Genomic DNA, 55884 nt, shown 5'->3' on the forward strand with positions numbered 1-55884 from the left:
GTTTCCGAAGAGCAATTTGAGGTGAACTTCCTCACGCCCCGCCCGCGTCGCGGCAGGCAAGCCCGGATACTCGAACGTGTGCGTCCAATCCTCCTCACTCGTTCGTGTCGACATGGCTTGCGTCTCCGACTCAGGCGGAACCCATGATTCACAACCGACCCCAAGGAACACTGTTGCCGCCCATCTGGCCGTCTTATCGGTATCGGCGAAGCCGCTGATCTGTGCTAAGCCGCAGCCCGAATAGCCAAAGGAGTACACCCGTGAGCGAGCCGACCGTGGCCGAGGCGACCGACAGCATCTATGCATCGCTCCGGGCGAACAATGCCGACATCGACGCACATATCGCGGCGCTCAAAGCAGCGCTGGCGCGAGAGGGGATAGAACAAGCGGTGTTCGATCCAACCAGGCTGGCGCAGAACAACCGTTCGGGCCGCAAGCTAATGCAGGCTTATTTTCGGCAGCGCGGCGTGAGCGTGAGGTTTTCGGCCTCGTAGGGGCGCACGCTGAGGCGCCACGGCCCGCCGGCAATCATTGTGGTCCAAGATCCCGCGGGGAGTTCAGGCAAGTCCGCTTTTGGCTTCTGTAGGCCGACATGCGGCTTCCGGCCCCGCCGACGTCAAAGTACCTGGGAAATCGGCCGACAAATGGTCAATTCAATCACCTGCGCCGGCTTGCCGAGCACATCAGCGACCGATTCGCCGCTTCTGGCCTTCGGATTTGACCGGATCAATCGCATGAATCTGCCGCCTTGAGCGCTTCGGCGCGGTCAGATTTGTCTAACGCTCCTATCCGTCGAACCGACGCGAAGAATCGTGGATAGTCGCCCGAACACAAATCGAACAAGCGGAGAAACGTCGCCACCCGATCGCCGTAGACGGAAGTCGCGGCGAGCTTCGCGTTGTTAATCGGAGAATCGAACCAGACATCGTATCCCCGGTATCCACGCCAGCGACTGTCGCGCATCTCTCGGTAGCGCATTCGCAGCCGTTCGATCGCGGCTATCTTTGCGGCCCGCTTCTGCTCAGAGGTAGCGCTGTCGTCATAGACGTGCCTTAGCTCGTCTCGGGTCTGCGACACCAGCGCAAGAAATTGAGCTCTGCGCCTCCGGTCGGCTTCGTAACGGCGCAAACCGGCAGTATCCCCATTCGCGCGCAGCCATTTTCTTACACCGGTTGTTTCGACAGCGGCAGCGAACGCTTCGTTGAACGCGGAATCGTCCTGTACGTAGACGCGCTGGTGGGCCAGCTCATGGAACACCAGCCCTGCAAGACCCGCTTCATCTTGGCTGAGCATGGTGCTTAGCAGCGGGTCACTTGACCAGCCGAGCGTGGAATATGCAGTGATGCCCGTCACATAGACGTCCAGGCCCTGTCTCTGAAGTTCGACAGCGGTTTCAATCGCCGACCTTTTGGAGAAGTATCCTCGGTACGGAACGCATCCGAACACCGGAAAGCACCATGTTCGTGGCGTCAGCGAGAATTCCGGCGCTGCGAAGATGGCCCATGTCACCGCGTCCCGACCAACGTCAACATAGCTGCGGTAGCTATTGTTGTCCGGCAGCGCTAGTTCATCTATCGCAAACTGTCGGATGGCGCTCGCCGATGCCATTCGAGCGCGCAATGTCCCAGGGGTCGAAGGATTGTCGATCAGCTCTCCGACATCCTGGCGCGCCGCCATGATCTCCACGTGACCCTTCAAGGATTGTGCGTAGTAGGAAATGCTGGTGCAACCTGCCACGCCGGACATCACGATCATCGCAGCAACCGAACGAAAAAAAGCATGCATCATGCCCACGGCATCGCTCACACGTCCGGATAGGGCAAATGTCGCAACTGCGTCCGGTCCCAAACAGTCGCGCCAATTTGGTTAAGATCCTGGATGGGGTTTAGGTTAGACGTTCGTCCTCGGCAAGATTGCCACAATTCGGTCACTCGCCGCCAAATTGCCGAATGTCCGGACATGGCGGACTGAAGCAACGCAGCATTTTCCACTTTGAGGCGAAGTAATTCTCAACTATGGTGCGCCAGGCTTTTGGCATGGGGGGGATATTGCCGATGGTTTTATCACGCAGGGGTGTCGTGCTCGGCGGCCTGGCGCTGGTCGCGGTGGGTGCAACCAGCAATATTGCTCAAGCCGCGGCGGCAAAATCGTTTTTCGCCGGTACCGCCAGCGACAACAATTTTGTCTATCGCAAGACCAACTTCGCCAAGATCGACAAGAGATGGCATCGCCAGATCGTCAAGTATTTCAGCAGCGAGCCGGTCGGCACCGTCGTGGTCGATACCCGTCACCACTTCCTCTACGTCATCATGGAAAACAAGACCGCCATCCGCTACGGCGTCGGCGTCGGCAAGGACGGCTTCAAATGGTACGGTCGCGCGACGATCGACCGCCGCGCGCTGTGGCCGCAATGGGTCCCGCCCCCCGAAATGCGTAAGCGCAAGCCGGACCTACCGCACATGGTCGCAGGCGGCGCGTCCAACAATCCGCTCGGGCCGCGCGCGCTCTATCTGCACCGCAACGGCGCCGACACCGGCTACCGCCTGCATGGCACGCTGGAGCCATGGAGCATCGGCACCGACGCTTCCAGCGGCTGCATCCGGATGTTCCCGGAAGACATCATCGACCTCTACCAGCGCTGCCCGATCGGCACCGCGGTGCAGGTCCTGCCGCACATCGCCGACCAGGCGCCCGCTTCCACCACTGTCGAATGATTGGCGCCTCATGAACCGCATGATTGAAAACACGCGCCGGCTGCTCGCCGCCGGCCTGCTGGTGCTGGCCGCATCCTGCTCGACCAGCAACACGCTGGCCCCTTCCACGCCCAACATCACCAACACCGAGGTTGCCGGCTTCCAGAACGTGCAGCCGGGCAGCGAGGAGGATTTTATACTCAATGTCGGCCGCCGCACCTATTTCACGCAAGGTTCGGCCGCGCTCGATTCTGTCGCCAAGGCCACCCTCGACACCCAGATCGCCTGGTTAGCAAAGCATCCGCGCTGGCTGCTCAAGCTGCAGGGTTTCGCCGACGATCCCGGCGCAAGTGAAACTGCGCTGTCGCAGCAGCGCGCCGATGCGGTGATGGACTACCTCGCCGCCGGCGGCATAGACCGCAATCGCATGTGGGCCAAGGGCTACGGCAAGGACAGGCTCGTCCGCGACTGCCCCGACACCGCCTGCAGGTCGCAGAACCGCCGCGTTGTGTCTAATTTGCGCGATGAGAGGGACGAGCCGTAGGGGGCTGCTGTTCTGCTTGTGACCCGAAGCAGAATCTCACACGCGACGGCGGCATTTGCGCCGCATGTCGGTCGTTGAGTAGACCCTAGCCGCATCCAAAAGCCGACATCCGAGTGAACAGGCGAGGCGGCACGTTTGGACACAAGCGGACGTTCGGCTGTAGCCACTCAACCCTTTCCAGCAGGGGTGTTTCAACGAAGCTGAAATGGGTGTCGCTTCGTCGCACTCGCCGCCGGCTTCATCACCGTCAAATCCGTCCACACCGCCTACCTCGCTCGAAGCAGAGAAGATTCGGGGCGTCACCTCGATAAGAATAGCCGTATCTCCTCGAATATCCGTTCGAAGGCAGGCTCGCCCTCCTGGACCAAATGGCTGCGCCCCTCCATCGCAACGAACCGTGCGTCCGGTATGCCGGCCGCCACCTCGCGCCCGCTCTCGAGCGGAGCGATGAGGTCGCCGCGGACGTGCATTACGAGGGTCCGTGCCTGCACCCGAGGCAGGAGATCGCGCACGTCGAGGTCACCTACCGTTTCGAAGTAGCGGACCGCGCACTCGGGCGAGGTCGTCCGCCGCTGAAGCTCGTTCCAGACGTCCGCCTGCTCCTTTGTGGCGTCGGGCATGAACTGCGAGGTGAACATTTGGCGGAAGACTGGCTCATCCGCACCCCAACCAAAACGCATCAGGGTTGCCATGGCGTCTCGCTTCGCCCTGCTCTCAGGCGAGCGTCTGCGAGCGCCAAGCGCGAACCCGCCATACAAGATGAGGTGCGACACCCGCTCGGGATAGCGCTCCGCGAAGGCAATCGAGACCGCACAGCCCTGCGAGACGCCGAGCAGGGCAAAGCGGTCGAGACCTGCGTCATCCACCACAGCCTTAAGATCGCTCACCCATGCGTCGAGGGAGACGTCCGGTACATCCCAATCCGAGAGGCCGTTGCCGCGAGCGTCGTAGCGGATCAGCGTGCTGCCTCTCGCCAGCCGCTCCAGAAAGGCGCGCCATACCGGGCTCTCCCAATCGTATTCGAGATGGTTGAGCCAATTGGCCGCCTTCACGATCGGCGGGCCCGTGCCGACCTTGGCCCAGGCGAGGCGCACGCCGTCGGGGGCACGGCAATATTCGATCTCCTGCTGCAGGGCGGCGCCTCGTATCGAGCGAGCCGCGGCCGGTTCTTCACGTTGGACGAGGTAGGTCCTAACCGGCCGAGCGATGTTCTTGACCGATCTTGAGCCTCGATCCTCAAAGCCGCAATTCAGCTTGCCCTCGACTTCGTCGTGCGCTTTGCCGGAGATCAGGATGCCGCCCGCTGGCGCGAGTGCTTCGAGGCGGGCAGCGACATTGACGCCCTCGCCGTAGATGTCGCCATCATCCTCGACGATGACGTCGCCGAGGTTGATGCCAATCCGAATTGCAACCGGGTTTGACGGGCAGTCCGGCCGGTCCGAGGATAGGTTGATGGCGCCCTGTATGGCGATGGCCGCGCGGAGGGCTTCGATTGGGCTCGCAAACTCGGCCAGGAAACCGTCGCCCGTGGTCTTCACCAGGCGCCCCTGGTGGTTGGCGATCTGGGGCGCGAGGATGGTGCGCTGAAGTGCCTTGATGCGTGCGAAGGTACCTTCCTCGTCGCGCTCCATCATGGACGAGAAGCCCACGACGTCGGCTGCCAGAATAGCTGCCAGCCGCCGGGTGGTCACTCGGAGACTCCTGAAGGGCCCCAACCGAAGCTCATTGACCCTCCTAAGGTCTCACGCCGACTTTTTCAGCTATCCGGCGTCCGCCAATGTGTGGGTGTATTCGTTGATCACCCTGCCTTCAGCGCTCTCGACCACCTGCGGCACGTGCCACTCGCTCTTGGTGGGCATCACGCCCCAGCGGCTGGTCACCCCCGCGATCCAGTCTGGGCTGTAGAATGCATCAGCGTCTGCCTTCGATTGCCAGAGATAGATGCCGACGATGGTCCGCCCGTCCTCCGAGTAGCCAAAGTATTTGCGCACAAGCCCCGGCACACTGAGATACATGTCGGCAACATCTGCAAACAACTTGTCCGCCATCGGTGTCGTAAGGCCCACTGGCGACGGATAGCTCCATAGGACGCAATGCATGGGAATGCCTCACGACGCTGAACCACCTACGGTGGCATTGCATTCGCACTGCGCCTACCATCGATCAGCATTGCGCGGCAAGCGTTTCTTGAGTTGGGGCGATCGTCTCCGCGCAGCCGGCAGATCCCGTCGGCCCGCTTAATGTCGCCTCGATCGAGCTAGACGCCGGTGAACATGTCCGGCTACGAGGGTTGTGGCGTGCTTGGATTGACCGTCACAGCTTCACCGTCACGCCAACGTACTAGCGGCCGCTCTGACTGCCCATTCCCGGACAGTCCCAGCAGTACGCTGATTGGCTTTTACCCAACCGCGTGGCAGGACCCCAGAGGGATAGCGACCGCTCATGGTGGAAAGCGGAATGGCAGCTATTGATCGACACTGAAACGATCCGGACATTCAGACCGCGCGACACCCCGAATGGGCCAGCCCATCATCCATCCTGTCGCCGGACGTAGCTCTGTCCCCGAAGATTCTTCTTCCCGTTTCGGCGATCAATCCCGGCGCGGATCGTAAGGCTTGGCGGCCCGTTGAGCGACGCGCTCGCGGTACCTCGCGTCGGTACCACCTCGGTTTTCCGGCTTGGTAAGCGTTTCGACAGGCTTCCCGAGGACGACCAGCAGCGTGTCCCATTCTTCCTGGCCGAGCGTCTTGTAGCGGTACTCCAGACCCGGCGAAGCCAGGAGCTGCTCGATCTCAGGCCGCGCGAAAGAGGCCGCAGGGCCAATGCGGCGAAAGCCGCTTCGCACGGCATCGGTAGCCGCGGTCAGGTCGCTGAAGCCATACTTGCCCGGATCGTAGACGGAGTACTCGCGCAGCAGCCGCAACAGGTCGGGCACGGCATCGACGCCGCGGTCGCCCTGGCGCTTGATCAGGCCGGTGGCAAAGCGGCTGACCGCCGGATCGGCGAGAATCTCGCGCTCTTCCGGCAGAGGATCGGCGTATGCACCTACAGGGAGGCCGGCCAGGGCATTGATCCAGTGGCGCGCCTCCTTCTTGTCGGTGGCCGCGAGGTAGCGGCGGGCGGCAAGCCGCCGCAGACCGGCGGAGTCGCCATCGACCTGTTTGATGATCGCCCACAGCCCGTCTGAGGATCGCACCCGCGGGTCCTCCAAGATGCGAACCAGCAGACGCCGGTCGCTCTCGCCGAGCGGCTGGTCGTTCGCGCGGAACGAGTCCATCCACTGATTGGCGAGCGCGAACGCGGGATCGCTCACCGGCTTACGCAAATCGTCGAGTGCTCTGGCAAGTTCCTCGCGCGTTCTCGTTTTCGCCGCTTCCATATCCACGCCGCGCGAAACGCTGGTGTGGTCGAGTAGCAACCGGTTGACCGGAACCTCGGCGTACATCCTTCCGTCACCGAGCCGCCGACGCGCCCAGCCGAACCGGAAGTTCTCGATCCCGCCCGAAGTCCCGATCAGCATCGGCGCCGCCGGGGCAAAGATCGACAGGATTGACTGCCGCAGCAGCACCTGTTCACCGGCGTCGGTGATGGTGAGCGCCTTGCGGTGGGGTGCGGTGGGTTTGAGCGACCAATCCACCCGTTCCGATCGGGGCTTGGCATCGGGCACGGCAGGGCCGTCCTCGATCGCGATGGTGAAGTCGGGTTCGAGGGCGTCGTCGCTTTGCAGCAGCGCCTTGCCCTCTGACATCGTCAGGTTCCATTCGGCTTCCAGCGCGCGCTGAGGGGCGAGCGGATCGGAGGCATCGTAGCGCCGCTCTTCCAGCAGGCCATGCCCGATGACGGTGCTTCGTTTGCCGGGCGTCGAGTCCGGCACGATGCGATAGGTATTGGAATGACCGCGAGGGGTCTGGATGCGGACCGAAGTGACGCCCGGGGTCTTGAGCAAGGCCGCGCACAGTGCATCGCAACGGCCCTCGAATGGGCGGGCGAGGAGAATGTCGCCCTTGAGTGCAATCGGTGCGCTCGCCTGAATGTCCGGCTCCTTCAGGCTGGCCAGCATGCCCCTCGCCCAGGTGAGGCCTGGCTGGGGGATGGTCCAGAACAGTGCCAGCGTCGCAGCGCCCGACATGACGTTCAGAGGAACCCCTGAAAGGAAACCTCCGAGCAGCAAGCGGAACAGCGCGAAGGCGACGCCATACATGAAAGCCGTTGGCATCGACGCGAGGATGATCCCCGGGATAATCAGGAAACTGCCGATGATGACCAGCCAGGGCATTGTCAGCGCCACGAACGCGCCGATGCCGGTGATGATCAAGTAAGTCTTCAACCACATGCACGGAACCTTACCGCGCAGGACTCAAAAAAATGATAAAGCTACTGTTCTCGGGTCGGTGCCGTCGTTCGGCATCCGCCCGTTGACGAATCTCGTTACGCTCACCTCAAAAAGCTGTCGATCGTCCGCCTTTGGGGCTCTGGCGCCTCCCACCAGATGACGACTCGAAGTCGCAAGAGGAACGTCAGCTTTCTAACGCATCGCGCCCGAACCGGAAGGACAGCAGACGGCCCGTTGCGGTTACCACATAAATCGCACTCGATTGTCCTCTTCTGGGCGCAAATCAGACTCCGATACTTTACCTGCAACTCTGCTATTACCGCTGCCCCTGGCTCAGCGATCTTGGGCCGCTGACAAACGCACTCCCCCTGACATAAAATCGCAATAGCCGATCCGCGTCCTTCGAAATGCCGATCCTAATGCTCTTCCCGATTTCGCCTGCTTTGTGGTCGTCTCGTGCCAGCCATAGCGGGCCTTCCCGGCAAAGATCGAGCCCGTCGAGCGAACGGTCGATTCGCAACGCGGCAGCCAGCCTACCCGGTCCTCGCGCCAGGTCGCGCAAGCGCTCGACGCCGCGATGGAACCGCATGACTCCGACGCCTTCGAGCGGCTCGAGCGCCCTGATCAGCACGCCGGTTCCGATCTCAGCCGTCTCGCTCGAAACATTCAGCATGTATGAGAGGCCATAGGCGAGATAGACGTAGGCGTGCCCGCGCTGGAGAAACAGCGAACGGTTGCGCGGGGTCATTCCCCGGTAACCATGCCCGGCGGCATCGCCGGCGACATAGGCCTCGGTCTCGACAATGCGGCCGCTGACGATGCCTTCCGGCAACGCCCGCACCACCAGCTTGCCGATGAGATAGTGGGCAAGAGCGGCCGTATCTTCAGGCAGCTCCGCGCGGGCGAGCGGCGGATGATCATGTCGGCCAGGCTTCACGGCATCCGCTCGACCCATTGTGCGCGAGAAGGCCCAGGCTCGAACGGATCGCCGAAATACTGGTTCTTACAACCCAAGGGCACTCTGAGCTCCCGGTCTTCCATTTCGAGACTCCTTGACCCTGGAGCAATGGCTGCTTTTGCTTAGAATGGAGCGCAAACGGAGTTGGAACACGTGACCCTTACCAATCGAGACATCGTCGAGCTTATAGCGTGGCGGCGCAAGCTGCACCAGAACCCCGAAATCTCGAATGAAGAGGAGAAGACCGCTAAAGAGGTCGTCGACTTCCTCGCCGATACGGGGCCGGACAAGGTGCTGACCGGATTGGGCGGGCATGGCGTGGCGGCGATCTACGAAAGCGGCAAGGCGGGGCCGACGGTGATGTTTCGCTCGGAACTCGATGCGCTGCCGATTTATGAACTTTCTGGCGTAGAACATGCATCACTCGTGCCGGGCAAGTCGCATATGTGCGGCCATGACGGACATACCGCGATCCTGGCGGCACTTGGCCGTCAGTTGGGGCGCGAAAAACCTGCCCGCGGTCGCGTCGTGCTGATGTTCCAGCCGGCGGAAGAAACCGGCAATGGTGCTGCCGGTGTCGTCGCCGATCCGCGCTTTGGCGAGATCGCCCCGGATTTCGCATTCTCGCTGCACAATCTGCCGGGCGTGCCGTTCGGCGAGGTGCGGCTCAAGACCGGAGTGGTGAACTGCGCTTCACGCGGCATGCGCATCGTGCTGGAGGGCAAGACCGCGCATTCGTCCATGCCCGAGACCGGCGTCTCGCCGATGATGGCAATCAGCCAGTTGATGCCGGCACTCCCGGCACTTGGCAGTGGAACTTTTGCCGACGACAACTTCAGCATGCTGACCGTCACCCATGCCGCGATGGGCGAAGCGGTGTTCGGCATCGCGCCCGGCCATGCAGAGGTCTGGGCGACGCTGCGCACCCGGCGCGACGAGCGCATGGCGAACCTGTGCGCCGCCGCTGAATCGCTGGTCACACAGATCGCTAGCCAGCATGGCCTTTCTGCCCGGTGGGACTATCAAGAGATATTTGTGGCCAGCGTCAATGCGCCGGACGCCGTAGAGCATCTGCGGCGAGCTCTCGATGAAGAAGGCGTCGTGCACGGAGAAGAAGCCCTGCCAATGCGTGCTTCGGAAGATTTCGGCTTGTTCGGCCACAGCGCCTCGTCGGCGATGTTCTTCCTGGGTGCGGGCGAGCGGCACCCTGCGTTGCACAATCCGGACTATGACTTTCCGGACGATTTGATCCCGATCGGGTCGAAAATATTCATGCGAGCGGCGCGCAATCTTCTGGGCTGACCTCATCTTCTGGCTGAGCCCGGGCGCCCCGTCCGCCCCTCACACAGCCAAACGCCCCTGCTCGGCCTCCGCCGCATTAGGGTCGCCCGGTGCGGTCGCCCAGGCCAGTTCGACGAGCGTCACCGTCCGCCGCCCAGTCCCGTCGAGTTGGCAGACGATGAGGCCCTGCTCCTCGATATAGGTCAGCAGACGCCGGGCACGGCGCAGTGAGTGTGAGCCATAGGCGCGGGCAATTGCTGCGTCGCTCGGGCAGGGCCAGCCCTCCTTCGCTGCGCGGGCGATCATCATGAACACACCTTGCATATCCTCGGGCAGCAGCGAGGCGCGCACCGAGACATCCTGCCAAGCGTCATCCCCCGCCATATCGGAGCCGAGGCCGGCGCGGGCGCGGGTCAGCATGCGGCGGAACTCGGGAAGGTCCGGCACGACCGAGGCGAGGCCCTCTATCCGGCAGCGAACCACGAACTCCTGATAAAGCACGCCGATAACACGGAAGCCCGCGTCGGGCTGCGCCAGCACGGCGCGCAGAACACGGTCCACCCGCTCACGCCGCTCCGCCAAATCCTCGGCGCTGATCGGCGGCTCCACCGGTTCAGGGCGGATTTCCAGCGCCGCCGACTTCGCCGCCATCAATTGATCGAGCAGGTCCGGCGACGACCGGCGCTGCGGCCGGACAGTTTCCGGCGGCGGGGCTGCCAGGATGATGGCGCGCGCGTCCTCAAGGGCTGCTTCCGGCAGCGGCATCAGCCGCGGCGTGCCATTGCGCGGGCTGGTATCCGTCGGGCCGATGCGCAGGCCCAGCGGACGGCGCGATAGCGCCGGGCCCAGCGCCATGAATTGCCCGCGCTCCAGGTCGCGGAAAGCCTCGGCCTGCCGCCGCTCCATGCCCAGCAAGTCGGCCGCGCGGGCCATATCAATGTCCAAAAAAGTTCGGCCCATGAGGAAATTGGAGGCCTCGGCGGCGACATTCTTGGCGAGCTTGGCCAACCGCTGGGTGGCGATGATCCCGGCAAGCCCGCGTTTGCGGCCACGGCACATCAGGTTGGTCATGGCGCCGAGCGAGAGTTTGCGCGCCTCGTCCGAAACCTCGCCGGCGACGGCCGGCGCGAAGAGCTGCGCCTCGTCCACCACCACCAGCATCGGGTACCAGTGGTCGCGGGCGACCTCGAACAGTCCGCCGAGGAAGGCAGCGGCGCGACGCATCTGGTTCTCGGCGTCGAGCCCTTCGAGATTGAGCACCGTGGAAACGCGATGGATGCGCGCCCGCTCGCCGGCGCTCTGCAGGCCGCGCTCGGTATGCTCCTCGGCATCGATTACAAGATGGCCGAAGCGCTCGCCCAGCGACACGAAGTCGCCTTCGGGGTCGATGATGGCCTGCTGCACCCAGGGGGCACTCTGCTCCAGCAGCCGGCGCAGCAGATGCGATTTGCCGGAGCCCGAATTGCCCTGCACCAAAAGGCGGGTCGCCAGCAGTTCCTCAAGATCCAGTGCCGCCGGGGCGCCTGCGGTCGTGTGGCCCATCTCGATCGCAACGGTCATGTCTCGACTCTCCTTGGGGAGAGGGCTTATCAACCGCATCACAGCCCGTCGAGCGCCCATAGCCGACCGCTCGCTGTTGCGCACAGCTGTACGCTGCACGCGACGTCAGTTCGCCGAGGTAAGCATCACGCGATCATGCGCGAGAGGCTGCCGCCTGATCAGCATGATTGCCGAGAAAGCCAGTATGCCGAGCATGCCGACCGCAGCGGTCAACCAGAGCGATGGTTGGACGCCGATGCCTGCCATCGCCATGGCAAGGGCAAAGGGCGCAAGCGCTGAAGAAAACTGACGCGCGGCCGTCACCCAGCCGAGCCGGGCGCCGTAGCGCTCCCGCCCGAACAGTTCCAGGGGCAGCGTGCCGCCGACGATGCTGGCGAGGCCCGAGCCCAATCCAAACAGGATGACGAAGGCGATGGCGCCGGGCAGCGATGGTGTCATCGCCAGCAGGACGACAAGGCCGAGCGGCAGCAATGTCGCGCCGATCACCGCGAGCCAGGTCTGTGCCAGCCGGCCGCCGAACAGCATGTTGATCAACCGGCTCGCCACCTGGGAGGGCCCGAAAAGCGTGGTTACGACGAGCCCGGCGGAGCCAAGCCCGAGCGCCGTCGTCAGCGGCACCATGTGAACGAGAATCGAGGACAGCACGAAACCCTCGATCGCGAAGCCGCCAAGCATGAGCAGAAACACTCTGCTGCGGTCGCGTGGCGTGAAGGCACGGCCTGCCGGCGCGACGGCCGCAGGTGTCGGTGAGGCGCTTTCGTCTGTCCGACGCGACAGCCGTGCCAGCCAGGCATGGATGGGCAGGCAGATGGCGACATTGATGCCGGCAAAGACCAAATAGACCTCGCGCCAGGTCAGGTGTTCGTGCAGCGCAGCCGTCAACGGCCAGAACAGGGTGGAGGCGAAGCCGGCGATCAGCGTCAGATGGGTGATGCTGCGCTGCGCCCTGGCTCCGCCGATCTGCACGATCGCGACGAAAGCGGCGCTGTAAAGCACGAAGGCGGACGCCAGCTCCATCGCCACCAGAGCCAGCACAAAGCTCACCCGGCCGGGTGCTAGCGCGCAAGCGACAAGCGCTGCTGCGGCAGCAAGCGAACCAAAGGTCATCACCCGGCCGGCGCCGAAACGATCGGCCCAGCGCCCGGCTGTCGGTGCAAACAGGCCACCCACCAGCAGCGACGCCGACAGGGCGCCGAAAACCCATTGTTCCGGCCAGGCGAATTCGAGCGCGATCGACGGCACCAGGATACTGAAGCTGTAATAGAGCGTGCCATAGCCGATGATCTGCGTCAGCCCCAACGCCCAGAGCGCGGCAGCCGGGATCTTCCGGTCGCTCATCGAGCGGCGATCTCGAGATCGCCGCTGCGCACTGCTGCGATCGCTTGCGTGCTGCCGCAGCCGCAGCCTGACTTGCCGCTCGCCTTCGCCTTGGCGTCGTCGACACAACAGGCATCGACAGCAGCTGGCGCCGGCCCGCCGCAGCAACCCTGGGACGACGCGCCTGAAAGTGACGCCGGCACAGTGCAGACGCCGGTCTCGGGCAACACCAGCTGCACGGCATCGGCCGCAGCCATGTCGCCGGCGAGCGCCGCGGCGACCGAGCGGACCTGCTCATAGCCGGTCAGCAGCAGGAACGTCGGCGCCCGGCCGTAGCTTTTGACGCCGACCGTGTAGAAATCGGGCTCGGGGTGGCTGAGCTCGCGATGACCATGCGGCGGGACATCGCCGCAGGAATGTTCATTGGGGTCGATGAGCGGCCCCAGCGCCTTGACGCCTTCGAGCCACGGATCAAGGTCCAGCCGAAGCTCGCGGGTCAAGGTGAGATCAGGGCGCTGACCGGTCGCGGCGATAATCCTGTCGACGGGGCCGAGCGTGCGCAATCCGTCTTTTGTCTGGCCTTCGACAACCAGGCGGCCGTCGACCTCGCGAATGGCAACCGTGGCAAAGCCCGTCACCAGCCGCACGCGGCCGCTCTCGGCGAGATGCCGGACATCCGAACCGAGTTCGCCCCGCGCCGGCAAGGCGTCGGCATCGCCGCCGCCGTAGATGCGGACAAGGTCGGTGCCGCGCGTCACCCAAAGTGCCGAGGTGCCCGGTTCGGTTTGCGCAAGCTCCGCCAATTCGAGCAAGGCATTGGCAGCGGAATGGCCGGCGCCCACGACCAATGTCGTGCGGCCTGCATAGAGAAGACGGTCCCGTCCGAGGACATCCGGTATGCCGTAGGCAATGCGGTTTCCAAATTCCTTCTCACCTTCGGCCGGCAGGCCGCCCGCACCGAGCGGGTTCGGCGTTTGCCAGGTGCCGGACGCATCGATGACGGCGCGGGCGCTGTCCCGGCGCGTGCCCTCGGCGGTTTCGACCAGAAGCAGGAACGGCCGCGTCTCCCGCGCCTTGCTCAAGACCTTGTCGGCTCCCCACCGGGAAATGGCGACAATGCGGGCATTGGTCTCGATCGACGGCGCCAGTTCGGAAAGCTTTGCCAGCGGCGCGAGATACTGGTCGACGATCTCGCCAGCCGTGGGGAACGCCTCCGGCTCCGGCATCTGCCAACCGTGGCTCTCGAGAAGTTTTCGGGCGACCGCATCGACACAATAGCGCCACGGCGTGAAAACCCGCACATGACCCCAATCCAGAAGGTTCGACCCGACCGCGGAACCAGCCTCGTAAACCTTGACCGAAAGGCCGCGGCTGACAAGTTGGGCGGCAGCCGCCAGGCCGACCGGTCCGCCGCCGATGATGGCGACCGGGAGATTGCTGTTGGGAACCATGATGCACCTTCTATGCTTCTAGGATTATAGAAATATAGGCCAAAAAGAGTTACGCAGCAGCCTCGCCGACAGCCGGGCCGCATACGGCATCGGCACAACATTCATCGGCAAGAAAGCCGAGGAGATCGTTCATGACAGGGTAATTGGCACGGCAGATCAGCGTCGTTGCCTGGCGTTCCTGGGTGACCAGGCCGGTCAGGATAAGCCGGTGGAGATGATGCGACAGCGTCGACGCAGCGATGCCGAGGGCTTCCTGCAGATAACCGACCGGTCGTCCGGTCTCGCCCGCCCTCACCAGCGTGCGATAAAGCTTCAGCCGCGTCGGATTGCCGAGCGCCTCGAGCTGTTTTGCCGCTTGTTCGAGTTTCATGGTAATACGCTAGCTCCCGCTGCCGGGTGTCGTCAAGTTCTATTTCCAAGATTATCGAAGAACTGGATTATACCTTCAGACGCGCCGCCCCGATGCATCGATCACCACTTCGCCGTCTTCCTTGGTGAACGGCCCGATATCCGGATTGGGCAGGATATCGAGAACGGCTTCCGACGGCCGAGCAAGCATGGTGCCGAGCGGCGTCACCACGATCGGCCGGTTGATCAGGATCGGATGCGCCAGCATGAAATCGACAATCTCGTGGTCGGTCCATTTGGGATCGCCGAGGTTGAGCTCGGCGTACGGCGTACCCTTCTCGCGCAGCAACTCGCGCGGCGTCATTCCCGTCGCCTTGATCAGCTCGACCAGCCGTTCGCGCGACGGCGGGTTCTTCAGATACTCGATCACATCAGGCTCTTCGCCGCACTGCCGGATGATGGCGAGCGTGTTGCGCGAGGTGCCGCAGTCGGGGTTATGGTAGATGGTGATGGTCATTTCGCGGCTCTCATCTGTCTGATTGGTTTGGGCTCGCTGAGCAGCCATCCTGCCAAGGCCATGGCAAGCAGCGCGCCCAGCAGCTCGGCGACGATGAACGCCGGCAGGTCAACAGGACGGATGCCCGCGAACGTGTTTGAAACCGCTCGCGCAATGGCGACCGCCGGATTGGCGAACGACGTCGATGCGGTGAACCAATAGGCCGCGGTGATGTAGAGGCCGACCAGCCAGGGAATCGCATCCGAACGGAAGCGAAGTCCCGCCAGAATGGTGAAGACCAGGCCGAAGGCGGCCACCAACTCCGCGAGCCATTGTCCGTTTCCGGTCCGCACGGTTTGCGAGATTTGTAGAATCGGCAGTTCGAACATGACGTGCGCCAGCAGCGTCCCGGCAACGCCCCCGACAAGCTGGGCGATGACATAGGCCAGTGCGGCGTTCGCTTCGATTTCCCGCCTGAGGGCGAAAACCAGCGTCACCGCCGGATTGAAATGCGCCCCGGAAATCGGTCCGAGTATGGTGATCAACACCACCAAAATCGCTCCAGTCGGCAAGGTGTTGCCGAGCAGGGAAACAGCGACGTCGCCCGTCAGCCTGTCGGCCATGATCCCGGACCCGACAACCGTCGCGACAAGCATTGCCGTGCCGAGCGCTTCCGCGACAATGCGACGGGACAGGTCAACCGCCATATTAGCCGGCCTTCGGTAGATCGCGGCCGATTTCATCCAGCCGTTTCTGCAGGGCGAGCCTGTCGATCGTGTTCATCGGCAGGCTGACGAAGATCGAGATCCGATTGTTGAGCATGCGATAGGCTTCGGCAAAGGCCAGATGTTTTTCGGCGTCGGTGCCTTCCACGGCGGCCGGGTCGGGCACGCCCCAGTGCGCCGTCATCGGCTGTCCCGGCCACACCGGGCAGGATTCATTGGCCGCATTGTCGCAGACGGTAAAAACGAAATTCATCTCGGGCGCGCCGGAAGCCGCGAATTCCTGCCAGTCCTTCGAACGGGCGAAGGACGTGTCGTGATTCAGGGTTTTCAAAAGCTGGAGCGCGTAGGAATGGACCTCTCCCTTCGGGTGCGATCCGGCCGAATAGGCCCTGAACTTGCCGGCGCCGACACGGTTCAAGATCGCTTCGGCGAGGATCGACCTCGCCGAATTGCCGGTGCAGAGAAAAAGCACGTTGTATGGCTCGCTCATGGCGTAGTCCCTTCTAACAGTTGCAGGTCACCGCCTGAATGACCGGCTGGCAGAGCTCCGGCGCGCCGCTGCAGCAATCCTCCATGAGATAGGCAAGGAGATTCCGAAAGCCGGTCATATCGGCGACGTAGCGGATTGTCCGGCCGTCGCGCTCGGCACGGACCAGGCCGGCATGGTCGAGGACCTTCAGATGCGCCGACATGGTGTTCTGCACCGTACCGAGGCGCAAGGCGATCTCGCCGGCCGGCACACCGTCTGCGCCCGCCCGGACCAGCAGGCGAAACACTTCGAGCCTGGTGTCCTGGCCAAGCGCTGCCAATGCGAGAAGAGCTGTCGTCTTGTCCATGTATCCACAAATCCGGAATTATGGATTCCTACGGCCACCGCATGACAATTTGATGACGACAAGGAGAGAGCGATCCAGCCGCTTCATCTCGTGTCGCAATCCCAACTCCCGTCAGTTGGAGCAGCAACGACGTCTATCAGATCGAGCATTTCGGCCTGGCCGAGATCGTCGACGAGGTCCTGCCCTATGGCTGCATCATGGCCGGCGACTGGGAAGCCAACGCGCCCTGGCGCAAGAAAAGGGACGCGCGCTCGCAAGAGAAGCGCCAGCCATAGTCGAAAATCGTCGCCGGATGCGGGCTGCAATGGTCTGCATCCGGCAAAGACAACTTCGAACAGGACAGGATCAAATGGTCTCGGTGTGTCGCCCTAATCCAGCTTGAATGTGAAAGGCGCCGCGACAGATGTGCCCGCTTTTTCCGGCGGCGGCGCCGGCACTTTGGCGCCCTGCAGCGCGCTGAGCGCCGCATGGTCGAGGTCCGGATCGCCGGAGGAACGAGTAAGCCGGGCGGATAGGACCCGGCCGGATGCGTCGACCGTAAAGGTCACCTTCGGAGTACCTTCCGCGCGCCGGGCTTTCGCTGCCCTCGGATAGCGCGTATGCCGCCTGATCCACGCATGCAATTGCGAGTTCCACTTGGACGAGCTCACACCTGATCTCGAAGCCGTTGCTTTGGCCGATTTCGGTGCGGCCGCCCTGGCTGCGGGTTTCGCAGCGAGACTGGCCGTCGTCCGCGGCGGTGCGGCTTTCTCCTTTTTCGGACGGTTTTTGGCCTTTTCGACCGACTTCTTCGCCTTCACCTCGGCCGGCTCTTTTACCTCGGTCTTTGCCTGCTTCTTTGTCTTGGCCTCGACGGGTGCCTCGACCGGTTTCGGCTGCGGCAGCGGGATGACCACTTGTGGCGTGACGGCCTCGGCAACGTCCGGCATGACCTCCTCGAGCGGCGGCTGGTCGACCCGCTCCGCCATGGTCGGCGGGGTGGGCTCGACTGTGTCGGCCGGAGCGGTTTCCGACGGCTCGGTGACCGGCTCTGCCTGCTCGACGGGCGATTCGGGCGGAGGCTCCGTTTCGGCTACGGGCTCCTCGGCCGGATCCGGCTGATCGGGCGCCACCTCGTCCGGTATCGGGGCCGGCATGGCTGGCGTGAACGCCATCGGCGACAACTCGATCACCTGCGCCTGCGGCGGCCCGCCATCGGGCTCGGCCGGGCGCCAGCTCTGCATCGCATAGCCGATCGCGGCATGCGCCACCAGAACCAGCGCAGCCGCGCCCGCCCACCAGGCAATCTCGCGCATGCCGAAACGCCGCTGATCGGCCATCGGCAGGGCGGCCGCCGGCGACATTATTGGCCCGTTCCGACTTGCGGCGCCGCGGCATCGCCGGGCGCGGTCTCGAGACCGACCAGCGCGATCTTCAGATAGCCGGCGCCCCGCAGAAGGTTCATCGCCTCCATCAGATCGCCATAGCCGACCGCCTTGTCGGCGCGCAGGAAGATGCGCGTCTGCCTGTCGCCTTTTGTCCTGCCGACGAGCGTGGCGGCGAAGGCTTCGCGCGGCACGGTGTCGTTGCCGATCGCCAGGCTGAGATCGTTTTTCAGCGTCAGGAACAGCGGCGTCTCCGGCCGGGGAGCCGGCGTCGCGGTCGAGCCCGGCAGGTCGACATTGACATCCACCGTCGCCAGCGGCGCCGCGACCATGAAGATGATCAGCAGGACCAGGATGACATCGATGAACGGCGTGACGTTGATCTCATGGTTTTCCTCGAGATCGCCGTCGATGTTCTCTCGAATTCTAGCTGCCATGGAGTCACTCCGTGTTCATTCCGCGGCCATCTGCTTTGCCGGCGCGACCGTGCGGAAATCCAGATCCCGGCTGACCAGCCGTTCGACCCCTGCCGACGCGTCGGCGAGGATCTGCCTGTAGCCGGCTATCGATCGCGCGAAGACGTTGTAGATGACCACCGCCGGGATCGCCGCGACAAGGCCCATCGCGGTGGCCAGCAAGGCTTCCGCGATTCCCGGGGCAACGACAGCGAGATTGGTGGTCTGTGCCTGCGAGATGCCGATGAAGGCGTTCATGATGCCCCAGACCGTGCCGAAAAGGCCGACGAAGGGCGCAGTCGAGCCGATCGTCGCCAGCACGCCGGTGCCGCGCGACATGCGCCGCGCCGCCGCCGCCTCGATGCGCGACAGGCGCGAGGTGACCCGCTCCTTCAATCCGTCGCCGGACACATGGTCGAGCGAGCCGGCCGAAAGCGCGGTCTCTTCCTCTGCCGCCCGCACCAGCAGGGCGCCGGGACCGCCATTGTGGCCAAGCGCGCGGCCGGCCTGGTTCAACGTCGCGGCATTGCCGATCGCTTGTGCCGCGCGGCGGGCGCGCAGCTTGCCGCCAAGGATTTCCAGCGATTTGGCCAGCCATATCGTCCAGGTGACCAAGGACGCAATGGCCAGCCCGATCATTACCGCCTTCACGACGATATCGGCCGCCATGAACATGCCCCATGGCGACAGATCATGCGGTAAGGTCAAAGACGTCGCCGTCGAAGGACCAGTCTCGATAGGCATGGTCTCGATAGGCGTGGTCTCGGTGGGCGTTGTCACGGTGGGCTGCATCGCCGGTGGCGCGGCCGCGCCTGGCGCAGCCTGCCCAGGCGCAGGAGCCGGCGCCTCGATCGCCGGGGCGGCCGGTTGCTCCTGGGCGGCAGTGCCGCCGGCCGACAGGATGACGGATGCGAGCAACGCCGCGAACAAACCATGTCTGGACAAGGGCTTCTTCCTTATTCTCACAGTGGCCTCATTGCACATAGCCGATCGGCTGGCCGGTGACGGGGTGCGCAAACACGCCCATCTCGACACCGAAAATACCTTTGAGCACGTCGCCCTGCATGATCTGGTCCGGCGTGCCGCGCGTCAGCAGCCTGCCGTCCTTCAGTGCGATCAATTCGTCGCAGTAGCGCGCCGCCATGTTGGGATCGTGCAGCACGACGACGACGCACAGGTCGCGTTTGCGGCTGAGGTCCCTGACCAGCCCCAGCACCTCGACCTGATGGGCGATGTCGAGCGCCGAGATCGGCTCGTCGAGCAGCATGACGCCGGCATTCTGCGCCAACAGCATGGCCAGCCATGCGCGCTGGCGCTCGCCGCCGGACAATTCGTCCACCAGCCGGTCGGTGAAATCCGCCATGTCGGTCAGGGCAAGCGCCTCGTCGACATGGCGCCTGTCCTCATGCCCGAAACGGCCGAGCGCGCCGTGCCAGGGGTAGCGGCCGAGCGTCGCCAGTTCGCGCACGGTCAGGCCGGTCGCCGCCGGCGTCATCTGCGGCAGATAGGCGAGCGCGCGGGCGAGTGCGCGCGCACCCCACTGCACCAGCGGCCGCTGCGCGAAGGTGATGCCGCCCGAGCTTGCCGGCTGCTGGCGAGCCAGGAGCTTGATCAGCGTCGACTTACCAGAGCCGTTGTGCCCGATCCGCCCGTAGACGCGCGAGCGTTGCAGTTCGAGTGTGACCGGCCCGAGCAGCGTCCGCTCGCCGACAGCGAACCGCACCGCCTCGACATGGAAGGCAGTCTGGGCATGAGTTCCTGCCACGGTCTCGGCCTCCCTCCAGCTTTGTGCGTGCATCTCGAAATCCGGCTTTCGGCAATCCCGGTTTTCGGCGCCGATGCCCGGTTGACTATGAAACATGAGTTTAATAGTCAACAATGATGATGGCTTTTTGAGTCAACAAAATGTCGTGACGCGCCGGATTTGCGTCGAAATTCGAAAATGTGGAGCGCGCCGAGATGGTCGTTGGTTCAGGTCGCGGGAGAACTCAAGATGAAGTGACTGCGCGCCGAAACCTGCTGATCGCGGCGATGTCGCTGCCTGTGCTGCTTGGCAGCGGCCACGCCGTCGCGCAGGAAGCGACCACCACTCTCGACCCGATCAACGTCCAGGAACGCGTCGAAAGCGCCTTTGGAACGGTCGATGGCTATGTCGCCACCCAGGGCTCCACCGCCACCAAGACCGACACACCGCTGATCGAGACGCCGCAATCGATATCGGTCATCACCAAAGACCAGATGGAAGCGCAGGCGGTGGACAGCCTGACTAGCGCGCTGCGTTATACGCCAGGTGCAAGCGGCAATCTCTACGGCACCGACAATCGTGGCCACGGCCTGCAGATGCGCGGCATTTCGAACTCCAGGGCGTCTTCTACAAGGACGGGCTGCAGCTCAAGGAGAGCAATTTCACGCTGTTCACGGCGCTCGATTCCTACGGCGCCGCACCTGGCCCGCATGCTCGGCTTCCAACGCGCCTTACCGCAGCTTTTCGCATCGGCGATGCTTGGCGGCATGATGCTTGTTTCGGCCGACTGGACCGGCCGAATGCTCATTTCCCATGGCAGATTCCGGCGGGTTTGCTGGCTGCTCTGGTCGGAGGGCCTTATTTCATGGTGCTGATGTGGAAAGGCAATGATCGGGGCCTTGGCACTGCCAAGCGCTTCGGGCTGGCGGCCAGACAGCGGATAGCCCTGCCATTCGACGAACGGCGGCCGGCGCCCAGTGCGGCGCGAAAGCCAGGCTTCTGCCACCGCATCGAGGACTTTCGGCGTCAAGCCTTGCGGGCTCCTCACCCGGCACGTGCTTCTCTGATCGAGCGAGAGACAAACGCCTCGGGCTGCGGAGCCTCGCGGTGCGCCAGAGTGTTGCGCAGCAGCGCGATCATTTCGCGGCCAGCCATTGCGATCTCGCGCGGCCTGTCGACGCCGATGATCATGAATTCCTCGATTCCCAGGGCTGCATAAGGGAGCAGCGACAACGCGATCTGCGCCGGCGGCCCAGCAATTTCGACCGCCTTCTGGCAGGAGGCGTTGTCCTCCGAACGGATCCGGACGGGAAGCGCGAAACGCAGCTTGCCGGCCCGGCCGTGTTCGGCGGCGGCACTGCGCACCCGCTCCATCAGCTGGCGGATCTCGTTGAGCGAACCTGGCGCCAGTTCGAAGACATCGGCATGCCGCCCGGCCACCTTGAGGGCCGTTCCGGACTGGCCGCCCATGCGGATGGTCACGTCAGCGACAGTCGGCCCCTTGCGCGGCACATAGCCGCCCTTGACGCTGTAGAAGGCGCCTTCATGATCGAACGGCCTGTCGTTCGACCACAACCGCTTCAGCAGCACCAGATATTCGTCGATCCGCTGCCAGACGACCGTATGACCGACCGGACGTGTTTCGGCATCGTCATCGTTCAGCGGCTCGCTGAGCATCCTGAGCGACAACCGCGCGCCGCTTTTCGCGTCGAGCGCCGCCAGTTGCCGTGCCGCCACCGTCGGCTCGATCACACCGGCCCAATGCGTGAGAACGACCTCGAGTGAGGACGTGCGGTCCAACGCCCGGGCGGCAATATCCATATTGGTCAGCAGCCCGGCCGGATCGTCGACGACGATCTTCTGGAAACCGATGTTCTCGATCAGCGACAGCTTTGTCGCGGTTTCCGCGAAATCGTAGAAAAACGGCACGGTTGAATCGGCAGGGTGAGTTTTACCGGGAACATGCGTGAACTCGATCGGCATTGCCATCTCCTCCATCACGTTGAGATCAGGGCGCGCAAAAGCACACCGGCATTCGGTTCATTCAACTCCGATATTGCGAAACGGCAGATCGCTATCCCTGTAAGTCAGGACCCGATCACTCGGGGGCCATCATCAGGGAATAAGACCCAGAACGACTGCCCCGGTGAACACGAACGCAAGGGCAAAGACGAAATAGGCAAAGGCGCCCGCATAGGCCGGCCGCCACGTCTGCTCAGAACCGAGCCTTTGGCCTTTGCGGGCAATCCGGGCGTTCTGGAAATAGGACATATCGACCTCCGTCTGGGCGATCAATCTATAAAATCAGTAGACTTTGTCGAGTGCTATTTTCCAGCGATCCTTAGAATGTTCTTCTCAAACTGGATGGAAATTTGGTTTGTTTGCTGCTTAGAGCGGCACTTCCAAGCCCGATGGCAAAACGCCGGGCTCATGCAGGCGGAGGGGCGGGAATGGGGGGGCGGGCCGCCTATTTGGCGGGCGGCCTGTAAGCTTCCAGACCGAACAGCATCAGCACGAGCGACACCAGGAAGAACCCGACCGCCACCCCGAGCGCGATCCGGGCGTAGAGTCTATAAACGTCACTCATGATGGTGCCGAACACCCGTCGCGCCGGACCATCGGCTGGGCGCGATTTCTCATCAAGGTAGAGCCAGACTTCGGTGTGCTTGGGATCCTTGCTGGCTGCGGTCGTGGCTTTCCACATCAGGGCCAGAACCATCGTCAGCGTGAGGAACGCGCCGGAGCGGAATGCGGACACCGGGCTGAAGGAGAAGCCGACCATGACACAGCCGATGGCAAGCGATCCGAACATTACGGCGCGCCCGATACACCCCACAGCAACCCGCCTGATCTCATCCATCGGCGCCTCGGCAACAAACTCGCCGACAATGTGCGAGCGCCGCGACCGTATCAAATCACTTTAAGGCGAATGTGCCGCCTGGACGGGTGGTCCTCCGGGATTCAGTATGGACGTACCGGCGTGCAGCTCCAGGCCGACCGGGGCATCTTTGCGAACGCCACAGCATGAAATTCGGCCATCGACGCGGCCCGTTGGCGCGCTCTATGTTTGCAGGGCAAGCAGGATCGACCTTTCCGACATCGACAGGGCGCTGTCTCGGCAAGAAATCCGGCAGAGGAAGGCTATCGGCTATGCCGAAGGGGACGGAATTGAAGCCGGCGACCGGCGCGACACCGCTGATAGCAATTGCGGCTGCCGCCGTTGACACCGAAACAACCGGGCCCGACGCCACCAAGGCGCGCGTGGTCCAGATTGGCGCGATCGGCATCGCGCATGGCAAGGTCGTCCGGCAACCTCGGTTCGATCTCCTCATCGATCCTGGCGAAGCAATCCCGTCCGAGGCTTCGCTCGTCCACGGCATCACGGATGGCGATGTTGACGGCGCCGGGAGCTTCCCGGATGCATGGGCGCAATTCCAGGAGTTCGTCGGCGACCGCATCCTTGTCGGCCACTCGATCGGCTTCGACCTGGCGGTATTGGAGCGCGAATGCCGCCGCGCCGGTTTGCCCTGGAAAAAGCCTCGGGCGCTGTGCGTCCGGCTTCTTGCAACCATAGCAAATCCCAATCTGGCGGACCATTCGCTGGAGACGATCGCCGCCTGGCTTCGCCTGGAGATAGCTGGCCGCCATTCGGCTCTGGGCGATGCGATCGCGGCGGGAGACATCTTTGCCGGGTTGATACCGGAGTTGCGCAAGCGCAACATCCGAACACTCGGAGAGGCCGAAGTCGCCTGCCTTGCCCTTTCGGATGCTCTCGAAGCCGGCCATCGCGCCGGCTGGGCCGAGCCGGTGTCGCGACCCCAGGCTCCCGCGTTTCAGCCGGTTGATCCCTATGCCTATCGCCATCGCGTCGGCAGCCTCATGAGCAGCCCGCCAGTCGTGGTGAAATCGACCAAACCGACAAGGCAGGTCATCGACCTCATGGTCAAGCGCAAGATCAGCTCGGTCCTGGTGTCCGACCGAGGAACGCCGGATCGACCGATTGAGGAGTATGGCATCGTTACCGAGCGTGACCTGCTGCGCCGCATATCGTCCGACGCCGAGCGGGCTTTTGACATGCCGGTCGGAAGCATCGCAACGCGACCGCTGATAAGCATCCGCGCCGCCGCCTTCGCTTATCGGGCGATCGGCCGCATGGGTCGGCTGAAAGTCCGCCACCTCGCCGTCCACGACGGGGGCGTGTTGGTCGGCGTGCTTTCGGCGCGTGACCTGCTGAGGCTGCGCGCCGCCGCTGCCATCGATCTCGACGACACGATCGAACATGCCAAGGACGCCGCCGAACTGGCCGCCACCTGGTCGATGCTGCCGGGCGTGGTACGTTCGCTCATCGGCGAAGCGATCGACCCGCGCGCGGTGGCGGAAATCATCAGCGATGAACTTTGCTCGCTTACCCGCCGCGCCGCCGTGCTTGCCGAACAACAGATGCAGATCGAAGGTCACGGCCCGCCGCCCTGCGCCTACGCCGTGCTCGTGCTCGGCTCAGGCGGCCGTGGCGAAAGCCTGATAGCCCCCGACCAGGACAACGCAATCGTCTTCGCAGATGGCGAGCCGGGCGGGGCCGAAGACAGCTGGTTCAAAAAGCTCGGCACCAAGCTCGCCGACATGCTCGACATCTCAGGCGTGCCGTATTGCAAAGGCGGGGTAATGGCCGCGAACGCCGCATTCCGCGGAAGCCTCGACACCTGGAAGGGGCGCGTCGAAGATTGGGTTCGCCGCCTACGGCCGGAGGATCTGCTCAACGTCGATATCGTCTACGATCTGCGGCCGGTTCACGGTGACACGACGCTGGCCGCGCAGTTCATCGAATATGCGTATGACCGTGGCCACGCCGAGCCGGTATTCGCGAAGCTTCTCGGCGAGCAGATGACAACCGGCAATCCCTTCACTGTTTTTGGCGGCTTTCAGCTTGAAAATGGCCGGCTGGACATCAAGAAGTATGGCCTTTTTCCGATCGTCGCGACCGCACGCACGCTTGCAATTCGCCACGGCATCCGCGAGCGGAGCACGCGTGCCCGGCTCGAGAGGCTGATCGCGCAGGATATCGGCGGCGAGCGCGACATGAAGGCGATGCTGGCCGGCCATTCCATGCTGATCGGCTTGCTGCTCGCTCAGCAGACGCATGACATCTACGCTGGTATACCTGTATCCAACCGTATCGAGATCAATGCCCTGACGCGCGAGCAGCAGGCAGAGCTCAAGAGCCTCATCAAGCGCCTCCAGTCGGCACCCGACCTGGTGCGGGACCTGATGTTCGCATAGCCGGCGACGCTCGGACGGTGCGAGGCCGAACGGGGAGCCCTGGATATCGGCGCGCCGGAACAAAGCTCAGATGCGCGCGGCACCCAGCAACTCGTCGACGAGGGCGCTGCGGTCAGCCTGCGCAAGGAAATCCTCATGCGCGCGCAGCAGATTCATCCTCAGGAAGTTGAAGATATAGTCATAGTCGTTGGTCAGGAGATTGGGGTGGATCGGGACCATCTCGAAAACCGTTCGCGCCAGCGGCTCGGGGATCTCGCGCACCGGCCGCGGCGGACCGATCTGCGTGGCGGCGAGACGTTGACGTGTGAGCTCGGTGGCGTCCTCCCAGAAAGTCGGGGGCGAGCCGTCCGGAACGGCATATTTGGAGAAGCTTGCCAAGGCCACTTTTTCCAGCGCCGCTGGCAGGCCTCGCTGGCGCAAGCCGGCGGGTTCGCGCAGCGCACCCTCCACCATTTCCGCCACGATGGCATAGCAGGCAGGGTAGGCGCGCCAGCGTGAATGGTTGAGCGCCGCCTGGAACTCCTTCTCGCTGAACAGCTTCTGCCAGTAGACCCCTGCCCTGACGCGGCAGAACTCGACGATGCTTTTCTGCGCCAGGAAGGCGGCGCGCGAATCCATGAAGTCAGCCAGGTCGCTGACGCTGCCGATCGGGTGCGGCTTACGCAGGAACTCGGGCAACAGGTTGGTCAGCAGGCCCATGACGCTCTCCCTTCGGTTTTTCCAACCGATGTTGATCGTTTAGCCTCCGTGACGCCGCACCGCCAGCCCTCTTACCGATTCAAGTCCTCTCACCGGTTCTCCAGTCCTCTCACCGATTCTAAAGTCGTATGAACAGAAGCGGCAAGAAGTGTTACTCCTATAAAGTTACGGTCACTGATTCTATACCTGACCGCTACACATGCCGGAGGGCTTCCGCCTTAGCGGAAGAGGCAAGCTTTAAACGGCGCCTTGCGGTCGAGACGGTTCGCAAGCTGCCAACCAAGGGAGGTTCAACGCTATGGCGACACCAGACCGCGTAAGTTATTGGAACAAGACCAAGAGCCTCATGTTCGTCATGCTGGGCCTGTGGGTGTTCTTCGGTTACGTCATCCACATGTTCGTGGAGCAACTCAACACCATCGTTATTTTTGGTTTTCCGCTCGGCTTCTACATGGCCGCCCAGGGTTCGCTTATCGCCTTCGTCGTCATGCTGTTCTGGTTCGCACGGCGCCAGAACGCGATCGACGAAGAGCATCATGTCAATGAAGATTGATCGGGGGGAACGTCAATGGCTAACACGACATCTACCACCGCAAGCGGAGGCGACTTCACCTCCAATCTTGGCCGCATCTACGGCCTCTACACCGGCGGCTTCATAGCCTTCATCATCCTGATGGCCATCTTGAGCGCCATGGGTGTCGAGAACGTTGTAATCGGCTACCTGTTCATGGGCTTTACCATCGTCATCTACGCGGTGATCGGCATCCTGAGCCGCACCATGCATGTCGGCGAATATTACGTCGCCGGGCGTCGCGTACCGGCGCTCTACAACGGCATGGCGACCGGCGCCGACTGGATGTCGGCGGCTTCCTTCATCGGCATGGCCGGCTCGCTCTACCTGCTCGGCTATGACGGCCTCGGCTTCGTGCTCGGCTGGACTGGCGGCTACGTGCTCGTGGCCATCCTCGTTGCGCCCTATCTGCGCAAGTTCGGCGCCTACACGGTTCCCGACTTCCTGTCGGCGCGCTATGGCGGCAATCTCGCCCGCTTCATCGGCGTGATCGTTCTGTTCTCCTGCTCGTTTACCTATGTGGTCGCGCAGATTTTCGGCACCGGGCTGATCTCGGCTCGCTTCCTTGGCATCGACTTCAACGTCGCAGTCTATGTCGGCCTCGCCGGCATCCTGGTGTGCTCGATGCTCGGCGGCATGCGCGCCGTCACCTGGACGCAGGTCGCCCAGTACATCGTGCTGATCATCGCCTACCTGATCCCCGCCATCTGGATGTCCACGGTGAAGACGGGCATTCCTATCCCGCAATTGATGCAGGGCCAGGCGCTGGCGAACATCACCGCGCTTGAGACGGCGCAGGGCATCGCGGTGCATCACATCACGCCATTCGTGCATGGCGGCTATGATGCCAAGAACTACTTCCTGCTCATTCTCTGCCTGATGATCGGAACGGCGTCATTGCCGCACGTCCTGATGCGCTACTTCACCACCCCGTCGGTGCGGGAAGCGCGTGTCTCGGTCGCCTGGTCGCTGCTGTTCATCTTCATCCTGTACTTCACCGCGCCCGCCTATGCGGCATTCGCCAAGTGGACAATGCTCGACCTGGTGGCGTCGGGCCTGACGCCTGAAAACATCGCCGAGAAAGCCGGATGGATGATGCGCTGGGCCGCTGCCGACAATACGCTCGTGCAGATCTGCGGCAAGGCGGCGACAGACACCGCGGCGATCGTCGCGGCCTGCGCCGAAAAGGGCGTCACGGCCCTTTCGTTTGCCGACATCAACCTCAACGCCGACATGATCGTGCTGGCCACGCCGGAAATGGCCGGCATGCCTTACGTCATCTCGGGCCTCGTCGCCGCCGGCGGCCTTGCCGCCGCGCTGTCGACTGCGGACGGCCTGCTGCTGGCCATCGCCAACGCGCTCAGCCACGACATCTACTACAAGATGATCGACCAGAATGCGCCTACGTCGCGGCGTCTGATCGTGTCCCGCATCTTGCTGGTTATGGTCGCGGTGCTGGCCGCCTACGTCGCGTCAACCAAGCCGTCGGACATCCTGTCGATGGTGTCGTGGGCGTTCTCTCTGGCCGCCGGCGGGCTCTTCCCGGCGCTGGTGCTCGGCGTCTGGTGGAAGCGGGCCAATTCGACCGGCGCTGTCGCCGGCATGATCGCAGGCTTCGGCATCACCCTCTTCTATCTGGTGATGACCCAGTACGGCGCCGATTTCGACAAGGCGACGCCGAACATGGAATTGTGGTGGGGGGTGAAAAACATCTCGTCGGCGACTTTTGGACTGCCGGTGGGCTTCGCCGTGATGATCATTGTCAGCCTTCTCACCAGGGCGCCGTCACGGGATATGCAGGATTTCATCGAGGAAATCCGTGTCCCTCGCGGCAAGCAGATGATGGAAGAAAAGATTGCCTGATTGCGCATAGCGATCGGCGCAAGAGGCGGGGTCCGGTGACGGACCCCGCTTTCATTTCGGGGACGTCGCTGGCATAACGCGGCGCCGCCGCCGCTTGGAAAATCGCCCATGAACGATTTCTGGTCCTATTGGTATTTCCACATACCGAATTTCATCCTCGCCGCGGTGATGTACACGCTGATGGGGCGTCTCCTGCTCGGCCTCTTCGTGCCCGAAAGCTGGGACAACTACATCTGGCGCTTCTTCAAGTCCGTCACGGACCCGGTCCTGCGGATCGTGCGGACCATCACGCCGTCGATCCTGACCCAGCCGGTGGTGATCGTCTTCAGCGTGCTCTGGCTTATGGCCTTGCGCGTCGGCTATCTCGTTTTTCTGATCAATTTCGGCATTGCGCCGATGGCTTCACAAGGGGGTTGAGGCAATGGACAGAAACGCTCTTGTGCCGGTCATGGCGGTCGCCATCGTCAACGGTATCTTTTCGCCGTGGGTGCTGTTGGTGTTCCTGTTCTATCCGGTCTGGTATCCGGGCTGGGCGCCTCCCTTAAGCCAGATCGTTTACATGGCAAGTGCGCTGATCCTGTCGACGATGACCATCATGCTCGCCGGCGTCCCGGCCGCGCTCTATGAGCGCTGGTCGGCGTACCCCAGGAGCATCGTCGTCTCGTCCATCTGGCTTGCCGGCACGGTTTTGTTGACGCTGCCGGCGCTGCCGAATGTGATGCGGGCGCTAAGCGGCGGCTGAGAATCCCTTTCGGCTCGGGCTGGATCGACTTGCAGCGCCCCCACTCGCGCATATCAGCCTGCGATGGATTCGAACCGACTGGCGCGGAGCGCTTCCCCCTGGCTATTTGAAGGGAAAGCGGGATTCCGGCCACGGCCATGTTGCCGTGGTGTACAGCCCATGACCCTCTTGAAGGCCGTGCTGAAGGCGCTTTCGGATTCGTAGCCGAGCGACAGGGCGATGATGGAAATTGGATCGCTGGAATTCGCCAGCCTGTCCCCCGCCAGCAGCATTCGCCAGTTCGTCAGGTACTCCATTGGTGACGTCCCAACCATCTCTTTGAATTTCAGGGCAAAGGTCGATCGTGACATGCCGGCACGCTGCGCCAGCTCCTGCAATGTCCAGCGATGCGCCGGATCGTCGTGCATGGAGTTGATCGCAGCAGCCATCTGTCTGTCTGCCAGGGCGAAGAACCATCCAACGCCACCTCCCAGCCCTTCCGCCAGATGCAGGCGCAGGGCCTGAACCAACATCATGTGGGCGAGGTGTTGCGCGACCAGAAAACCGCCAGGCTGCGGCTCGTGCAGCTCCTGCATCATCCGCTCCACCGACCAGCGCAGCGCCGCCTGATCCGTTTCTTTCCGAATATGGACGATGGGCGGCAGCATCCCCAACAGCATGCCGGCATGACTGCCACTGACGGCGAAGCGGCTGCCGACAAGAAAGAAATCACCGCCGCCATTATAGGTCACGACGCCGCCAGCGCGCGCCGGGGGAAAAATCGTGCCAGCTTCGACCGGCATCAAAGTCATGTCGCTTGCGAGGCGGAAAGGCCGCCCACTCGGCAGCACGAAGCAGTCTCCCTTCTCCAGGCGCACCGCGTCAGCAACGCCTTCCACGGAGAGCCAGCACCCTCCGGAAACCACAGCGTAGCATTTGATGCGTTCGTGCTGGTCGGAGAACTGGATCGACCAGTTCCCACCTGCGTCGAAGCCAGCGGACACGTGACTGCGTGGCTTCAGCAGCGACAGCACATCTGAGAGCGGATCCATGGGCGTTCCGGACGATTGCGAAGATAATACGGACTTTACAGCATAGACCGCATTTCCTCAACTGGGTATTTAATAACAACGCCTCCGATAATGCGGCCATCGGTGAAGTAATAATCAGAACTCTTGAAATGTTTAGATGTTACCGCCGCGGGTAACGGAGGACATTCTATGGGTAACGCGGAATAAACTCGCCATCATCACTGAATGACACCGGATGATTGCGCCAGATAAAGGAACAAGAGTCATGACAGCGTTCACGATCAATGGACGGGCGGTGGACCTTGCTGCCGAGCCAGATACGCCGCTTTTGTGGGTGATACGGGAGCATCTGAAACTCACGGGCACCAAATTCGGCTGCGGCATCGCGCAATGTGGCGCCTGCACCGTTCACGTCGACGGCGAGCCGACGCGCTCCTGCGTGACCATGCTTCAGGACGTGGCCGGAATGGAAGTGACAACGATCGAAGGCCTGTCGCCGGATGCCAGCCATCCGCTGCAGCAAGCCTGGATCGCCGAGCAGGTGCCGCAATGCGGCTATTGCCAGTCCGGGCAGATCATGCAGGCGGCGGCGCTCCTCAAGAGCAACCCCAACCCCACCCGCGACCAGATCGTCGAACACATGGACGGCAACATCTGCCGCTGCGGGATCTATGTGCGAATCATCAGCGCCATTCAGCGCGCCGCACGGGAGGCCTGAGCCATGACCAAGAGATTGCAGCTGCACACCAGAGCGCTCTCGCGGCGCAGCTTCCTCATCACCGTCGGCGCCACCGGCATGGCGGTTGCGTTCGGAGGCCTGCTCCAGGATGCCTCGGGCGACAGCGTTGCGCCGACGGTCGAGGGCAGTTATCGGCCGAACGCCTGGCTGACCATCGCGGCCGACGGCACCGTGACCATCATGTCACCCGCATCCGAGATGGGGCAAGGCATCATGACGACGCTGCCGCTGCTAATCGCCGAGGACATGGACGCCGATTGGCACAAGGTTCGCGTCGTCCAAGCTCCGTCCGACGCAGAGAAGTACGGCAACCCTGGCCTTTACGGCGTGCAGCTCACCGGTGGGAGTGAATCCACGCGGGGCTACTACAATATGCTGCGCCTGGTCGGCGCCCAGACCCGCAAGATCATCCTGGCGAGTGCTGCCGACATGCTCAACGTCCCGGTGAGCGAACTCACCACGGATCCCAACCGGGTCGTCCACGCGCGATCGGGCCGCTCGCTCGACTACGGCGAGGTCGCCGCGGCCGGCGCGCTTCCGGACCCGCTGCCGCAGGCGACCGAAGCCGATCTGAAGCCGAGCGATCAGTGGCGCTATATCGGAAATCTGACTGTACCGCGTGTCGACGTGCCCTCGAAGGTCGACGGCACCGCGATCTTCGGCATCGACGTGCAGCTTCCGGACATGCTCTACGGAGCGGTGCTGCGGGCACCGGTACAGGGCGAGCAGCCGGAAACCATCGACGATGTCGAAGCCAGGGCCGTGCCGGGCATCATCCATATCGTGCCGCTGCCCTACGGCGTCGGCATCATCGGCGAGACGGTCGAGGCGACGAGGCGGGCCAAGGATCTGCTCAAAATTGTGTGGACCACGTCGTCGCGGATTCGCAGTTACACCAGCGATCGACTGTTGGAAGAGTATCGCAACATTGGCCGCGACCTCGCCCAAACCGGCGTCAGCGCGGGCACGGAAGGTGACGCACAGACAGCGATCTCGAAGGCCGCAACTCTCATCGAGGTCGATTACATGAGCGACCATGTTCACCACGCGACTATGGAGCCGATGAACGCCACGGCGCTGGTGACGGGCGATACGGTTGAAGTCTGGGCGCCGACGCAAGGGCCAACGGGCACGCAGGGCTTTGCTGCGGAGGTGGCCGGCACCACCCCTGACAAGGTCAAGGTGAATACCACCTTGCTCGGCGGCGGCTTTGGTCGCAAGGCCGAGGCCGACTTCATCATCGATGCAGTGTCGCTCGCCAAGACGGTGCAAGGCCGCCCGGTCAAGGTCATCTGGAGCCGCGAAGACGACGTCCAGCATGGCAAGTACCGGCCGCTCGAGGCACAACATGTGCAGATTGGGCTCGACGCCGACGGCAACATCGTCGGATGGCGGCACCGCATCGTGGCGGATTCCATTTTTGCCCGCACGATGCCTCAACTGTTCGAGAGCGAAGGCGGCCACGACAGTGTGGTGACCGAAGGCGCGCATTTCAACTATGCCGTCCCTGCGCATCAGATCGAATATATCCGTAGGGATAACGGCCTGGACATAGGCTTCTGGTTCGGGGTCGGGGTTGGCTACACCAGGTTCGGCATCGAATGTGTCATCGACGAAATCGCGACCGCCAAGGGGGTCGATCCTGTGGCGCTTCGGCTGGAGCTCCTGAAGGACCAGCCGCGAGCGCGCAAGGTCATCGAAACCGTCGCCGAAATGGCGGAATGGGGCCGCCAACGCGACGGGCGGGCGCTGGGTGTCGCCTATTCCGATGCCTTTGGCTCCCACTGCGCTGAGATCGCCGAGGTCTCGCTTGACCGGGAGACCGGCGAGATCCGCGTTCACACCGTTTGGTGCGCTGTCGATCCGGGGATAGCGGTACAGCCGCGCAACATCGAAGCGCTGATGATTACCGGGATCACAGGCGGTGCCAGCCATGCGTTGTTCGAGCAGATCAACATCGTTGATGGCGAGGTGCAGGAATCGAACTTCGACACCTATCGGGTGATACGCATGTCCGAGGCACCAGACATCCAGGTCACCGTGATTCCAACGCCCGAGAATCCGATCGGCGGCGTCGGCCAGGTCGGTCTGCCGCCGATCGGTCCGGCGATCGCCAACGCGGTGGCGCGGCTCACCGGCGGCGTGCGGCTCCGGCACTATCCATTCCTGCCGGAGCGGGTGCTGGCGGCGCTCAACGCCTGAATTGGAGGTGCTCACCCTCGCACCGTTGCGCTCATCACGGTCGTCTGAGTGACTCAGGCGACCGCGATCGGCGGGGGACGCGAGAGCTACCTATCCCCGTCGATCGCGAAAAGCGGTCACGACCCGAAGTCAGAGATTCATATGATCGTCATCACCACACCCACAGGCAGCATCGGCGACCAAGTTCTCGAGAATCTCCTCGACAGCGGCCGACCGATCCGCGTGATCGTGCGCGATCCTTCCCGTCTCTCCTCGCACACACGTGAGCGCGTCGAGGTCGTGCAGGGGTCGCACGGCGACATCGAAGTCGTCAACCAGGCGTTCGCTGGCGCCGACGCCGTGTTCTGGCTGGCGCCCCCGAACGTCCACGCCGAGAGTGTCGAGGCTGCCTATGTGGACTTCAGCCGGCCGGCCTGCGACGCGATCAAGAGCCTGGGAGTCAAACGTGTGGTCGCAGTGTCGGCCCTTGGCCGCGGAACGGCGGTTGCCGCGAGGGCCGGGCATGTGTCGGCGTCGCTGGCAATGGACGATCTGATCGCGAGTACTGGCGTGAGCTACCGGGCGCTGACGATGCCTTCGTTCATGGACAACATCCTGCGCCAGGTGGGGTCGATCAGGGACCAAGGCATGTTCTTCTGGCCAATCTCCGGGGATCGCAAGCTCCCGACCTGCGCCACCCTTGACATCGCTGCTGCCGCCGCCAAGCTGCTGCTCGACCCCACCTGGAGCGGAGAGGGTCATATCGCGGTCCTTGGCCCCGAGGACCTGTCCTTCAACGATATGGCGCAGATCATGTCGGAGGTGCTGGGAAAACCGGTGCTCTTTGAGCAGATCTCCTTCGAGGCGTTCAAAGCGGGTTTCATCGAACGCGGTGCCTCCAAGGCTTTCGCGCAGGGTATGCTCGACATGGTCCGGGCCAAGAACGAGGGCCTCGACAATGCCGAGCCGCGCACACCACAATCCACCACCCCCACCAGCTTCCGCCAATGGTGCGAGGACATATTGAAGCCGGCGGTCCTCGGCTAATGCATGTCGCGCAAAAGTGTGCAGCGGTTTTGCGATAACGACATGCGTAGAACACAACAATCTAAAGCGCGCCGCAGGAGGCCGGTCGAATGCGACGCGCTTTAGTCAGCGTTCTTCCCGGCGGAACGGCTTGAGCAGCGCCGAAGGCGCGACGGCATTGCGCGACATCACCGCCATGGCGACGATGGTGAAGATGAAGGGCAGCATCAGGAACGCCTCATAGGGGATGTGGCCGAGCCCGCTCGCCTGCATGCGCAGTTGCAAGGCATCGACGAAGGCGAATAGCAGGGCGGCCCCTGCCGAACGCCAGGGGTCCCAGCGACCGAAGACGACGAGCGCGATCGCCACCCAGCCACGTCCGGAGACAAGGCCGAAGGTGAAAGCGTTGAACTGCACCATCGACAGGAAAGCCCCGCCCAGCCCCATCAGGGCGCCGCCGAGGATCACCGCCTGGAAGCGCGTGGCGATAACGCCGACGCCGGCCGAATCGGCGGCGCGCGGATTTTCGCCGACCATGCGCACGGACAGGCCCCACGGCGTCCGGTAGAGCACGAAGGCGGCCAGGGGAACGGCTGCCATCGCCATGTAGACCAGCGAAAACTGGTTGAACACCGCCGGTCCGAGCACCGGGATGTCGGAGAGAACAGGGATCGGCAGCGTCTCGAAACTCTTGATGCTGGGCGGCACCGATTGCTGGCCGAAGATCAGCCGGTAAAGGAAATAGGCGAGGCCCGACGAGAACAGCGTCACGCCGATGCCGCAGACATGCTGGCTAAGGCCGAGCGCCACCGTGAACAGCGCATGCACGGCACCCATCAGCGCACCGGTGACAACTGCCGCAAGCACGCCGAGCCACAGGCTGCCGCTGAGGCTGGTCGCGGTGAAGCCGGTCATCGCCGACAACAGCATGATGCCTTCGATGCCGAGATTGAGCACGCCGGCGCGCTCGGAGAACATCTCGCCCAATGTTGCGAAAGCCAGCGGCGTGGCAATCCGGATGATGGCGGCCAGGAAGCCGACCTGAAAAATCTGTTCGAGCACGACGCTCATTTTGCTGTCCCCACGCGGCGGATGCGGTAGGCGGTGAACAGCAGCGCCACCAACATGGCGAGCAGCGCGGTTCCCTGGATGACATCGCTGAGAAAGGCCGGAACGCCGGTGGCTCGCGACATCGCCTCAGCGCCGGTCATGACGGCGGCGAGGAAGAGCGCCGCCGGCACCACGCCGAGCGGGTTGAGCCTCGCCAGCATGGCGACGACGATGCCGGAATAGCCATAGCCCGGCGAGATGTCGCTCATCACCTGGAAATGCACGCCGCCGACCTCGCCGACGCCGGCAAGCCCGGCCAGCGCGCCGGACAGCAGCGCCGTCGAGATCAGCACGCGCTCGACATGGATGCCGCCATAGCGCGCAGCTTCTGGATTTTCGCCGATGACCCTGATCCTGAAGCCGAGCGTCGTGCGCGCGATCAGGAACCAGATGACCGGCGCAGCAAGGAACGCTGCCACAACGCCGAGATGCAGCCGCGTCCCTTCGAGCAGCACCGGGAAATTCGCGGAATCCTCGATCGGCGGCGAGATCGGGTAGCCGCTGAACGTATCTTTCCACGGGCCCTCGATCAGCGCCATCAGGGCGTAGAAGATGACCGAGTTGAGCAGCAGCGAGCTGACCACGTCATCAACACTAAATTTGACGCGCAGCGTCGCCGGCACCAAGGCGACTGCGGCACCGGCGGCAGCGCCTGCCGCCGCCATGAGAAGCATGGCGAGCGGCCCCGGCATCGGGATGGCGCCGACCGCGCAGCTCGCCACCGCACCGGCCAGCAACTGCCCCTCGGCGCCGATGTTCCAGAATTTGGCACGGAAGGCGACGGCGACGGCCAGCCCGGTAAAGATCATCGGGGTCGCGCGCACCAGCGTTTCGGTGATGGCGTAGCTGTCGCCCAGCGACGCCGAGAACATCACACCATAGGCTTCGATGACGCCGGCACCGGCCAGCGCGATGAGGCCGCTGCACAGCACCAGCGTTGCTCCGATCGCCAGCAGTGGCAGAGCGAGATTGAACCAGCCGGGCGTGCTGGTGCGGGCTTCGAGGCGAAACATCAGGCTGTCCCCTCCGCCCCGGTCATCATCAGGCCGAGCCGCGCAATGGTGGCGTCGGCGCTGTCGAGCGTGCCGACGATCCGTCCCTCATACATCACCGCGATGCGGTCGCAGAGCATGAGCAGCTCTTCGAGATCCTCGCCGAGGACGATGATGCCGCAGCCCCTGCCACGCATGTCGAGGAACTTTTCGTGGATGAAGCGCGCCGCACCGATGTCGAGACCGCGCGTCGGCTGCGACACGATCAGCACCTTGGGGTCGAAGGCGAGCTCGCGCGCCAGCAGCGCCTTTTGCAGATTGCCACCGGACAGCGCTCCGGCCCGCGTCATCGGTCCGGGGCAGCGTATGTCATAGGCCTTGATCTGCGCTTCGGCGAAGGCGCGGATCGCATCCGGCCTGAGCAGGCCGTTGCGGCTGAACGCCCCCGTGCCGATGCGCGGCAGCACCATCGAATCCGCCAGCGGCAAATTGGTGACCAGACCGGTCGTCATCCGGTCTTCCGGGATGCGCCCGAGACCGAGCGCCTGCACCTCGCGCGGCGAGAACCGCGAGACCATTTTGCCGGCTATCGTCATCCGGCCGGCATCGGGCGCGCGAACGCCGGAGATCACCTCGGCAAGCGCCCGCTGGCCATTGCCCGCGACACCGGCAATGCCGAGGATCTCGCCGGCACGCACGAAGAGCGACACGTCGCGCAGCGCCATGCCGGAATGCCGCGACGTCGAGATGCCGTCGAGGGTCAGCACCGGGGCACCTGTCGTCGATGGTCCCCTGGCCGGCGGAACGATTTCGTGGCCGCACATCAGCCGCGCCATCTCCGAGGATGTCGTGCTTGCGGGGGTATCGACGCGCCCGGCCACGCGGCCATGCCGCAGCACCACGCAGCGATGGGTGAGCGCCCTAACCTCGTTGAGCTTATGCGAGATGAAGATGATGCCGAGGCCCTGGGCCGCCATCGAGCGCAGCGCCGAAAACAGCCCGTCGACCTCTGTCGGCGCCAGCACCGCCGTCGGCTCGTCTAGAATCAGCAGCCTTGCACCGCGAAACAACGCCTTGACGATTTCGAGCCGCTGCTGCTCGCCGATCGACAGCACCGAGACGGGAAGGTCCGGATCGAGCGTGAGTCCATGCTGCCGGCCGATCTCGTTGAGCCGCGCCAGCCCGCCGGCGCGGTCGATCCGGCCCGACTTTCCGGGGATGCCGATCAGCAGGTTTTCCAGCACCGAAAGCCGCGGTGCGAGATGAAAGTGCTGGTGCACCATGCCGATGCCGGCGGCAAGCGCGTCGGCCGAGCTGTTGATCGTCACCGGCCGGCCCTGAACCAGGATCTCGCCAGCGTCGGGCGCATAGGCGCCGAACAGCACGTTCATCAGCGTCGTCTTGCCGGCGCCGTTTTCACCCAGCAGCCCGAGAATCTCACCCGGCGCGACGCTGAGATCGACGGCTTCGTTTGCCTTGACGGCGCCGAAGCTCTTGGAGATGCCGCGCATTTCGATGAGTGGGGCAGATGTTGACAAGGGTGCTCCTGGTGGGAGATGGCGCGACTCTTCACCCTCCCCCTTGTGGGGAGGGTCGGCTTACGATCGTAGCGAAGCGAAGATCGAGAGACGGGGTGGGGGGGTACGGCGCCGACCCCCACCCCGCTCCGCTTCGCGGATCGACCCTCCCACAAGGGGGAGGGTAAAAAACTCAATCCGAAACCGGCGTGTTCTCGTCGACATCGACGCGGAAATTGCCGTCGAGGATTTCGGCCTTTTTCTTCTCGACCAGCTCCTTGACGTCGGCGGGCAACGTCTTGTCGAATTTGTGGTACGGCGCCAGAAAGGAGCCGCCCTTAGCCATGCGCGAGAAATCACCGTAATCTTGGGCGGTGAAGACGCCGGCCTTGACCAGTTTGATCGCGTGCTCGACCGTCGGATACATGTCCCACACCGGGCCGGTTATCACGGTGTCCGGGCCGAGGTTGGACTGGTCGGACATGTTGGAGATGGCGAGGATCTTCCTCTCGACCGCCGCTTCGATGACGCCGAAACGTTCGGCATAGATCACGTCGACACCGGCGTCGATCTGGGCGATAGCCGCTTCCTTGGCCTTTGGCGGGTCGAAGAAAGAGCCGATGAAAGCGACCTTCCGCTTGATGTTAGGATTGACCTCCCGGGCGCCGGCAAAGAAGGCATTGACGAGCCGGTTCACTTCCGGAATGCCCATCGCCGCAACGGCGCCGATCGTGCCTGATTTCGACATCTTTCCGGCGATCAGGCCGGAGAGATAAGCCGGCTCGTGGATCCAATTGTCGAAGACTGCGAAATTCGGCTCGGCCGGCCCGGCGCCGGAGCCGAACAGGAAGGCAACCTTCGGGAACTGCTTGGCGGTCCGGCGGGATTCCCGTTCGGCGGCGAAGGCGTCGCCCATTACCAGCTCATAGCCGCCTTGCGCATATTCGCGCATGACACGGCTGAAATCCGCCGTCTGAACCTTCTCCGACCATTTGTACTCGATGCCGAGTTCCTTCTCGGCCCTCTGCAGGGCGACATGAATCTGGTGGACCCATGGCTCCTCGGTCGGCGTGGCGAAGATCGCCGCCACCTTCAGCTTCTTGTCCTGAGCTAAGGCCAGACCCGGCAGCATGGTTGCTGCCAGGCCGAGCGCGCCCAGTTCCAGAACGCTGCGTCGCGAAAGCCCTTTGCATTTCGACTGGACTTTGCTCTTCCCGTTTTCCATCGCATGCCCTCTGATTGGCGCCGTGGCGAGCCGGCTGTTTCTTTGAAGTGTCAGCTGGGGAACTATGGAACGGAGCCTCACCTTTGTCCACATGGTCAAATTTTTCGGGGGAGCAGCAGCTGCCGCCCGCCGTGGCAGACCGCGGCCGGCGCTCGATCTTGTTTTACTGCCGTTCCAGCGCCACGGCGATGCCTTGGCCAACGCCGATGCACATGGTGGCGAGCGCATAGCGGCCGCCGCGCTCCCTGAGCTCCAGCGCCGCAGTGCCTGATATGCGCGCACCCGACATGCCGAGAGGATGGCCGAGTGCGATGGCGCCGCCATTCGGGTTGACGTGCTCCGCGTCCTCGGCAATGCCGAGCTGGCGGAGCACGGCGATGGCTTGGGAGGCAAAGGCTTCGTTGAGCTCGATGACGTCGAAATCTGCCGGCTTCAGCCCGATCCGGGCACACAGCTTCTGTGTCACCGGCACGGGGCCGATGCCCATGAGGCGCGGCACCACGCCGGCGACCGCACCGCCGAGGATGCGGGCGATCGGCGTCAGCCCATATTTCTTCACGGCAGCTTCCGAGGCGACGATCAGCGCCGCGGCACCATCGCTGACACCCGACGCATTGCCGGCCGTGACCGCGCCGCCTTGCCGGAACGGCGTCGGCAATTTCGCCAGCGCCTCGATCGTCGTACCCGCGCGTGGATGCTCGTCCTTCGAGACGACGACCGCGTCGCCCTTGCGCTGCGGGATCGTTACGGGAATGATCTCCTTCGCCAGCCGGCCATTGGCCTGCGCGGCCACCGCCTTGTCCTGGCTGCGTACGGCAAACGCATCCTGGTCCGCGCGGGAGACGGCGAACTCTTCCGCGACATTCTCGCCGGTCTCCGGCATCGAATCGCTGCCGTACTGCTCCTGCATCAGCGGGTTGACGAATCGCCAACCGATGGTGGTGTCGTGAATCTCGGCATTGCGGGAGAAGGCCGTCTCCGCCTTGGGCATGACGAAAGGGGCACGGCTCATCGATTCGACGCCGCCTGATATCATCAGCTCCGCCTCGCCCGCCTTGATAGCGCGTGCGGCGATGATGATGGCATCCATGCCCGAGCCGCAGAGGCGATTGACGGTCGAGCCGGAAACCTCCTTGGGCAGCCCGGCCAGCAGCAGTGCCATGCGCGCGACATTGCGATTATCCTCGCCGGCCTGGTTGGCGCAGCCATAGACGACGTCATCGATCGCGGCCCAATCGATGCCGGGGTTGCGCTCGACCAATGCTCTCAGGGGGATCGCGCCAAGGTCGTCGGTGCGGATCGAAGACAATGACCCACCAAAGCGTCCGATCGGCGTGCGAATGTAGTCGCAGATATAGGCCTCGGCCATCTAACAGCTCTCTTTTGCGTTTCCCTGCTACGGCCCCGCTCGCTTGCGCTCAATGCTTGATGCGGTCGCGCATGGCGTACCAGAGCATGCCGAGCACATAAAGCGGACCGCGCAGCGCCGTGCCGCCGGGAAACGGCAGTGGCCTCAGCGTCGAAAACAGATCCAACCGCGAAGCATCGCCGGTGATCGCCTCAGCGAGCAGCTTTCCCGATAGGGTCGACAGGATCACGCCCTTGCCGGAATAGCCATGCGCAAAATAGACCTCGCCATAGTGGCCGACATCCGGCAGGCGCGATGTCGTCACCGAGACGAGGCCGCCCCAGGCATGGTCGATGCGGCGGCCGCGCAATTGCGGAAAGGTCTTTTCCATATGCGGCCGCACGAAGCCGGCAATGTCGGCGGGCGGCGACGGCGTGTAGCGCTCGCCGCCGCCGAACAACAGGCGTCCGTCCGCCGACAGCCGGTAGTAGTTGACCACGAAGCGGGTGTCGGAAACGGCGACATTGCTTGGGATGACGTCGCTCGGGTCGTCCAGCGGCTCGGTGGCGACGATGTAGTTGCCGACCGGCATGATGCGGCTGTTGACGCGCGGCTCGAGCCCTTGGAGCAGGGCGTCGCCGGCCAGCACGACATGCCTGGCCCGGACCGAGCCCTTGGCCGTCGCAACCCTGATGGCAGGTTCCCGCTCCAGCCGCAGCGCCACCGATTTCTCATGGATGCTGACGCCCGCCGCTGCCGCGGCGCGGGCAAGACCCAGCGTGTAGTTCAGCGGATGCATATGGCCGCCGAGCTTCTCGTACATCGCGCCGTGATAGGGCGTGTTCACCATTCCACGCGCCTGCGCCGCCGACAGCATCTCGACGTCATGAAAATTCATCACGCTGGCAAGGCAATCGGCCTCTTCTTCGAGGTCGCGCAGGTCGGAGCTGTTGACCGCACCGGCGAGGTGGCCGGTCAGCCGGAGGTCGCAATCGATGGCGTGGCGCTCGATCAGGTCGAGCACCAGTCCGCGCGCCTCGAAGGCGAGATCGAAAAGCGCCCGCGCCCGTTCGGGCCCATAAAGCTTGACCAGACCCTTGGCGCCCTTGCGCAGCCCGGGGATTATCTGGCCGCCATTGCGCCCGGACGCCCCCCAGCCGATCTTGCCGCCTTCGAGGAGCACCACCTTCAGCCCGCGCTCGGCCGCATGAAGGGCTGCGGACAGGCCGGTGCAGCCGCCGCCGACAACCACCAGATCGGCGTCGATGTCGCCCTGCAGCGCCGAATGCTCCGGAGCCGGATTGGCCGTCGCGACATAGTAGGATTTGCCGATATCCAGGCCCGAGTTGAAGCTCATCATCATACCTTGAGCAGCAGGTGGTCGCGTTCCCAGCTGGTGACGACGCTCTGGAACAGGTCAAGCTCGACGCTCTTGACGCGCAGATAGGTCTGGAAGAAATCCTCGCCGAGCAACTCCCGAACCGGACTGCACGCAGCGAAACGGTCGAGCGCCTCCTCCATGGTTTTCGGCAACGTGCTCTTGCTGCGATAGGCATTGCCCGATGCCTCTGGCGAGCGCGAGAGCTTTTCTTCGACGCCGAGATAGCCGCAGAGCAGCGAGCCGGCCATCGCCAGATAGGGATTGGAATCGGCGCCGGGCAGCCGGTTTTCCACCCGCCGCGCGGCGCGCCCGCCGGCCGGCACGCGCAGGCCGCAGGAGCGGTTGTCGTGCGACCACTCGATGTTGGCCGGGGCGCTGTGGTTCGGCCGGATGCGGCGGAACGAATTCACGTTCGGCGCAAACAGCGGCATCACCTCGGGAATGTATTTCTGCAGGCCGCCGACGAAATGCCCGAACATTTCGGTGTCGGCATCGTCGCGCCCGGCAAACAACGTATTCCCGGCCTCGTCGACGACCGACATATGGAGATGCATGGAGCTGCCGGCCTGTGCGGCGATCGGCTTGGCCATGAAGGTCGCGTGCATGCCGAATTCCTGTGCGGCCTGGCGCGTCATCCTCTTGAACAGCAGCACCTTGTCGGCCAGCGGCAGCGCGTCGCCATGCAGGAAATTGATCTCGAGCTGCGCCGTGCCCGATTCATGGATCAGCGTGTCGAGCGGCAGCCCGGCCGCCGCGGCATAATCGTAGAGGCGCCGGATCACCGGCTCGAATTCCTCCAACGCCGCCATGTCATATGGATGCTGCACTGTTTCGGAACGGCCATTGCGCCCGACCGGTGCGCTCAACGGCCGATCAGGATCGGGATTAGGCGCGGTCAGGTAGAATTCGAGTTCCGGCGCCACCACCGCCCGCCATCCCCGCTGGCGGTAGAGATCGAGCACGGCCCTCAAGACGTGGCGCGGCGAGGCCATCCACGGCCGGTCGTCCATGTGAAACGCATCGGCAAAGACATAGGCTTTCCCTGCTCCGGCACCGGGTGCCAGGCAGAGCGTCGCAACGTCCGGCACCATCCGCATGTCGGGGTCCTGATAGGCGAAGCCCTCGTCGTTGGAACCGGAATAGCGGCCGTCGATGCAGACCAGGAAGGCGCTGCTCGGCAGGTAGAGCGCGCGATCTTCGAGCGACTTCAGGAACTTGGCCGTCGGCAAGGTCTTGCCGCGCAGCACGCCGTTCACATCCGGCACCAGGCACTCGACTTCCCTGATCCCCTGCTGCTCCAGCCATCCCTTCGGATCGTCCGTCGGGGTCATTTGCGGTGCATCCGTTGTCGTGGTGTTGAGCATCAGGTCACGTCCTTACGAGGGCGAGAATGGCTTCGGCGGCGATTTCGGTTCCCGGCGCCCGTGCCATGGTGACCGCATTCTCCTTGAGGCGAAAGCGCATCCCGCTGTCGGCCATTAGGCCAAGGATGGCATTTTCCAGTTCATCGTCGCTCCAGCCGTCGCGGCTGATGTGGCGGCCAACGCCGGTTTCCTCAGCGCGTCGCGCATTGTCATGCCCGTCCCAGCAATAGGGCATGATCAGCGACGGCACGCCGAAACGCAGCGCTTCGCAAAAGCTGTTGTTGCCGCCGTGATGGATGAAGAGATCGGATTTCGCGACGACCGACGGCTGCGGAAACCAGGCGTCGAGATAGACATTGTCCGGAACCGCGCGATAGGTGTCGCGCAGACCGCCGACATTGACGATGAACCGAGCCGGAAGCCGGTCGAACACCGCAAGCATGCGCTCGATCAGGCCGACATCCATGGCGCCCAGGCTGCCGAAGCTGAGATAGACCAGCGGCCCGTCATTGCGCGGAAAGACCGGCACATCGAACGGCCCTTCCGAACGGACGCAGCCTTCGAGATAGACGAAGCGGGCCGGGTCGAGCGGCTCGGCCCGCTGCCTGCGCACGATCGTTGGGGTCAGCAGCAAATTGAGGTCGGGCGAAGCTTCGAGAAAAAGGCCCTTCGGCAAGGGCGCAAGACCGGCGTCGATCCGAAGCCGGTTGAACCGATCATGCGCCGGAGCGACCGCTGCCAGATAGCGCGCCTCGAAGGCCGCGCGGCTTGGGTCGTCGGCGGCGAGACCGGACAGATAGGGTGGTACATCGGCGTCGGGAAGCTCGGTCTCGGCGCAGGAGACGACGCGCACCCATGGGCAGCCGGCGGCGGCCAGCGCTGGAAACATGATGACATTGTCGAGCACCACGGCGTCCGGCTTCAGCCGGGCCAGCAATTGGCGCAGCGGCGCCTCGGCATTGACCGCGGTATCGACGATCGCTTCCCAGGTCGGGGCGACGTAGGTTTCGAGCTGATCGATCGGGCTCAGCCTGAAATGCGGCAGATGCCGGCGCACGAAAGCTTGCCAGTAGCTCTGGCGTTCGCTGTCGGTCAGCGGCTCGTGGGTCGGCAACTGGTATTCCTGAAAACCATAGTCGGCGAACACACCGGAAAAGCCGGCGTGACAGATGAACACCGGCCGGGCTCCACGGGCGCGCAAGGCTTGCGCGATACCGACGCAATTGAGCGCGGCGCCGAAGCTCGCTTCGGGAAACAGCGCGATGGTCGGGCTGGCTTTGCGCGTCACTACGGTCCTCGTGAGTCCGGCCGGCTGATCATGCCGAACAATGCGGGGGCCCCGCGACTGGCCGCCTGCGGCCGCTGGCTGCGGGAGAGCCGCAGGTGGACGCGAAGCAGATCGGCTGCAACCTCATACTGCCGGCTTTCCAATTGGTCGAGTATGGTCAGGTGCTCGCGCAGCGATTGCTTCAGCCGGAAGACGTTGACGCCGGCATAGGTTCCCGGAAGCCGGCGCAGCCTGAGATGGTCGGACAGCGCGTCGGTGACGAACCGGTTGGCGGCGCCGTCGGCGATCATGCCATGAAAATCGATGTCCAGCCGCTGGAACTCTCTGATATCGAATGCGGCATCGGGCAGCGCCAGCAGCGTTTCCATGCCCTGGCGCAAGGCTGCCGCGCGCGTCCCGTCCAGCCGAAAGCCGGGCGCCAGAATGGCGGCGGGTTCCAGCAGCAGGCGGAACTCATAGCTTTCCCCTTGTGCCTCCGGATCGTCAGGCGCCCGCCTGAACAGCCAGGCCTGCCCCGGTGCACGGTCCAGAAGATTTTCCTCCGTCAGTTTCTTTAGCGATTTTAGTACCGTCTTTCGTTCGGCACCATAGCGCCGCATCAGCGCGCCGATGGTCACCGTTTGATCCAGCCGGCGCGCCGATCGATCGCGCAGGATCATCTCCGCGAGCTCGTCTTCCTCGGCGCTCGGCAGGTTGGCTGAAACGGTCGCCTGGTTGGTGAGGTCGACGGCCAGCCGATAGCCCGATTCAGCCTCCCAGCGCACGACACCCCTTTCGGTGAGCAGGCGCAAAGCGGCGCGCACCGGGGTTCGAGATACGTTGCACAGCGAGGCGATCTGCTGTTCCGGGAGATGAGCGCCGGCCTCGAAGCCGCGCTGCCGGGCCACATCGAGAATCCGCTGAGCGAGATCCAGATGGTTGGTGCGCGGTCGTCTGGCGGCGGCTTGCATGGCGATTTCTCATGAACGGCTTGACCGCTACGGCCTGACCGATCGCGCTTGTAGCGCGTTCGGCGATTTCGCAGCGACGTGCCAAATTATGGATTGACGTACTTTTTTCTGCAATAGTACTGTGAGGTCAAACGGCAACAAAAAGACCGGGGAACAGGATCGAAGCGGCGGCATGGTCGCAAGCGCTGGTCCGACGATTGATTGAATTCGACGATCAACCAGAATGGGAGTCTGTAATGACCGCCTCAACCCGCCTGCGCCATCCGTTAAAGATATCTTCGGTCGCGCTTGGTCTCGCCCTGGCGCTGTCGGCGCCGGCGGCCGCCGCCGACCTCGTCATTTCCAACTGGGACGGCTACATGGCGCCGGATGCCATGGCCGCCTTCAAGGCCGCAACCGGCGTTTCCGGCGAAGTCGTGGTTCACGCCACCAATGAGGAGATCATGGGCAAGCTCGTGGCTTCGGGCGGCAAGGGCTATGACGTGGTCTTCGTCTCCTCGCCCTTTGCCGAAGTGCTGAACAAGCTCGGCCTGATCGAGGCGATCGACCACGCGAAGATCCCCAACCTTGCCAATCTCTATCCCGAGGCGACGAAGCTGCCGCACGATGCCGGCAACAATTTCTCCGTGCCTTACACTTGGGGCACCACCGGCCTCTGCTACCGCTCGGATCTGGTCAAGACCGAGCCGGCCAGCTGGAACGATCTTCTCGCCCCCTCCGACGACCTCAAGGGCAAGACCACCATGCTGGCGACCGACCGCTGGCTGCTGGCCGCCGGCCAACTCGCCAAGGGCTATTCGGTCAACGAGACCGATCCGGCCAAGCTCGCCGAGGTCAAGGACCTGCTGATCTCGGCCAAGAAGACCTTGCTCGCCTATGACGACACCACCTTCTACTCGAAGCTGGTCTCCGGCGAGGCGTTGTTGGTGCAGGCATGGGACGGCTGGTGCAATTACGGCATCGCCGAGAAGCCTGAGATCAAATACGTCATCCCCAAAGAGGGCTCGGATCTGTGGGTCGACACGATGGTGGTGATGAAGGCTTCGGCCAACAAGGACGCCGCCTTCCAGTTCATCAACTTCATGCTGGACGCCAAGAACCACGCCTGGGCGGCGCAGAACATCGACTACAAGGTGCCGAACAAGCCGGCTATGGAAAGTCTGCCTGCGGATTTCCTCGCCAAGTTCCCCAATATGAGCATGCCGGTGGCCGAGCTGGTCAAGTTCGAGCAGTTGCGCGACGTCGGCGACGCCCAGCGCGACTATTCGAAGATCGTCAGCGAGATCAAGGCCGCGCAGTAACCAGTATCAAGGTCAGAGATCGCGGTCGACGGCGGGCCTCCGCCGCCGGCCGCTGAGTGCGGTATCGCAATCGTGTCCCAAACCAGATTTCGCTCCTCCTTGCTGATGGCGCCGGCGCTGGCCTGGCTCAGCGCCTTGATGGTGGTGCCATGCGCTCTGGTGCTGGCGCTCGCCTTCTTCCGGCGCGGCATCTATGGCGGCATCGAATACACCTTCACGCTGGAGAATTTCGGGCTGGTGTTCGACCCGCTCTATGCCGGCATCTTCCTCAATTCGGCGCGCATCGCCGGCACGGCAACGCTGATCGCGGTGGTGATCGGCTATGCCGCCGCCTATGCGATCGCGGCGGCACCACGGCGGTGGCAGCCGGTATTCCTGTTCTTCGCCGTCCTGCCTTTCTGGTCCAACTACCTGATCCGCACCTACGCCTGGATCGTGCTGCTCAACCGCGAGGGCCTGATCACGCAGCTCTTGCGCTGGCTTGGCTACACCGGCGAGCCGCCGTCGATGCTCTACAGCGAAGGCGCCGTCATCGCCGGTCTGGTTTACAATTATCTGCCCTTCGTCATCCTGGCCTGCTACGCGCCGCTGTCGCGGCTCAATCCGGAGCTCGCCGAGGCCTCACGCGACCTCGGCGCTTCGGCGATGACCACATTTCGCCGGGTCATCCTGCCGTTGACGGTGCCGGGCATCGCCGCCGGGGCGGTGTTCGTCTTCGTGCTGTCGATCGGCAATTTCGTCACGCCGGCGCTGCTCGGCGGCGGCCGCTTCCAGATGATCGGCAATCTCGTCTACGACCAGTTCCTGACCGCCAATGACTGGCCCTTCGGCGCCGCACTTGCGATGGCGCTGATCGCCATAATGCTGCTAGTGCTGACGGCGCAGGCCCTGGCTGCGGATCGCGCCGCAGGCCGTGCCGCCGAGGCGAAAGGAGGCGCCGATGGCTGAGCGCTCCCCCGCCACGCGGCGCACGCTCTGGCTTGTGCTTTCGCTGGTCTTTGCCTTTCTCTACATCCCGATCGCGGTGCTGGTGGCGCTGTCTTTCAACCAAGGCGGGCTGCCGACCGTCTGGTCGGGCTTTTCACTGAAATGGTATGCCTCGTTGGTCGGAAACGCCGCGATTCTTTCCGCTGCCCTCAACACGCTGATCGTGGCGCTCGTCTCGACGGCAATCGCCACCTTGCTCGGCACGCTGCTGGCGATCGGTGTCGAAATACGCCGGCAATATGGGAGCGGCCTCGAGGCGCTGATCTTTGCGCCGATGATCATTCCCGACATCGTGCTGGCGATCGCGCTGCTCAGCTTCTTCTCTTTGCTCGATTTCACCCTGGGCCTGCACACCATCATCCTCGCCCATGTCGTCTTCAACCTCGCCTTCGTCTGTTCGGTGGTGCGCGCACGGCTGAAGAGCTTCGACTGGTCGATCGTCGAGGCCTCCGCCGATCTCGGCGCCTCCGCGCTCACCACCTTCAGGCGGGTGACATTGCCGGTCATCCTGCCGGCGGTCGTCGCCGGTGCGCTGCTCGCCTTCACGCTTTCGGTCGACGAGTTCATCATCGCCTTCTTCACATCAGGCGCCGGCCGCGCCTCGACCACGCTGCCGATGCAGATCTATTCGATGATCCGCTTCGGCATCACCCCGGAGATAAACGCATTGGCGACCATCGTCATGGCGGTCAGCATCACCGCGCTAACCCTGTCGCAGCGGCTCAACCGCGGGGTGATCGGCCAATGAGCGAACCCCGCACGCTGCTGGCGATCGAGAAGGTGTCGAAGAATTTCGGCCGGGTGACCGCCGTCGACCGCATTTCGCTCGATATCCGTGAGAACGAGTTCTTCGCCCTGCTCGGGCCGTCGGGCTGCGGCAAGACCACGCTGCTGCGCATGTTGGCCGGCTTCGAGACGCCCAATGACGGGCGCATCCTGCTCGACGGGCACGACATCGCCAGGACGCCGCCCAACAAGCGGCCGGTCAATCTGATGTTCCAGTCTTATGCGCTGTTTCCGCATATGAGCGTCAGGGCCAACGTCTCTTACGGCCTCGAAATGGAACACTTGCCGGCAAAGGAAATCCGCTCCCGCGTCGACGCCATCCTGGCGACGACCGAGCTCATTCCTTTCGCCGACCGCAAGCCGGAGCAACTGTCGGGCGGGCAGAAGCAGCGCGTCGCGCTTGCCCGCGCGCTGGTCAAGCGGCCGCGGCTGCTGCTGCTCGACGAGCCGCTCGGCGCGCTCGACAAGAAATTGCGCGGCGCCATGCAGCTGGAGCTGAAGCGCCTGCAGCACGAGGTCGGCATCACCTTCGTCGTCGTCACCCATGACCAGGAGGAATCGCTTGTCATGGCCGACCGCATGGCGGTGCTGAGAGACGGCAAGCTGCTGCAATGCGACACGCCGCATGCGGTCTACGAGCATCCCGCCGACCGTTTCGTCGCCGACTTCATCGGCGTGATGAATTTCGTGCCGGGCAAGGCCACCGCCGACGGGGTGAAGGCAGCGGACGGCACACGGATCGTCGGAACGGTTCCCTCGCCTCTGGCTTCCGGCGCAGCGGCGGTCGCTTCAGTGCGGCCCGAGCGAATCCGGCTTTTCCCGTCGCCAGAGACAGCCAACCGGATCGCCGGCACCGTCGAGGCGCTCGCCTATCACGGGCTCGACCTGCAACTGCATGTCCGCACCGCTCTGTCGCCAAAGCCGTTCCTGGTGCGCGTCACCGCCGACGCCGCCGACCGGCGCCCGGTCTCGTCAGGCGATGCGGTCGAACTCGGCTGGGATGCCGCCGACGTCAGAATTTTCGCAGATTGATTGGAAGGAGAAGCTTGATGGCTCAGAAGACGATCGCGTTTTTTCCGGAAGCAGCCTACGGCCCGGCGCTCAATTCGGTCGGCATCGCCCAGGCGGTCGAGGCGCACGGCCACAGAGCGGTGTTCCTGTCGGACCCTGGTTTCCTCGATGTCTACAAGGGCTACGGCTTCGAAGCTCATCCGGTGAACCTGTCCGAGCCGATGCCGCCCGAGCAGATGGCAAAGTTCTGGGAAGACTTCATCAACGGCCACATCCCGAACTTCCGCAAGTCGCCCTACGACCAGGTCGACAACTACGTGAAGGATTGCTGGGCGGCGATTGTTGACAGCGCCAAATGGGCTGAGAAGGACCTGCCTGGTGTACTTGCGACGATCAAGCCGGATGTTATCTGCGTCGACAACGTCATCCTGTTCCCGGCGATCAAGCAGTATGGCAAGCCGTGGGTGCGCGTCATATCCTGCTCGGAAAACGAAATCGAGGACGAGGATATCCCGCCGCATCTGTCCGGCTGCGGTGAGAATGACCACGCCTGCCATCGGCGCTACCGCGATCATTTCAACGCGGTCATCAAGCCGATCCATGACGACTTCAACGCGTTCCTAAAGGCGAGCAATGAGGCGCCGTATCCGATCGGCCAGTTCTTCGAGGCTTCGCCCTATCTCAACCTGCTGCTCTATCCCGAGGCGGCAAAGTTCAAGCGCCGCCATCCGCTCGACCCGGCAAAATTTCAGTATCTGGAAGGCTGCGTGCGGCAGGAGAAGCCCTACACCGTGCCGACCTTCGCGAAAAACAATGACGGGCCGCTGCTCTACGTTTCCTTCGGCAGCCTTGGCGCCGGCGATGTCGATCTGCTGAAGCGCATCATCGCGACGCTGGGCAAGACGCGCTACCGGGCGCTGGTCAATGTCGGGGGATACAAGGACCAGTACGCGCAAGTGCCCGAAAACGTCATCGTCGAGAGCTGGTTTCCGCAGCCCACGGTCATCCCGCAGGTCGATGCGGTGATCCACCATGGTGGCAACAACTCGTTCACCGAGTGTCTCTACTTCGGCAAGCCGGCGATCATCATGCCCTATGTCTGGGATGGCCACGACAACGCGACGAGGGTCGAGGAGACCGGCCACGGCTTCGGCATGCCGCGCTACGACTGGAGCGATGCCGAGCTGATCGCCAAGATCGAAACCTGCCTGACGGACCCGGCAATCAAGGCCAAATTGGCTAGGACATCGGCGCAGATGCAATCGCAGAACGGCCCGGAGAAAGCGGCGGGGCTGCTGGAGAAACTTCTGTGAACGGGCTTATGGGTATGGAGTTCCTACGCGCGCCCCTCTGTCCTGCCGGACATCTCCCCCACAAGGAGGGAAGATTGGCTGTCAGTGCTTTCGCCAATCGCCAACTTCGCAAATGGGGCGCTCTCGGCGAGGGTGCCGATCTCGCCCCAAGTGGGGGAGATGTCCGGCAGGACAGGGGGGCGCCGTAGAGCGAAGGCCTCTCGAAAATGAGCGTCGCACCAACGAAGTACCCACATGACCTCCTCCGCGCCACATCTCCACCAGGCTTCCACCCGCGCCGACCTCATCGACTGGGGCACCCAGCCCAATGTGCTGGAAGGTGCTTCGCACTCGACGGGCAGGCTGGTCCACAAGGGGCCGAATAACCAGCCGGAATCCGGCATCTGGGTCTGCACGCCCGGCCGGTGGCGGCTCGCGATTCCGCGCGACGAATTGTGCCATTTCGTTGCCGGCCGCGCGACCTACCGATCAGATGACGGCGAGGTGATAGACGTCTCCGCCGCCACGGTGGTCATGTTCCCGGCCGGCTGGGCGGGTGAATGCACCGTCCACGAAACCATTCGCAACATCTACATGCTGGCCTGAAGCCAGCCACTGGAGCTTCACGACATGCCGACACCGATCATGAAATCGCCGCTCGCCCTCACCAACCTGGTCGACTGGGGCGTCATCCCCACCATGATCGAGGGCGAATCCCGCACCTCCGGCAAGCTGCTGCACAAGGGACCGGAGGGCCGCTCCGAATGCGGGCTGTGGGTCTGCACCCCAGGCAAATGGCACTGCCATGTCACCCGCGACGAGTTCTGCCATTTCCTCGAGGGACGCTGCACCTATGTCCACGAATCCGGCGAGGTGATCGAAATCGAACCAGATACTGCGGCGTTCTTTCCGCAGGACTGGAAGGGGGTTTGCACTGTCCACGAGACGATCAAGAAGGTCTACATGATCCGCTGAGCGGGTTGAAAGGAAGACCATGGAATTCTCCGCTGACCGGCCAACCTTTTTCGTCAATCCGGATTATCGGCCGATGACCGGTGCGGCAAAACCAGTAATCGATCCGGCGACGCTGGAAACCGTGGGCGCCATCGCTGCCGCAGCCGACGGCGAGATCGACGCCGTGCTCACCGCGGCGGCCAAGGCGCAAACGGCGTGGAAGAAGCTCGACGCCAAGAGCCGCGCCAGACATCTGCATGCTGTCGCCAACGCTATCGAGGCGGCCGACTTCACGCGCTGCGCCGAGCTGATGGTGCGCGAGATGGGCAAGCCCTATCCGGAAGCGATCGGCGAGATCGCCAATTGCGCACCGATCTTCCGCTATTACGCCGAAATGGCGCGTGACGACGCCGGCAAGGTCGCCGGCACGACGCAGGCCGGTTCGTTCCAATATGCGCGCTACGAGCCCTACGGCACGTCGGTGCATATCATGCCCTACAACTTTCCGATCCTGTTGATGTGCTGGACCGTCGCCGCTTCGCTTGCCGCCGGCAATGCCTGCGTGATCAAGCCGGCCGAGGCGACGACATTGTCGACGCTGGATTATTTCAAGGTGTTCCGCTCACTGCCGGAGGGCCTGGTTTCCTGCCTCCCCGGCGGGGCGGCCACCGCACAGGCGCTGATCGCTTCCGACCGTACCCATGCGGTCGCCTTCACCGGCTCGGTCGCCGCCGGCAAGGCCGTCGCCGTCGCCTGCGCCGAGCGCATGAAGCCTTGCGTGATCGAGGCCGGCGGCAGCGATCCGCTGATCATCAGCCAACACGCCCCGCTGGACGTGGCGGCGGCCGGCAGCGTAACCGCCGCGTTCCATCTCACCGGCCAGGTATGCACTTCGGCCGAACGGTTCTTCGTCGTCAATGCCGTTCACGATCGCTTTGTCGATCTGTTTGCCGAGAAGACACGGACGCTGCGCATCGGTAACGGCCTCGACAAGACCGAGATCGGGCCGCTGGTCAGCGAGGCGGCGCGGGCGAAAGTCATGCGGCTGGTCGACGATGCGATCCGAAGCGGCGCCAAGGCGGTCACCGGCGGGCGCATTCCGCCGGGGCACAATGTTGGCTGGTTCTACGAGCCGACAATCCTGACCGGCATCACTCCAGACATGGCGATCGTGCGCGAAGAGTGTTTCGGACCGGTCGCCGCGATCTGCCGGGTCAAGGATTTCGATGAAGCGATAGAGCTTGCCAATGACAGCCCGTTCGGGCTAGGCGCCTCGGTCTTCACCACCGATCTTGCCGAAGCGCATGAGGCTGCGGAGCGGCTCGAGGCCGGCATGGTCTGGGTCAACAATCCGCTGATCGACAATGACGCGCTGCCGTTCGGCGGCTGGAAGGCGTCTGGCCTCGGCCGCGAACTTGGACGCCAAGGACTGGATGCCTTCCGCCGCTCGAAGATGGTCATCATCGACCACAAGCCAGTGATCCAGGACTGGTGGTATCCCTATCCCGACAGCTGGTTCCGCGAGGCCGGCGGCCGCAAGCACGTATGAGGTGACACGGCCAAGCGCATTCTCGCGAAATGTCAGCCGATGCTCTCGCCGCCGTCAATCACCAAAGCCTGGCCGGTCATGAAGGACGAACGATCGGAGACGAGGAACAGGATCGCTTCGGCTATTTCTTCGGCGCTGGCCCAGCGCTGCATGGGAATCTTGGTGCGGACATAGCGTTCGATCGCTTCCCGCCCGCCCATCTGGGCGATGAAGGGCTCGTTGAAGGGCGTATCGACCCAGCCCGGACAGAGTGCGTTGATGCGGACATTGTGCTTGGCATAGTCGAGCGACATCTGCCGGGTCATCGCCACCACGGCATGTTTTGAGGTTGCGTAGGCGATCATCTCGCGGTCGTAGAACACACCTGAATTCGAGGCGGTATTCAGGATGACGCCGCCGCCCTGTTCGATCATCGACGGCATGACGAGCCTGGCAGCGAGGAACTGCGCCCGCACATTGATCCGCCACGAGGCATCCATGCCGTCGACGCCGACTTCGGTCAGCGTACCGCCGACCTGGACTCCGGCGTGATTGTGCAGGATGTCGATCCGGCCATGTTTGCCCAGCGTTCCAGCGATGAGTTGCTCGACTGCCGCGTCCTCGCCGACATCCGTGGCGATCGCCTCGGCCCGGCCGCCGGCGGCACGGATGTCGAAAGCGGTGGTTTCGCCGGCAGCCTGATTCCTGTCGGCGATCACCACCACCGCGCCTTCCCTGGCGATGATCATGGCACCGGCGCGCCCGATGCCCGACCCGGCGCCCGTCACCACGGCGATGCGATCTTTCAGGATCATGATGGGACTTTCAGTTGGATGGTTTGCGTTGGCGCAATTGCCATTGGGCAAGCACCACAAGCAGCACCGAGGCGACGAGCACGATCGTCGCGATGGCGTTGATTTCGGGCGTCACGCCGCGCCGGATCGAGGCAAAGACATAGATCGGCAACGTCGTCTGTGCGCCGGCGACGAAGAAGGCGACGATGAAATCGTCGAAGGAGAATGTGAAGGCGAGCAGGAAGCCGGCGATCACCGCCGGCATGATCTGCGGCAACACGATGCTGCGGAAAGTCGTCAGCGGGGTGGCATAAAGATCACTCGAAGCCTCGACCAGATTGCGGTCGAGGCTGCCGAGGCGTGTGCCGACGATCATCGCCACCAGCGCCATCGAAAACAGGCCGTGCGCGGCAATGATCGACCCGTAGCCGAGCGCCAGCCGTGGCGGCTGGTCGTTCGGCCACAGCGACGCGAGAAACGGATTGACGACCCCAAATAGCTGGACGAGCGCGACCAGCGTCGAGATGCCGATGACGACGCCCGGAACGACGATCGCAGCACCGAGAAGCGCATCGAAAACGGCGCGTGTTCGCGCGCCGACACGCGCCAGGCCCAGCGCCGCCGCCGTGCCGCACAGCGCCGCGAGCAACGCGCTGGTGGTGGCGATGAACAGGCTGTTCTTCAGCGCTTCGACCAGGAAAGGGTTCGACAGCGCCTTGCCGTACCATTGCACCGAAAAACCGGTGAGCTCGCTGGCGTGACGGCCGGCATTGAAGGAGAACAGCACCACCAGCGCGATCGGCAGGTACAGGAAGGCAAAGACCGCAACGACGAAGGCGCGCATCAGATCAGATCCACCCGACGCGCGCCCGAAAGCCGGGTCGAAATGCGGTTAGCGGCAAGCAGCACCACCACCGAAACCAGAACCAGCGTGATCGCGATTGCCGATCCGAACGGCCAGTTGCGCGATTGCAGGAACAGGTCGACCAGCGCGTTGCCGATAAAGAAGACCTTGCCGCCGCCGAGCAGCGTCGGAATCAGATATTCGCCGAGCAGCAGGATCATGACCAGCGAGAAGCCGGTCATCACACCCGGCAGCGACAGCCGCAGCGTCACACCAAGGAATGTCGATACTGGTGTCGCGCCGAGGTCGGCGGAGGCTTCCAGCAGCCGGCGGTCGAGCCGCTCGAGGCTGACATAGATCGGCAGGATCATCAGCGGCAGATAGCCATAGACGATGCCGAGCAGGACTGCGCCCGGCGTGTTGATCAGCCGCACATCTTCGAACCCGACATAGGCCAGCAATGCCGGGATGCCGCGCCCGCCCAGAAGATACATCCAGGCGTAGGTTCGCATCAGTAGGCTGGTCCAGAACGGGATGACGACAAGCGCAAGCAGGATCAGCCGCCACCGCTCCGGCGCGCGCAAGGCGAGGTAGTAGGCGACCGGATAGGCGACGAGAAGACAGGCCAGTGCGCCCGCCGGCGCCAGCACCATCGTATTCCAGAAGGCGGTCGCCCGCGCCGGAAGATTGGCATATTGCGCCAAGGTGAAAGCGGCCTGATAGCCGCCTTCCGGCGCCCGCTGGCCAACGCTGAAAACGGCGATCGCGACGAACGGCAGGACCAGAAAGACCACCAGCCACGCGGTTGCTGGACCGAGCAGCAGCGCGGTCAGGAGATTGTGACGAAGGACATTGCTGCGCATTGAAAAACCGCCCCGGTGCCGGCGGACATCTGCCCGCCGGGTGAGTTGCCTGCATCGGACCTATGGCCCGCCCGGTTCAAGCCGACTTGAAGCGCGCCATCAGTTCGGCCCGGCCCGGATCGGTCAGCGTCGCAGC

The 55884-nt window shown here is 63.6% G+C and carries 56 protein-coding genes (1 of these 56 only partly in view); 21 read left to right on the plus strand and 35 right to left on the minus strand.

Annotated elements, in window-relative coordinates:
• Positions 1-260 precede the first annotated feature (260 nt).
• On the plus strand, positions 261-494 hold the full coding sequence (locus tag ACWTU7_RS25565; protein WP_254027243.1) for a hypothetical protein: 234 nt from the start codon (positions 261-263) through the stop codon (positions 492-494).
• Positions 495-726: 232 nt separating this feature from the next.
• Here the strand turns inward: ACWTU7_RS25565 and ACWTU7_RS25570 are convergent, their stop codons facing one another.
• Positions 727-1806, minus strand: a complete 1080-nt coding sequence (locus ACWTU7_RS25570; protein ID WP_455840801.1) for an aminopeptidase — start codon at positions 1804-1806, stop codon at positions 727-729.
• A 248-nt stretch (positions 1807-2054) separates the two neighbouring features.
• Between ACWTU7_RS25570 and ACWTU7_RS25575 the strand changes: the two genes are divergently transcribed.
• Positions 2055-2714 (plus strand): L,D-transpeptidase, encoded by a 660-nt coding sequence (locus ACWTU7_RS25575; RefSeq protein ID WP_077380658.1) that lies wholly within the window; start codon positions 2055-2057, stop codon positions 2712-2714.
• A gap of 10 nt (positions 2715-2724) precedes the next feature.
• Positions 2725-3237: an OmpA family protein gene (locus tag ACWTU7_RS25580; protein WP_065010224.1), complete on the plus strand. Its 513-nt coding sequence runs from the start codon at positions 2725-2727 to the stop codon at positions 3235-3237.
• 299 nt (positions 3238-3536) lie between these two features.
• Here the strand turns inward: ACWTU7_RS25580 and ACWTU7_RS25585 are convergent, their stop codons facing one another.
• From ACWTU7_RS25585 to ACWTU7_RS25600, 4 genes are all read right to left on the minus strand, one after another.
• Positions 3537-4928, minus strand: a complete 1392-nt coding sequence (locus ACWTU7_RS25585) for an alpha/beta fold hydrolase (protein WP_455840802.1) — start codon at positions 4926-4928, stop codon at positions 3537-3539.
• A 69-nt stretch (positions 4929-4997) separates the two neighbouring features.
• A complete protein-coding gene (locus tag ACWTU7_RS25590; RefSeq protein WP_455840803.1) occupies positions 4998-5273 on the minus strand; it encodes a monooxygenase in 276 nt (91 codons plus the stop codon).
• 554 nt (positions 5274-5827) lie between these two features.
• A complete protein-coding gene (locus ACWTU7_RS25595; RefSeq protein ID WP_455840804.1) occupies positions 5828-7552 on the minus strand; it encodes a hypothetical protein in 1725 nt (574 codons plus the stop codon).
• A 334-nt stretch (positions 7553-7886) separates the two neighbouring features.
• On the minus strand, positions 7887-8525 hold the full coding sequence (locus ACWTU7_RS25600; protein WP_455840805.1) for a DNA-3-methyladenine glycosylase: 639 nt from the start codon (positions 8523-8525) through the stop codon (positions 7887-7889).
• A gap of 156 nt (positions 8526-8681) precedes the next feature.
• On the opposite strand from ACWTU7_RS25600, the gene ACWTU7_RS25605 reads away from it, so the two are divergent.
• Positions 8682-9830: an amidohydrolase gene (locus ACWTU7_RS25605; protein WP_455840806.1), complete on the plus strand. Its 1149-nt coding sequence runs from the start codon at positions 8682-8684 to the stop codon at positions 9828-9830.
• A 39-nt stretch (positions 9831-9869) separates the two neighbouring features.
• Here the strand turns inward: ACWTU7_RS25605 and ACWTU7_RS25610 are convergent, their stop codons facing one another.
• The 12 genes from ACWTU7_RS25610 to ACWTU7_RS25665 all read right to left on the minus strand — a co-directional run bounded on the left by ACWTU7_RS25610 (position 9870) and on the right by ACWTU7_RS25665 (position 20126).
• The gene (locus ACWTU7_RS25610) at positions 9870-11369 is read right to left on the minus strand and encodes a helicase HerA domain-containing protein (protein WP_455840807.1); all 1500 of its coding nucleotides are present in this window, start codon (positions 11367-11369) and stop codon (positions 9870-9872) included.
• Positions 11370-11474: 105 nt separating this feature from the next.
• Positions 11475-12707 (minus strand): arsenite efflux MFS transporter ArsK, encoded by a 1233-nt coding sequence (arsK, locus tag ACWTU7_RS25615; RefSeq protein WP_455840808.1) that lies wholly within the window; start codon positions 12705-12707, stop codon positions 11475-11477.
• The gene (locus ACWTU7_RS25620) at positions 12704-14137 is read right to left on the minus strand and encodes an NAD(P)-binding domain-containing protein (protein ID WP_455840809.1); all 1434 of its coding nucleotides are present in this window, start codon (positions 14135-14137) and stop codon (positions 12704-12706) included. The genes arsK and ACWTU7_RS25620 overlap by 4 nt, the downstream gene beginning before the upstream one ends.
• A 49-nt stretch (positions 14138-14186) precedes the next feature.
• The gene (locus ACWTU7_RS25625) at positions 14187-14507 is read right to left on the minus strand and encodes an ArsR/SmtB family transcription factor (RefSeq protein ID WP_095520145.1); all 321 of its coding nucleotides are present in this window, start codon (positions 14505-14507) and stop codon (positions 14187-14189) included.
• 75 nt (positions 14508-14582) lie between these two features.
• Entirely contained in the window at positions 14583-15002 is a 420-nt protein-coding gene (arsC, locus tag ACWTU7_RS25630) for an arsenate reductase (glutaredoxin) (protein ID WP_455840810.1), read from the minus strand.
• Positions 14999-15688 carry an aquaporin gene (locus tag ACWTU7_RS25635; protein ID WP_455840811.1) on the minus strand — a complete coding sequence of 230 codons (690 nt, stop codon included), beginning with the start codon at positions 15686-15688 and terminating at the stop codon, positions 14999-15001. The genes arsC and ACWTU7_RS25635 overlap by 4 nt, the downstream gene beginning before the upstream one ends.
• A 1-nt stretch (position 15689) precedes the next feature.
• Positions 15690-16196 carry an arsenate reductase ArsC gene (locus tag ACWTU7_RS25640; RefSeq protein ID WP_455840812.1) on the minus strand — a complete coding sequence of 169 codons (507 nt, stop codon included), beginning with the start codon at positions 16194-16196 and terminating at the stop codon, positions 15690-15692.
• 13 nt (positions 16197-16209) lie between these two features.
• Positions 16210-16542, minus strand: coding sequence for an ArsR/SmtB family transcription factor (locus ACWTU7_RS25645; protein ID WP_455840813.1), 333 nt, complete (start codon positions 16540-16542; stop codon positions 16210-16212).
• Positions 16543-16910: 368 nt separating this feature from the next.
• Positions 16911-17885, minus strand: coding sequence for a TonB family protein (locus ACWTU7_RS25650; RefSeq protein WP_455840814.1), 975 nt, complete (start codon positions 17883-17885; stop codon positions 16911-16913).
• Positions 17885-18343, minus strand: coding sequence for a TonB system transport protein ExbD (gene exbD / locus ACWTU7_RS25655; RefSeq protein ID WP_455840815.1), 459 nt, complete (start codon positions 18341-18343; stop codon positions 17885-17887). The genes ACWTU7_RS25650 and exbD overlap by 1 nt, the downstream gene beginning before the upstream one ends.
• A gap of 15 nt (positions 18344-18358) precedes the next feature.
• Complete coding sequence (gene exbB, locus ACWTU7_RS25660) at positions 18359-19306, minus strand: tonB-system energizer ExbB (protein WP_455840816.1); 948 nt, start codon at positions 19304-19306, stop codon at positions 18359-18361.
• Between the two features lie 28 nt (positions 19307-19334).
• Entirely contained in the window at positions 19335-20126 is a 792-nt protein-coding gene (locus ACWTU7_RS25665; RefSeq protein ID WP_455840817.1) for an ATP-binding cassette domain-containing protein, read from the minus strand.
• A gap of 233 nt (positions 20127-20359) precedes the next feature.
• Between ACWTU7_RS25665 and ACWTU7_RS25670 the strand changes: the two genes are divergently transcribed.
• Positions 20360-20980: a TonB-dependent receptor plug domain-containing protein gene (locus ACWTU7_RS25670; protein ID WP_455840818.1), complete on the plus strand. Its 621-nt coding sequence runs from the start codon at positions 20360-20362 to the stop codon at positions 20978-20980.
• A 169-nt stretch (positions 20981-21149) separates the two neighbouring features.
• Here the strand turns inward: ACWTU7_RS25670 and ACWTU7_RS25675 are convergent, their stop codons facing one another.
• The 3 genes from ACWTU7_RS25675 to ACWTU7_RS25685 all read right to left on the minus strand — a co-directional run bounded on the left by ACWTU7_RS25675 (position 21150) and on the right by ACWTU7_RS25685 (position 22965).
• Complete coding sequence (locus tag ACWTU7_RS25675; RefSeq protein WP_455840819.1) at positions 21150-22088, minus strand: LLM class flavin-dependent oxidoreductase; 939 nt, start codon at positions 22086-22088, stop codon at positions 21150-21152.
• 132 nt (positions 22089-22220) lie between these two features.
• A complete protein-coding gene (locus ACWTU7_RS25680; RefSeq protein WP_455840820.1) occupies positions 22221-22376 on the minus strand; it encodes a hypothetical protein in 156 nt (51 codons plus the stop codon).
• A gap of 196 nt (positions 22377-22572) precedes the next feature.
• Positions 22573-22965, minus strand: a complete 393-nt coding sequence (locus ACWTU7_RS25685) for a hypothetical protein (protein WP_051695693.1) — start codon at positions 22963-22965, stop codon at positions 22573-22575.
• Between the two features lie 290 nt (positions 22966-23255).
• Between ACWTU7_RS25685 and ACWTU7_RS25690 the strand changes: the two genes are divergently transcribed.
• Positions 23256-25382, plus strand: coding sequence for a DUF294 nucleotidyltransferase-like domain-containing protein (locus ACWTU7_RS25690; protein WP_455840821.1), 2127 nt, complete (start codon positions 23256-23258; stop codon positions 25380-25382).
• 66 nt (positions 25383-25448) lie between these two features.
• Here the strand turns inward: ACWTU7_RS25690 and ACWTU7_RS25695 are convergent, their stop codons facing one another.
• Positions 25449-26081: a hypothetical protein gene (locus ACWTU7_RS25695; RefSeq protein WP_065010247.1), complete on the minus strand. Its 633-nt coding sequence runs from the start codon at positions 26079-26081 to the stop codon at positions 25449-25451.
• Positions 26082-26379: 298 nt separating this feature from the next.
• On the opposite strand from ACWTU7_RS25695, the gene ACWTU7_RS25700 reads away from it, so the two are divergent.
• The 4 genes from ACWTU7_RS25700 to ACWTU7_RS25715 all read left to right on the plus strand — a co-directional run bounded on the left by ACWTU7_RS25700 (position 26380) and on the right by ACWTU7_RS25715 (position 29257).
• Positions 26380-26634 carry a DUF4212 domain-containing protein gene (locus ACWTU7_RS25700; RefSeq protein WP_065010248.1) on the plus strand — a complete coding sequence of 85 codons (255 nt, stop codon included), beginning with the start codon at positions 26380-26382 and terminating at the stop codon, positions 26632-26634.
• A 15-nt stretch (positions 26635-26649) separates the two neighbouring features.
• On the plus strand, positions 26650-28515 hold the full coding sequence (locus ACWTU7_RS25705) for a sodium:solute symporter family protein (RefSeq protein ID WP_455840822.1): 1866 nt from the start codon (positions 26650-26652) through the stop codon (positions 28513-28515).
• A 108-nt stretch (positions 28516-28623) separates the two neighbouring features.
• The gene (locus tag ACWTU7_RS25710; protein WP_029349200.1) at positions 28624-28932 is read left to right on the plus strand and encodes a YggT family protein; all 309 of its coding nucleotides are present in this window, start codon (positions 28624-28626) and stop codon (positions 28930-28932) included.
• A 4-nt stretch (positions 28933-28936) separates the two neighbouring features.
• The gene (locus tag ACWTU7_RS25715) at positions 28937-29257 is read left to right on the plus strand and encodes a hypothetical protein (protein ID WP_095520134.1); all 321 of its coding nucleotides are present in this window, start codon (positions 28937-28939) and stop codon (positions 29255-29257) included.
• A 53-nt stretch (positions 29258-29310) separates the two neighbouring features.
• Here ACWTU7_RS25715 and ACWTU7_RS25720 read toward each other — a convergent pair whose 3' ends face one another.
• Entirely contained in the window at positions 29311-30288 is a 978-nt protein-coding gene (locus ACWTU7_RS25720) for an AraC family transcriptional regulator (RefSeq protein ID WP_455840823.1), read from the minus strand.
• Positions 30289-30532: 244 nt separating this feature from the next.
• Here ACWTU7_RS25720 and ACWTU7_RS25725 point away from each other — a divergent pair, with 244 nt between their 5' ends.
• The 3 genes from ACWTU7_RS25725 (at position 30533) to ACWTU7_RS25735 (ending at position 34234) form a co-directional block, all read left to right on the plus strand.
• The gene (locus tag ACWTU7_RS25725; RefSeq protein ID WP_455840824.1) at positions 30533-30985 is read left to right on the plus strand and encodes a (2Fe-2S)-binding protein; all 453 of its coding nucleotides are present in this window, start codon (positions 30533-30535) and stop codon (positions 30983-30985) included.
• Positions 30986-30988: 3 nt separating this feature from the next.
• Positions 30989-33208 (plus strand): molybdopterin cofactor-binding domain-containing protein, encoded by a 2220-nt coding sequence (locus ACWTU7_RS25730; RefSeq protein ID WP_455840825.1) that lies wholly within the window; start codon positions 30989-30991, stop codon positions 33206-33208.
• A 141-nt stretch (positions 33209-33349) separates the two neighbouring features.
• Positions 33350-34234, plus strand: coding sequence for an NmrA family NAD(P)-binding protein (locus tag ACWTU7_RS25735; RefSeq protein WP_455840826.1), 885 nt, complete (start codon positions 33350-33352; stop codon positions 34232-34234).
• A 105-nt stretch (positions 34235-34339) separates the two neighbouring features.
• Here the strand turns inward: ACWTU7_RS25735 and ACWTU7_RS25740 are convergent, their stop codons facing one another.
• The 9 genes from ACWTU7_RS25740 to ACWTU7_RS25780 form a co-directional block, all read right to left on the minus strand.
• A complete protein-coding gene (locus ACWTU7_RS25740) occupies positions 34340-35284 on the minus strand; it encodes an ABC transporter permease (protein ID WP_455840827.1) in 945 nt (314 codons plus the stop codon).
• Positions 35281-36336, minus strand: a complete 1056-nt coding sequence (locus tag ACWTU7_RS25745) for an ABC transporter permease (protein ID WP_029349211.1) — start codon at positions 36334-36336, stop codon at positions 35281-35283. The genes ACWTU7_RS25740 and ACWTU7_RS25745 overlap by 4 nt, the downstream gene beginning before the upstream one ends.
• The gene (locus ACWTU7_RS25750) at positions 36336-37826 is read right to left on the minus strand and encodes an ABC transporter ATP-binding protein (protein WP_455840867.1); all 1491 of its coding nucleotides are present in this window, start codon (positions 37824-37826) and stop codon (positions 36336-36338) included. Before ACWTU7_RS25750 ends, ACWTU7_RS25745 begins: the two co-directional genes overlap by 1 nt.
• A gap of 199 nt (positions 37827-38025) precedes the next feature.
• Positions 38026-39057, minus strand: coding sequence for a BMP family protein (locus ACWTU7_RS25755; protein ID WP_127209731.1), 1032 nt, complete (start codon positions 39055-39057; stop codon positions 38026-38028).
• A 163-nt stretch (positions 39058-39220) separates the two neighbouring features.
• Positions 39221-40426, minus strand: coding sequence for a 3-oxoadipyl-CoA thiolase (gene pcaF / locus ACWTU7_RS25760; RefSeq protein ID WP_455840828.1), 1206 nt, complete (start codon positions 40424-40426; stop codon positions 39221-39223).
• A 49-nt stretch (positions 40427-40475) separates the two neighbouring features.
• A complete protein-coding gene (locus tag ACWTU7_RS25765) occupies positions 40476-41765 on the minus strand; it encodes an NAD(P)/FAD-dependent oxidoreductase (protein WP_455840868.1) in 1290 nt (429 codons plus the stop codon).
• A complete protein-coding gene (locus ACWTU7_RS25770; RefSeq protein WP_455840829.1) occupies positions 41765-43117 on the minus strand; it encodes a glutamine synthetase family protein in 1353 nt (450 codons plus the stop codon). The genes ACWTU7_RS25765 and ACWTU7_RS25770 overlap by 1 nt, the downstream gene beginning before the upstream one ends.
• 37 nt (positions 43118-43154) lie before the next feature.
• A complete protein-coding gene (locus ACWTU7_RS25775) occupies positions 43155-44438 on the minus strand; it encodes a glycosyltransferase (protein ID WP_455840830.1) in 1284 nt (427 codons plus the stop codon).
• On the minus strand, positions 44438-45388 hold the full coding sequence (locus ACWTU7_RS25780) for a GntR family transcriptional regulator (protein ID WP_455840831.1): 951 nt from the start codon (positions 45386-45388) through the stop codon (positions 44438-44440). The genes ACWTU7_RS25775 and ACWTU7_RS25780 overlap by 1 nt, the downstream gene beginning before the upstream one ends.
• 236 nt (positions 45389-45624) lie before the next feature.
• Here ACWTU7_RS25780 and ACWTU7_RS25785 point away from each other — a divergent pair, with 236 nt between their 5' ends.
• The 8 genes from ACWTU7_RS25785 to ACWTU7_RS25820 all read left to right on the plus strand — a co-directional run bounded on the left by ACWTU7_RS25785 (position 45625) and on the right by ACWTU7_RS25820 (position 53268).
• Positions 45625-46689: a polyamine ABC transporter substrate-binding protein gene (locus tag ACWTU7_RS25785; RefSeq protein ID WP_287336340.1), complete on the plus strand. Its 1065-nt coding sequence runs from the start codon at positions 45625-45627 to the stop codon at positions 46687-46689.
• A 105-nt stretch (positions 46690-46794) separates the two neighbouring features.
• Positions 46795-47637 (plus strand): ABC transporter permease, encoded by an 843-nt coding sequence (locus ACWTU7_RS25790; protein ID WP_455840869.1) that lies wholly within the window; start codon positions 46795-46797, stop codon positions 47635-47637.
• The gene (locus tag ACWTU7_RS25795; protein ID WP_065007328.1) at positions 47630-48424 is read left to right on the plus strand and encodes an ABC transporter permease; all 795 of its coding nucleotides are present in this window, start codon (positions 47630-47632) and stop codon (positions 48422-48424) included. Before ACWTU7_RS25790 ends, ACWTU7_RS25795 begins: the two co-directional genes overlap by 8 nt.
• Entirely contained in the window at positions 48421-49494 is a 1074-nt protein-coding gene (locus ACWTU7_RS25800) for an ABC transporter ATP-binding protein (protein WP_455840832.1), read from the plus strand. Before ACWTU7_RS25795 ends, ACWTU7_RS25800 begins: the two co-directional genes overlap by 4 nt.
• Positions 49495-49511: 17 nt before the next feature.
• Positions 49512-50786: a glycosyltransferase gene (locus ACWTU7_RS25805; RefSeq protein ID WP_455840833.1), complete on the plus strand. Its 1275-nt coding sequence runs from the start codon at positions 49512-49514 to the stop codon at positions 50784-50786.
• A 234-nt stretch (positions 50787-51020) separates the two neighbouring features.
• Positions 51021-51371 carry a cupin domain-containing protein gene (locus ACWTU7_RS25810; protein WP_455840834.1) on the plus strand — a complete coding sequence of 117 codons (351 nt, stop codon included), beginning with the start codon at positions 51021-51023 and terminating at the stop codon, positions 51369-51371.
• Between the two features lie 24 nt (positions 51372-51395).
• Positions 51396-51740: a cupin domain-containing protein gene (locus tag ACWTU7_RS25815; RefSeq protein WP_455840835.1), complete on the plus strand. Its 345-nt coding sequence runs from the start codon at positions 51396-51398 to the stop codon at positions 51738-51740.
• Positions 51741-51759: 19 nt separating this feature from the next.
• Positions 51760-53268, plus strand: coding sequence for an aldehyde dehydrogenase family protein (locus ACWTU7_RS25820; protein ID WP_455840836.1), 1509 nt, complete (start codon positions 51760-51762; stop codon positions 53266-53268).
• Positions 53269-53300: 32 nt separating this feature from the next.
• Here ACWTU7_RS25820 and ACWTU7_RS25825 read toward each other — a convergent pair whose 3' ends face one another.
• From ACWTU7_RS25825 to ACWTU7_RS25840, 4 genes are all read right to left on the minus strand, one after another.
• Positions 53301-54062, minus strand: a complete 762-nt coding sequence (locus ACWTU7_RS25825) for an SDR family NAD(P)-dependent oxidoreductase (protein ID WP_455840837.1) — start codon at positions 54060-54062, stop codon at positions 53301-53303.
• A gap of 10 nt (positions 54063-54072) precedes the next feature.
• Positions 54073-54885, minus strand: a complete 813-nt coding sequence (locus ACWTU7_RS25830) for an ABC transporter permease (RefSeq protein ID WP_065007203.1) — start codon at positions 54883-54885, stop codon at positions 54073-54075.
• The gene (locus ACWTU7_RS25835; RefSeq protein WP_455840838.1) at positions 54885-55748 is read right to left on the minus strand and encodes an ABC transporter permease; all 864 of its coding nucleotides are present in this window, start codon (positions 55746-55748) and stop codon (positions 54885-54887) included. The genes ACWTU7_RS25830 and ACWTU7_RS25835 overlap by 1 nt, the downstream gene beginning before the upstream one ends.
• Positions 55749-55824: 76 nt before the next feature.
• Positions 55825-55884: the end of an ABC transporter substrate-binding protein gene (locus ACWTU7_RS25840; protein WP_455840839.1), read on the minus strand. It continues 1104 nt past the right edge of the window; 60 of the gene's 1164 nt are visible here — the last part of the coding sequence; its start codon lies off the right edge, out of view; it ends in the stop codon at positions 55825-55827.

It is taken from the genome of Mesorhizobium sp. BHscii, assembly GCF_053848065.1.

Excerpts from the sequence above, each read along its gene's own strand:
- ACWTU7_RS25575 (WP_077380658.1), top strand. The coding sequence starts at position 2,055 with ATGGTTTTATCACGCAGGGGTGTCGTGCTCGGCGGCCTGGCGCTGGTC.
- ACWTU7_RS25580 (WP_065010224.1), top strand. The coding sequence starts at position 2,725 with ATGAACCGCATGATTGAAAACACGCGCCGGCTGCTCGCCGCCGGCCTG.
- ACWTU7_RS25600 (WP_455840805.1), bottom strand. The coding sequence starts at position 8,525 with ATGGGTCGAGCGGATGCCGTGAAGCCTGGCCGACATGATCATCCGCCG.
- ACWTU7_RS25610 (WP_455840807.1), bottom strand. The coding sequence starts at position 11,369 with ATGACCGTTGCGATCGAGATGGGCCACACGACCGCAGGCGCCCCGGCG.
- arsK (WP_455840808.1), bottom strand. The coding sequence starts at position 12,707 with ATGAGCGACCGGAAGATCCCGGCTGCCGCGCTCTGGGCGTTGGGGCTG.
- ACWTU7_RS25620 (WP_455840809.1), bottom strand. The coding sequence starts at position 14,137 with ATGGTTCCCAACAGCAATCTCCCGGTCGCCATCATCGGCGGCGGACCG.
- ACWTU7_RS25625 (WP_095520145.1), bottom strand. The coding sequence starts at position 14,507 with ATGAAACTCGAACAAGCGGCAAAACAGCTCGAGGCGCTCGGCAATCCG.
- arsC (WP_455840810.1), bottom strand. The coding sequence starts at position 15,002 with ATGACCATCACCATCTACCATAACCCCGACTGCGGCACCTCGCGCAAC.
- ACWTU7_RS25635 (WP_455840811.1), bottom strand. The coding sequence starts at position 15,688 with ATGGCGGTTGACCTGTCCCGTCGCATTGTCGCGGAAGCGCTCGGCACG.
- ACWTU7_RS25640 (WP_455840812.1), bottom strand. The coding sequence starts at position 16,196 with ATGAGCGAGCCATACAACGTGCTTTTTCTCTGCACCGGCAATTCGGCG.
- ACWTU7_RS25645 (WP_455840813.1), bottom strand. The coding sequence starts at position 16,542 with ATGGACAAGACGACAGCTCTTCTCGCATTGGCAGCGCTTGGCCAGGAC.
- ACWTU7_RS25650 (WP_455840814.1), bottom strand. The coding sequence starts at position 17,885 with ATGTCGCCGGCGGCCGCCCTGCCGATGGCCGATCAGCGGCGTTTCGGC.
- exbD (WP_455840815.1), bottom strand. The coding sequence starts at position 18,343 with ATGGCAGCTAGAATTCGAGAGAACATCGACGGCGATCTCGAGGAAAAC.
- ACWTU7_RS25675 (WP_455840819.1), bottom strand. The coding sequence starts at position 22,088 with ATGCCGATCGAGTTCACGCATGTTCCCGGTAAAACTCACCCTGCCGAT.
- ACWTU7_RS25680 (WP_455840820.1), bottom strand. The coding sequence starts at position 22,376 with ATGTCCTATTTCCAGAACGCCCGGATTGCCCGCAAAGGCCAAAGGCTC.
- ACWTU7_RS25685 (WP_051695693.1), bottom strand. The coding sequence starts at position 22,965 with ATGGATGAGATCAGGCGGGTTGCTGTGGGGTGTATCGGGCGCGCCGTA.
- ACWTU7_RS25690 (WP_455840821.1), top strand. The coding sequence starts at position 23,256 with ATGCCGAAGGGGACGGAATTGAAGCCGGCGACCGGCGCGACACCGCTG.
- ACWTU7_RS25695 (WP_065010247.1), bottom strand. The coding sequence starts at position 26,081 with ATGGGCCTGCTGACCAACCTGTTGCCCGAGTTCCTGCGTAAGCCGCAC.
- ACWTU7_RS25700 (WP_065010248.1), top strand. The coding sequence starts at position 26,380 with ATGGCGACACCAGACCGCGTAAGTTATTGGAACAAGACCAAGAGCCTC.
- ACWTU7_RS25705 (WP_455840822.1), top strand. The coding sequence starts at position 26,650 with ATGGCTAACACGACATCTACCACCGCAAGCGGAGGCGACTTCACCTCC.
- ACWTU7_RS25710 (WP_029349200.1), top strand. The coding sequence starts at position 28,624 with ATGAACGATTTCTGGTCCTATTGGTATTTCCACATACCGAATTTCATC.
- ACWTU7_RS25715 (WP_095520134.1), top strand. The coding sequence starts at position 28,937 with ATGGACAGAAACGCTCTTGTGCCGGTCATGGCGGTCGCCATCGTCAAC.
- ACWTU7_RS25720 (WP_455840823.1), bottom strand. The coding sequence starts at position 30,288 with ATGGATCCGCTCTCAGATGTGCTGTCGCTGCTGAAGCCACGCAGTCAC.
- ACWTU7_RS25725 (WP_455840824.1), top strand. The coding sequence starts at position 30,533 with ATGACAGCGTTCACGATCAATGGACGGGCGGTGGACCTTGCTGCCGAG.
- ACWTU7_RS25730 (WP_455840825.1), top strand. The coding sequence starts at position 30,989 with ATGACCAAGAGATTGCAGCTGCACACCAGAGCGCTCTCGCGGCGCAGC.
- ACWTU7_RS25735 (WP_455840826.1), top strand. The coding sequence starts at position 33,350 with ATGATCGTCATCACCACACCCACAGGCAGCATCGGCGACCAAGTTCTC.
- ACWTU7_RS25740 (WP_455840827.1), bottom strand. The coding sequence starts at position 35,284 with ATGAGCGTCGTGCTCGAACAGATTTTTCAGGTCGGCTTCCTGGCCGCC.
- ACWTU7_RS25745 (WP_029349211.1), bottom strand. The coding sequence starts at position 36,336 with ATGTTTCGCCTCGAAGCCCGCACCAGCACGCCCGGCTGGTTCAATCTC.
- ACWTU7_RS25750 (WP_455840867.1), bottom strand. The coding sequence starts at position 37,826 with ATGCGCGGCATCTCCAAGAGCTTCGGCGCCGTCAAGGCAAACGAAGCC.
- ACWTU7_RS25755 (WP_127209731.1), bottom strand. The coding sequence starts at position 39,057 with ATGGAAAACGGGAAGAGCAAAGTCCAGTCGAAATGCAAAGGGCTTTCG.
- pcaF (WP_455840828.1), bottom strand. The coding sequence starts at position 40,426 with ATGGCCGAGGCCTATATCTGCGACTACATTCGCACGCCGATCGGACGC.
- ACWTU7_RS25765 (WP_455840868.1), bottom strand. The coding sequence starts at position 41,765 with ATGATGAGCTTCAACTCGGGCCTGGATATCGGCAAATCCTACTATGTC.
- ACWTU7_RS25770 (WP_455840829.1), bottom strand. The coding sequence starts at position 43,117 with ATGACCCCGACGGACGATCCGAAGGGATGGCTGGAGCAGCAGGGGATC.
- ACWTU7_RS25780 (WP_455840831.1), bottom strand. The coding sequence starts at position 45,388 with ATGCAAGCCGCCGCCAGACGACCGCGCACCAACCATCTGGATCTCGCT.
- ACWTU7_RS25785 (WP_287336340.1), top strand. The coding sequence starts at position 45,625 with ATGACCGCCTCAACCCGCCTGCGCCATCCGTTAAAGATATCTTCGGTC.
- ACWTU7_RS25790 (WP_455840869.1), top strand. The coding sequence starts at position 46,795 with ATGGCGCCGGCGCTGGCCTGGCTCAGCGCCTTGATGGTGGTGCCATGC.
- ACWTU7_RS25795 (WP_065007328.1), top strand. The coding sequence starts at position 47,630 with ATGGCTGAGCGCTCCCCCGCCACGCGGCGCACGCTCTGGCTTGTGCTT.
- ACWTU7_RS25800 (WP_455840832.1), top strand. The coding sequence starts at position 48,421 with ATGAGCGAACCCCGCACGCTGCTGGCGATCGAGAAGGTGTCGAAGAAT.
- ACWTU7_RS25805 (WP_455840833.1), top strand. The coding sequence starts at position 49,512 with ATGGCTCAGAAGACGATCGCGTTTTTTCCGGAAGCAGCCTACGGCCCG.
- ACWTU7_RS25810 (WP_455840834.1), top strand. The coding sequence starts at position 51,021 with ATGACCTCCTCCGCGCCACATCTCCACCAGGCTTCCACCCGCGCCGAC.
- ACWTU7_RS25815 (WP_455840835.1), top strand. The coding sequence starts at position 51,396 with ATGCCGACACCGATCATGAAATCGCCGCTCGCCCTCACCAACCTGGTC.
- ACWTU7_RS25820 (WP_455840836.1), top strand. The coding sequence starts at position 51,760 with ATGGAATTCTCCGCTGACCGGCCAACCTTTTTCGTCAATCCGGATTAT.
- ACWTU7_RS25825 (WP_455840837.1), bottom strand. The coding sequence starts at position 54,062 with ATGATCCTGAAAGATCGCATCGCCGTGGTGACGGGCGCCGGGTCGGGC.
- ACWTU7_RS25830 (WP_065007203.1), bottom strand. The coding sequence starts at position 54,885 with ATGCGCGCCTTCGTCGTTGCGGTCTTTGCCTTCCTGTACCTGCCGATC.
- ACWTU7_RS25835 (WP_455840838.1), bottom strand. The coding sequence starts at position 55,748 with ATGCGCAGCAATGTCCTTCGTCACAATCTCCTGACCGCGCTGCTGCTC.